The sequence below is a fragment of the Sphingopyxis sp. HIX genome (assembly GCF_001468285.1).
Taxonomy (GTDB): Bacteria; Pseudomonadota; Alphaproteobacteria; order Sphingomonadales; family Sphingomonadaceae; genus Sphingopyxis.
This window is the reverse complement of the sequence record NZ_LNSB01000030.1, coordinates 1-55,785: the sequence shown is the minus strand read 5'-3', so window position 1 is coordinate 55,785 and position 55,785 is coordinate 1. Positions and strand designations below refer to the sequence as shown.

Annotated in this window: 58 protein-coding genes and 1 tRNA gene (1 of these 59 only partly in view); 34 read left to right on the top strand and 25 right to left on the bottom strand. The window is 64.5% G+C overall.

Annotated elements, in window-relative coordinates:
* A protein-coding gene (locus ATE62_RS14865) for an alpha/beta fold hydrolase (protein ID WP_058808506.1) crosses the window boundary here: on the bottom strand, positions 1-566 show its 5' portion. Its footprint begins 331 nt before the window's first position; 566 of the gene's 897 nt are visible here — the first part of the coding sequence; it begins with the start codon at positions 564-566; its stop codon lies off the left edge, out of view.
* Between the two features lie 182 nt (positions 567-748).
* Here ATE62_RS14865 and astD point away from each other — a divergent pair, with 182 nt between their 5' ends.
* From astD to ATE62_RS14830, 7 genes are all read left to right on the top strand, one after another.
* Complete coding sequence (gene astD, locus ATE62_RS14860) at positions 749-2,203, top strand: succinylglutamate-semialdehyde dehydrogenase (protein WP_058808497.1); 1,455 nt, start codon at positions 749-751, stop codon at positions 2,201-2,203.
* An 85-nt stretch (positions 2,204-2,288) separates the two neighbouring features.
* The gene (gene cobA, locus ATE62_RS14855; RefSeq protein WP_058808496.1) at positions 2,289-3,086 is read left to right on the top strand and encodes a uroporphyrinogen-III C-methyltransferase; all 798 of its coding nucleotides are present in this window, start codon (positions 2,289-2,291) and stop codon (positions 3,084-3,086) included.
* Positions 3,083-3,379, top strand: a complete 297-nt coding sequence (locus ATE62_RS14850; RefSeq protein WP_058808495.1) for a DUF2849 domain-containing protein — start codon at positions 3,083-3,085, stop codon at positions 3,377-3,379. The genes cobA and ATE62_RS14850 overlap by 4 nt, the downstream gene beginning before the upstream one ends.
* 1 nt (position 3,380) lies before the next feature.
* Complete coding sequence (locus ATE62_RS14845; protein WP_058808494.1) at positions 3,381-5,012, top strand: nitrite/sulfite reductase; 1,632 nt, start codon at positions 3,381-3,383, stop codon at positions 5,010-5,012.
* Positions 5,005-5,406 (top strand): RidA family protein, encoded by a 402-nt coding sequence (locus ATE62_RS14840; protein ID WP_058808493.1) that lies wholly within the window; start codon positions 5,005-5,007, stop codon positions 5,404-5,406. The genes ATE62_RS14845 and ATE62_RS14840 overlap by 8 nt, the downstream gene beginning before the upstream one ends.
* The gene (locus ATE62_RS14835) at positions 5,403-5,816 is read left to right on the top strand and encodes a DUF934 domain-containing protein (RefSeq protein ID WP_058808492.1); all 414 of its coding nucleotides are present in this window, start codon (positions 5,403-5,405) and stop codon (positions 5,814-5,816) included. Before ATE62_RS14840 ends, ATE62_RS14835 begins: the two co-directional genes overlap by 4 nt.
* Positions 5,809-6,612 carry a phosphoadenylyl-sulfate reductase gene (locus tag ATE62_RS14830; protein WP_058808491.1) on the top strand — a complete coding sequence of 268 codons (804 nt, stop codon included), beginning with the start codon at positions 5,809-5,811 and terminating at the stop codon, positions 6,610-6,612. Before ATE62_RS14835 ends, ATE62_RS14830 begins: the two co-directional genes overlap by 8 nt.
* On the opposite strand, the gene ATE62_RS14825 is transcribed toward ATE62_RS14830, so the two are convergent.
* Complete coding sequence (locus tag ATE62_RS14825) at positions 6,609-6,959, bottom strand: hypothetical protein (protein ID WP_058808490.1); 351 nt, start codon at positions 6,957-6,959, stop codon at positions 6,609-6,611. The two genes, ATE62_RS14830 and ATE62_RS14825, sit on opposite strands and share 4 nt — an antisense overlap.
* A 12-nt stretch (positions 6,960-6,971) precedes the next feature.
* Complete coding sequence (locus ATE62_RS14820) at positions 6,972-8,483, bottom strand: replicative DNA helicase (RefSeq protein ID WP_058808489.1); 1,512 nt, start codon at positions 8,481-8,483, stop codon at positions 6,972-6,974.
* Between the two features lie 128 nt (positions 8,484-8,611).
* Between ATE62_RS14820 and ATE62_RS14815 the strand changes: the two genes are divergently transcribed.
* The 9 genes from ATE62_RS14815 to ATE62_RS14780 all read left to right on the top strand — a co-directional run bounded on the left by ATE62_RS14815 (position 8,612) and on the right by ATE62_RS14780 (position 15,584).
* Complete coding sequence (locus ATE62_RS14815) at positions 8,612-9,109, top strand: UPF0262 family protein (protein ID WP_058808488.1); 498 nt, start codon at positions 8,612-8,614, stop codon at positions 9,107-9,109.
* Positions 9,110-9,111: 2 nt separating this feature from the next.
* Complete coding sequence (locus ATE62_RS14810) at positions 9,112-9,870, top strand: glycoside hydrolase family 25 protein (protein WP_058808487.1); 759 nt, start codon at positions 9,112-9,114, stop codon at positions 9,868-9,870.
* Positions 9,867-10,316 (top strand): cytidine deaminase, encoded by a 450-nt coding sequence (locus tag ATE62_RS14805; protein WP_058808486.1) that lies wholly within the window; start codon positions 9,867-9,869, stop codon positions 10,314-10,316. Before ATE62_RS14810 ends, ATE62_RS14805 begins: the two co-directional genes overlap by 4 nt.
* Positions 10,317-10,355: 39 nt before the next feature.
* Complete coding sequence (gene dcd / locus ATE62_RS14800) at positions 10,356-10,910, top strand: dCTP deaminase (RefSeq protein ID WP_058808485.1); 555 nt, start codon at positions 10,356-10,358, stop codon at positions 10,908-10,910.
* 80 nt (positions 10,911-10,990) lie between these two features.
* Positions 10,991-12,712: a cellulase family glycosylhydrolase gene (locus ATE62_RS14795; RefSeq protein WP_058808484.1), complete on the top strand. Its 1,722-nt coding sequence runs from the start codon at positions 10,991-10,993 to the stop codon at positions 12,710-12,712.
* Between the two features lie 66 nt (positions 12,713-12,778).
* Positions 12,779-12,937, top strand: coding sequence for a hypothetical protein (locus tag ATE62_RS23360; RefSeq protein ID WP_156420564.1), 159 nt, complete (start codon positions 12,779-12,781; stop codon positions 12,935-12,937).
* A gap of 84 nt (positions 12,938-13,021) precedes the next feature.
* Positions 13,022-13,531 (top strand): DoxX family protein, encoded by a 510-nt coding sequence (locus ATE62_RS14790; RefSeq protein WP_082662834.1) that lies wholly within the window; start codon positions 13,022-13,024, stop codon positions 13,529-13,531.
* A 72-nt stretch (positions 13,532-13,603) separates the two neighbouring features.
* The gene (locus ATE62_RS14785) at positions 13,604-14,776 is read left to right on the top strand and encodes a saccharopine dehydrogenase family protein (protein WP_058808482.1); all 1,173 of its coding nucleotides are present in this window, start codon (positions 13,604-13,606) and stop codon (positions 14,774-14,776) included.
* 7 nt (positions 14,777-14,783) lie between these two features.
* Complete coding sequence (locus ATE62_RS14780) at positions 14,784-15,584, top strand: acyl-CoA thioesterase (RefSeq protein WP_058808481.1); 801 nt, start codon at positions 14,784-14,786, stop codon at positions 15,582-15,584.
* On the opposite strand, the gene ATE62_RS14775 is transcribed toward ATE62_RS14780, so the two are convergent.
* From ATE62_RS14775 to ATE62_RS14740, 8 genes are all read right to left on the bottom strand, one after another.
* Positions 15,575-16,915, bottom strand: coding sequence for a sensor histidine kinase (locus tag ATE62_RS14775; protein ID WP_058808480.1), 1,341 nt, complete (start codon positions 16,913-16,915; stop codon positions 15,575-15,577). The two genes, ATE62_RS14780 and ATE62_RS14775, sit on opposite strands and share 10 nt — an antisense overlap.
* Positions 16,912-17,646 carry a response regulator gene (locus ATE62_RS14770; protein ID WP_058808479.1) on the bottom strand — a complete coding sequence of 245 codons (735 nt, stop codon included), beginning with the start codon at positions 17,644-17,646 and terminating at the stop codon, positions 16,912-16,914. The genes ATE62_RS14775 and ATE62_RS14770 overlap by 4 nt, the downstream gene beginning before the upstream one ends.
* A 131-nt stretch (positions 17,647-17,777) precedes the next feature.
* A complete protein-coding gene (locus ATE62_RS14765; protein WP_058808478.1) occupies positions 17,778-18,401 on the bottom strand; it encodes an EF-hand domain-containing protein in 624 nt (207 codons plus the stop codon).
* 150 nt (positions 18,402-18,551) lie between these two features.
* A complete protein-coding gene (locus tag ATE62_RS14760; protein ID WP_058818552.1) occupies positions 18,552-18,983 on the bottom strand; it encodes a hypothetical protein in 432 nt (143 codons plus the stop codon).
* Positions 18,984-19,034: 51 nt separating this feature from the next.
* Positions 19,035-19,406 carry a hypothetical protein gene (locus tag ATE62_RS14755; protein ID WP_058808476.1) on the bottom strand — a complete coding sequence of 124 codons (372 nt, stop codon included), beginning with the start codon at positions 19,404-19,406 and terminating at the stop codon, positions 19,035-19,037.
* Positions 19,407-19,440: 34 nt separating this feature from the next.
* Positions 19,441-19,986 (bottom strand): helix-turn-helix transcriptional regulator, encoded by a 546-nt coding sequence (locus ATE62_RS14750; protein WP_058808475.1) that lies wholly within the window; start codon positions 19,984-19,986, stop codon positions 19,441-19,443.
* Between the two features lie 480 nt (positions 19,987-20,466).
* Complete coding sequence (locus ATE62_RS14745) at positions 20,467-21,672, bottom strand: glycoside hydrolase family 1 protein (protein WP_156420563.1); 1,206 nt, start codon at positions 21,670-21,672, stop codon at positions 20,467-20,469.
* Entirely contained in the window at positions 21,669-22,379 is a 711-nt protein-coding gene (locus tag ATE62_RS14740; RefSeq protein WP_058808474.1) for a phytanoyl-CoA dioxygenase family protein, read from the bottom strand. The genes ATE62_RS14745 and ATE62_RS14740 overlap by 4 nt, the downstream gene beginning before the upstream one ends.
* A 148-nt stretch (positions 22,380-22,527) precedes the next feature.
* Here ATE62_RS14740 and ATE62_RS14735 point away from each other — a divergent pair, with 148 nt between their 5' ends.
* The 8 genes from ATE62_RS14735 (at position 22,528) to ATE62_RS14700 (ending at position 33,318) form a co-directional block, all read left to right on the top strand.
* Positions 22,528-24,987, top strand: a complete 2,460-nt coding sequence (locus tag ATE62_RS14735) for a TonB-dependent receptor (RefSeq protein ID WP_197412021.1) — start codon at positions 22,528-22,530, stop codon at positions 24,985-24,987.
* A 17-nt stretch (positions 24,988-25,004) separates the two neighbouring features.
* A complete protein-coding gene (locus tag ATE62_RS14730; protein ID WP_058808472.1) occupies positions 25,005-25,898 on the top strand; it encodes a hypothetical protein in 894 nt (297 codons plus the stop codon).
* Positions 25,895-27,445, top strand: coding sequence for a carboxylesterase/lipase family protein (locus ATE62_RS14725; protein ID WP_058808471.1), 1,551 nt, complete (start codon positions 25,895-25,897; stop codon positions 27,443-27,445). Before ATE62_RS14730 ends, ATE62_RS14725 begins: the two co-directional genes overlap by 4 nt.
* On the top strand, positions 27,442-28,809 hold the full coding sequence (locus ATE62_RS14720) for an MFS transporter (protein WP_058808470.1): 1,368 nt from the start codon (positions 27,442-27,444) through the stop codon (positions 28,807-28,809). The genes ATE62_RS14725 and ATE62_RS14720 overlap by 4 nt, the downstream gene beginning before the upstream one ends.
* Before the next feature lie 66 nt (positions 28,810-28,875).
* On the top strand, positions 28,876-29,682 hold the full coding sequence (locus ATE62_RS14715; RefSeq protein ID WP_082662831.1) for a phytanoyl-CoA dioxygenase family protein: 807 nt from the start codon (positions 28,876-28,878) through the stop codon (positions 29,680-29,682).
* Entirely contained in the window at positions 29,679-30,497 is an 819-nt protein-coding gene (locus tag ATE62_RS14710; RefSeq protein ID WP_058808469.1) for a phytanoyl-CoA dioxygenase family protein, read from the top strand. Before ATE62_RS14715 ends, ATE62_RS14710 begins: the two co-directional genes overlap by 4 nt.
* Positions 30,494-31,366: a phytanoyl-CoA dioxygenase family protein gene (locus ATE62_RS14705; protein ID WP_058808468.1), complete on the top strand. Its 873-nt coding sequence runs from the start codon at positions 30,494-30,496 to the stop codon at positions 31,364-31,366. The genes ATE62_RS14710 and ATE62_RS14705 overlap by 4 nt, the downstream gene beginning before the upstream one ends.
* Entirely contained in the window at positions 31,363-33,318 is a 1,956-nt protein-coding gene (locus tag ATE62_RS14700; RefSeq protein ID WP_058808467.1) for a glycoside hydrolase family 5 protein, read from the top strand. Before ATE62_RS14705 ends, ATE62_RS14700 begins: the two co-directional genes overlap by 4 nt.
* On the opposite strand, the gene ATE62_RS14695 is transcribed toward ATE62_RS14700, so the two are convergent.
* Together ATE62_RS14695 and ATE62_RS14690 are read right to left on the bottom strand one after the other, a co-directional pair.
* The gene (locus tag ATE62_RS14695) at positions 33,319-34,107 is read right to left on the bottom strand and encodes a GntR family transcriptional regulator (RefSeq protein ID WP_058808466.1); all 789 of its coding nucleotides are present in this window, start codon (positions 34,105-34,107) and stop codon (positions 33,319-33,321) included.
* A gap of 159 nt (positions 34,108-34,266) precedes the next feature.
* The gene (locus ATE62_RS14690; RefSeq protein WP_082662828.1) at positions 34,267-34,629 is read right to left on the bottom strand and encodes an SDR family NAD(P)-dependent oxidoreductase; all 363 of its coding nucleotides are present in this window, start codon (positions 34,627-34,629) and stop codon (positions 34,267-34,269) included.
* A 349-nt stretch (positions 34,630-34,978) separates the two neighbouring features.
* On the opposite strand from ATE62_RS14690, the gene ATE62_RS22955 reads away from it, so the two are divergent.
* The 3 genes from ATE62_RS22955 to ATE62_RS14675 all read left to right on the top strand — a co-directional run bounded on the left by ATE62_RS22955 (position 34,979) and on the right by ATE62_RS14675 (position 36,597).
* Positions 34,979-35,557: a tyrosine-type recombinase/integrase gene (locus ATE62_RS22955; RefSeq protein ID WP_082662827.1), complete on the top strand. Its 579-nt coding sequence runs from the start codon at positions 34,979-34,981 to the stop codon at positions 35,555-35,557.
* On the top strand, positions 35,554-36,174 hold the full coding sequence (locus ATE62_RS14680; protein WP_156420562.1) for a hypothetical protein: 621 nt from the start codon (positions 35,554-35,556) through the stop codon (positions 36,172-36,174). Before ATE62_RS22955 ends, ATE62_RS14680 begins: the two co-directional genes overlap by 4 nt.
* 63 nt (positions 36,175-36,237) lie before the next feature.
* Positions 36,238-36,597, top strand: coding sequence for a DUF3768 domain-containing protein (locus tag ATE62_RS14675; protein WP_058808463.1), 360 nt, complete (start codon positions 36,238-36,240; stop codon positions 36,595-36,597).
* Between the two features lie 6 nt (positions 36,598-36,603).
* Here ATE62_RS14675 and ATE62_RS14670 read toward each other — a convergent pair whose 3' ends face one another.
* Entirely contained in the window at positions 36,604-36,921 is a 318-nt protein-coding gene (locus ATE62_RS14670; RefSeq protein ID WP_231736279.1) for a helix-turn-helix domain-containing protein, read from the bottom strand.
* Here ATE62_RS14670 and ATE62_RS14665 point away from each other — a divergent pair.
* Entirely contained in the window at positions 36,908-37,525 is a 618-nt protein-coding gene (locus ATE62_RS14665; RefSeq protein WP_058818549.1) for a hypothetical protein, read from the top strand. The two genes, ATE62_RS14670 and ATE62_RS14665, sit on opposite strands and share 14 nt — an antisense overlap.
* Before the next feature lie 224 nt (positions 37,526-37,749).
* On the top strand, positions 37,750-38,991 hold the full coding sequence (locus tag ATE62_RS14660; RefSeq protein ID WP_082662826.1) for a DNA cytosine methyltransferase: 1,242 nt from the start codon (positions 37,750-37,752) through the stop codon (positions 38,989-38,991).
* Here ATE62_RS14660 and ATE62_RS14655 read toward each other — a convergent pair.
* Together ATE62_RS14655 and ATE62_RS14650 are read right to left on the bottom strand one after the other, a co-directional pair.
* Complete coding sequence (locus tag ATE62_RS14655) at positions 38,926-39,858, bottom strand: hypothetical protein (protein WP_058808461.1); 933 nt, start codon at positions 39,856-39,858, stop codon at positions 38,926-38,928. The two genes, ATE62_RS14660 and ATE62_RS14655, sit on opposite strands and share 66 nt — an antisense overlap.
* 15 nt (positions 39,859-39,873) lie before the next feature.
* A complete protein-coding gene (locus ATE62_RS14650) occupies positions 39,874-42,207 on the bottom strand; it encodes an ATP-binding protein (protein ID WP_058808460.1) in 2,334 nt (777 codons plus the stop codon).
* Between the two features lie 51 nt (positions 42,208-42,258).
* On the opposite strand from ATE62_RS14650, the gene ATE62_RS14645 reads away from it, so the two are divergent.
* Both ATE62_RS14645 and ATE62_RS14640 read left to right on the top strand, forming a co-directional pair.
* A complete protein-coding gene (locus ATE62_RS14645) occupies positions 42,259-42,708 on the top strand; it encodes a very short patch repair endonuclease (protein ID WP_231736278.1) in 450 nt (149 codons plus the stop codon).
* A gap of 12 nt (positions 42,709-42,720) precedes the next feature.
* Complete coding sequence (locus ATE62_RS14640; RefSeq protein WP_058818548.1) at positions 42,721-42,984, top strand: hypothetical protein; 264 nt, start codon at positions 42,721-42,723, stop codon at positions 42,982-42,984.
* Positions 42,985-43,018: 34 nt separating this feature from the next.
* Here the strand turns inward: ATE62_RS14640 and ATE62_RS14635 are convergent, their stop codons facing one another.
* The 7 genes from ATE62_RS14635 to ATE62_RS14620 all read right to left on the bottom strand — a co-directional run bounded on the left by ATE62_RS14635 (position 43,019) and on the right by ATE62_RS14620 (position 49,680).
* Positions 43,019-44,659, bottom strand: coding sequence for a hypothetical protein (locus ATE62_RS14635; RefSeq protein ID WP_156420561.1), 1,641 nt, complete (start codon positions 44,657-44,659; stop codon positions 43,019-43,021).
* Between the two features lie 20 nt (positions 44,660-44,679).
* Complete coding sequence (locus tag ATE62_RS14630; RefSeq protein WP_058818547.1) at positions 44,680-45,444, bottom strand: hypothetical protein; 765 nt, start codon at positions 45,442-45,444, stop codon at positions 44,680-44,682.
* Positions 45,445-45,618: 174 nt separating this feature from the next.
* Entirely contained in the window at positions 45,619-46,779 is a 1,161-nt protein-coding gene (locus ATE62_RS23355) for a hypothetical protein (RefSeq protein WP_156422287.1), read from the bottom strand.
* Between the two features lie 160 nt (positions 46,780-46,939).
* Complete coding sequence (locus tag ATE62_RS23350) at positions 46,940-47,128, bottom strand: helix-turn-helix domain-containing protein (protein WP_156420703.1); 189 nt, start codon at positions 47,126-47,128, stop codon at positions 46,940-46,942.
* A 102-nt stretch (positions 47,129-47,230) separates the two neighbouring features.
* On the bottom strand, positions 47,231-48,013 hold the full coding sequence (locus ATE62_RS23345) for a hypothetical protein (RefSeq protein WP_156420704.1): 783 nt from the start codon (positions 48,011-48,013) through the stop codon (positions 47,231-47,233).
* A 164-nt stretch (positions 48,014-48,177) separates the two neighbouring features.
* Positions 48,178-49,395: a tyrosine-type recombinase/integrase gene (locus ATE62_RS14625; protein WP_058810584.1), complete on the bottom strand. Its 1,218-nt coding sequence runs from the start codon at positions 49,393-49,395 to the stop codon at positions 48,178-48,180.
* Between the two features lie 211 nt (positions 49,396-49,606).
* Positions 49,607-49,680, bottom strand: a tRNA-Gly gene (locus ATE62_RS14620).
* Between the two features lie 92 nt (positions 49,681-49,772).
* On the opposite strand from ATE62_RS14620, the gene dinB reads away from it, so the two are divergent.
* Positions 49,773-50,912: a DNA polymerase IV gene (gene dinB / locus ATE62_RS14615; protein WP_443028866.1), complete on the top strand. Its 1,140-nt coding sequence runs from the start codon at positions 49,773-49,775 to the stop codon at positions 50,910-50,912.
* Between the two features lie 182 nt (positions 50,913-51,094).
* Here dinB and ATE62_RS14610 read toward each other — a convergent pair whose 3' ends face one another.
* A complete protein-coding gene (locus tag ATE62_RS14610) occupies positions 51,095-52,693 on the bottom strand; it encodes a peptide chain release factor 3 (protein ID WP_058810580.1) in 1,599 nt (532 codons plus the stop codon).
* A 108-nt stretch (positions 52,694-52,801) separates the two neighbouring features.
* Here ATE62_RS14610 and ATE62_RS14605 point away from each other — a divergent pair, with 108 nt between their 5' ends.
* A complete protein-coding gene (locus tag ATE62_RS14605; RefSeq protein WP_058810581.1) occupies positions 52,802-53,311 on the top strand; it encodes a hypothetical protein in 510 nt (169 codons plus the stop codon).
* Here ATE62_RS14605 and ATE62_RS14600 read toward each other — a convergent pair.
* Complete coding sequence (locus ATE62_RS14600) at positions 53,286-54,692, bottom strand: transglutaminase-like domain-containing protein (protein WP_197411781.1); 1,407 nt, start codon at positions 54,690-54,692, stop codon at positions 53,286-53,288. The two genes, ATE62_RS14605 and ATE62_RS14600, sit on opposite strands and share 26 nt — an antisense overlap.
* 172 nt (positions 54,693-54,864) lie before the next feature.
* On the opposite strand from ATE62_RS14600, the gene ATE62_RS14595 reads away from it, so the two are divergent.
* A complete protein-coding gene (locus tag ATE62_RS14595) occupies positions 54,865-55,524 on the top strand; it encodes a hypothetical protein (protein WP_058810583.1) in 660 nt (219 codons plus the stop codon).
* The last annotated feature ends 261 nt before the right edge of the window (positions 55,525-55,785 follow it).

The following is a 55,785-nucleotide window of genomic DNA, read 5'->3' as shown; positions in this document are numbered from 1 at the left end:
CGCAGCCAGTCGTGGATGCCATAATCGGGATAGACCGTAGCGTTGAGTTCGGCGACCGCGCGCGCCGCGTGGATCCACGTCGGCTGGCTGCCGCCGGTGCCGATATAGTCGCGGATGCGCGCGAGCCCCGCCTCCTCGAGCTGGGGCCCGACGTCGTTGAGCACCGCACCGACGAGCCGCCCGGGCTGCGTCGCGGCGAGGATCATCGAGACGAGCCCGCCGAGCGAGGTGCCGATCGTCGCGAAACGCTGGATGCCGCGATCGTCGAGCAAAGCGACGACGTCCTGCACATAGGATAGCGGGACATAGGTCATCGGATCCTTGGCATAGGCGCTTTCGCCGCGGCCGCGGAACTCGACGACGATGACGCGGCGGCGCTCGGCGAGATGCGGCGCCAGCGCCTCGAAATCGCGGGCGTTGCGCGCGAGGCCGGGCAGGCAGAGGATCGGCAGCATCGCCTCGACCGGCTCGGGCGGGTCATAGACACGCGCGTGCAGGCGCACGCCGTCGGGCGACCACCAATAATGGTCCCACCAGCGTTCGCGATGATCCTGCCGTGCCGAAATCGCGGTTCCCCTTGCGCCCGCTGCGTGCCTGCCGCCCACGGGATTCGCCGCATCTATCGCCAACCCGGGGCGCGCGCGCAAGCGATGCTTGGGACCTCGGCTTGCCCGGTTAACCTTTCGCCGATAAGAGCAGGGGCGATGCTGCGACTGTCCCCCATCATCGCCCGCGCCGGGGCGACGTCATGACCGCCGAACTGGTTTCGCACGATCCCGCCACGGGCACCGAAGTCTGGCGCCGCGCGATCAGCGACGTCGACCACGAGGTCGAGATCGGCCGCCGCGCCTGGCCCGAATGGGCGGCAAAGCCCCTCACTTTCCGCACCGAGACGATGCGCCGCTTCGCCGACCGGGTGAAGGCCGAGGCCGAGACGCTGGCGACGCTGATCTCGCGCGAGACCGGCAAGCCGCTCTGGGAAGCGCGCACCGAGGTGGAATCGGTCGCGAACAAGGTCGATATCTCGATCAACGCCTATTCGGAGCGCACCTCGAACCGCCGGATCGAGGGCGCGATGGGGCTGCGCAACGCGGTGCGCCACAAGCCGCACGGGCTGCTCGCGGTGCTGGGCCCCTATAATTTCCCGGCGCACCTGCCGGGCGGCCATATCGTCCCGGCGCTGATCGCGGGCAATTCGGTGGCGTTCAAGCCGTCGGAAAAGACCCCAGCGACGGGCGCGATGCTGGTCGACCTGTTCCAGGCCGCAGGGGTGCCCAAGGAGGTGCTGCGGCTGGTGATCGGCGGCCCCGACGAGGGCAAGGCGCTCGCGGGGCATCCGGGGATCGACGGCTTGCTGTTCACCGGCTCGGCGCGCACCGGGCTCGCGCTCAACCGCCAGTTCGCGAACCGGCCCGACAAGATCCTGGCGCTCGAAATGGGGGGCAACAATCCGGTCGTGGTGTGGGACACGCCCGACCTGCACACCGCGGCGATCCTGGTGGTGCAGTCGGCCTTCCTCAGCGCCGGGCAGCGCTGCACCAACGCGCGGCGGCTGATCGTGCGCGAGAGCATGGCCGACCGGCTGGTCGACGAGGTTCGGCGGCTCGCCAACCGGCTGATCGTCGACGAACCCTTTGCGGCCCCCGCACCCTATATGGGGCCGGTGATCGATAACGAGGCCGCCGACGGGCTGACCGAAAGCTTCCTGATCCTGATGTCGAACGGCGGGCATGTCGTGCGCCACATGACGCGCCCGGTGCGCGACCGGCCATTCCTGACGCCGGGGATCATCGACGTCACCGACATGGCGGAGCGCCCCGACATCGAATTGTTCGGCCCGCTGCTGCAGGTCGTGCGCGTCGACAGCTTCGAGGCGGCGATCGCCGAGGCGAACAATACCAGCTTCGGCCTGTCGGCGGCGCTGATCGGCGGTTCGCCGCAGCTTTACGACCAGTTTTGGGCGAACGCTCGGGCCGGCGTCATCAACTGGAACCGCCCGACCAACGGTGCGTCGTCGGCGGCGCCCTTCGGCGGCATCGGCCTGTCGGGCAACCACCGGCCGAGCGCCTTCTATGCTGCCGACTATTGCGCCTATCCGGTCGCGAGCAGCGAATGCGAGGCGACGCGCGGCTCGATCGGCGTGGGCTTGCGCGACATCGACAAGGACAGCGAACCGCTGCCGCTGGTGCGGGACAAACGGTAGGGCGTCCCCGCCCGCAATTTTACCTTCACCCCCGTCAATAAAGCCTGCTTTGCGCTTTCAGGGCGCACCAACCATGTTCCGAAACATGGAAAAGAGTCTCCCTTCTCCGGGCAAATTGTGGCTCGTCGGCGCCGGTCCGGGCGATCCCGACCTGCTGACCCTGCGCGCCGCGCGGCTGCTTGCCAGCGCCGACCTCGTCGTGCACGACGGGCTGGTCGGCGACGGCGTGCTCGCGCTGATCCCGGCGCATGTCGAACGGATTTCGGTCGCCAAGCAGCGCAGCCGCCACACGATGAAGCAGGAGCTGATCAACGAACTGCTCGTGCGCGAGACGCTGGCGGGCAAGCAGGTCGTCCGACTGAAGGGCGGCGACCCCTTCATTTTCGGGCGCGGCGGCGAGGAACTCGATGCGGCGCGCGAAGCCGGCGTCGCCTGCGAAGTCGTCCCCGGCATCACCGCCGCGGCGGGCTGCGCCGCGCAGGCGGGCCTGCCCCTCACCCACCGCGAAGACGCCAGCGCGGTCAGCTTCGTCGCGGGCCAGTGCAAGGACCTGACCGACCAGGACTGGTCGGGGCTCGCGGGGCATGGCCGCACGCTCGTCATCTACATGGGCCTCGCGACCGCCAGCGCCATCGCCGACAAGCTGATCGCCGACGGCGTTTCGCCCGATCTGCCGGTTGCGGTGGTCGAGCGCGGCACCACCGCCGACGCCCGCGTGCTCCGCACCCTGCTCACCGACCTCGGCGACCTCGTCGCGCGCGAGAAAGTCGCGAGCCCGGCGCTGATCATCGTCGGCAAGGTTGCGGCGCGCGCCGATGCGCTCGACTGCCTCGGCGCGCCGGGCGTCGCGCAAGACATGGAAAATATAAGGGACTTCACATGAAATTGCTCACGGGCAACGACCTGAAAACGGGTTTCGTCACCTGGTGGACCGGCGCCGACTGGTCGCTGCACATCGAGGACGCCGCCGACGTCGGCGAAGCGGGCGAGGCGATCCTCGCGGTCGAGGAAGCCGCGCGCCGCGTCAACGCGCCCTACATCATCGCGGGCGAAGCGACCGCCGAGGGTCCGCGCCCCGCGCATATCAAGGACCGCATCCGCGCATTGGGCCCGACCGTGCGTCCCGACCTGACGTTGAAACCCGCCGATCCCGCGGCCGGCGACTGGGTGATCTGACATGTATAAATATGACGAATATGACCATGCGATGGTCGCCGCCCGCGTTGCCGAATTTTCGGATCAGGTGAAGCGCCGCCTCGCCGGCGAGATCACCGAGGACCAGTTCAAGCCGCTGCGGCTGATGAACGGCCTCTATCTCCAGCTCCACGCCTATATGCTGCGCGTCGCGGTGCCTTATGGCACGCTCGACGGCCGCCAGATGCGCATGCTCGCGCATATCGCGCGCAAGTACGACCGCGATTACGGCCATTTCACCACCCGCCAGAATATCCAGTATAACTGGATCAAGCTGGAGGACGCCCCCGCGATCCTCGAGGATCTGGCGTCGGTCGAGATGCACGCGATCCAGACGAGCGGCAATTGCATCCGCAACATCAGCTCGGACCAGTGGGCCGGCGCCGCCGCCGACGAGATCACCGATCCGCGCCCCTGGGCCGAACTGCTACGCCAATGGTCGAGCTTCCACCCCGAATTCAGCTATCTGCCGCGCAAGTTCAAGATCGCCGTCATCGCCGCCGACGAGGATCGCGCCGCGATGCGCCTCCACGACATCGGCATCCAGATCGTCGAGAAGGACGGCGTCCATGGCGCAGCTTTCTATGTCGGCGGCGGCATGGGCCGCACCCCGATGATCGCGCCGCTGATCAAGGATTTCGTGCCGCTCGATGACATGCTGAGCTATGCCGAGGCGTGCCTGCGCGTCTACAACCGCTACGGCCGCCGCGACAATATCTACAAGGCGCGCATCAAGATCCTGATCCACGAGCTCGGCGCCGACGAATATCGCCGCCAGGTCGAGGAAGAATTCGTCCATGTTAAGTCGCTGGGCATCGATCCGCCCAAGGCCGAGTTCGACCGCATCGCGGCGCAATTCGCACCGCCCGCGCTCGACGCCTCGGCGCTCGATGCCATCGACCGCAGCGACCCCGATTTCGCGGTCTGGGTCGACCAGAATGTCGCCGCGCACAAGGTGCCGGGCCATGCGATCGTCAACATCAGCCTGAAGCCCGTCGGCGGCATCCCCGGCGACGCCTCTTCTGCCCAGATCGACCTGATGGCCGACCTCGCCGAGACGTACAGCCACGACGAGCTGCGCGTCACCCACGCGCAGAACATCGTGCTGCCGCACGTCCGCAAGGCCGATCTCTACACGATCTGGCAGGCGCTCGACGCCGCGGGGCTGGCAACGCCGAACCTCGACCTGATCAGCGACATCATCGCCTGCCCGGGCCTCGACTATTGCAGCCTCGCCAATGCCCGCTCGATCCCGGTCGCGCAGAAGATCGCGACGCGCTTCTCGGATCTCGGCCGCCAGAAGGAGCTCGGCGAGCTCAAGCTCAAGATTTCGGGCTGCATCAACGCCTGCGGGCACCATCACGCCGGCCACATCGGCATCCTCGGCGTCGACCGCAAGGGCACCGAAAATTACCAGCTGCTGCTCGGCGGCTCGGGCGCGGAGGACGTGTCGCTCGGCACGATCACCGGCCCCGGCTTCGACGAGGACGGCATCGTCGACGCGATCGAGCGCGTCACCGACAAATATCTCGCCGAACGGAGCGAGGGCGAGCGCTTCGTCGACACCTTCCGCCGCGTCGGCATGGCCCCCTTCAAGGAGGCGATCTATGGTTGAGCGCGACGTCGTCTTCCCGCCGGAGCCGCATGCGCTCTACGAGGCGCATCGCTATTCGCCCGCGATCCGTTCGAACGGCTTCCTGTTCGTGTCGGGACAGGTCGGTGCGCGCGTCGATGGCTCGCCCGAGCCCGATCTCGCGGCGCAGGTGCAGCTGGCGTTCGACAACCTCAACGCGATCCTGAAGGCCGCCGGATCTAGCTTCGACCAGGTCGTCGACGTGACCTTGTTCATGATCGATCCCGACACGCATTTCGAGACGATCTTCCCCGTGCTCGGCGCCAATTGGGGCGAGAAGCCCTATCCGAACATCACCGCGGTCGGCGTGACCTGGCTGTCGGGTTTCACCTTCGAGATCAAGGTGATCGCGCGAATTCCGGGAGAAAATGAATGACCGACGTCGCGCTTCAGCCGGGCGAGGAGCCCTGCGTCACTCTCGACGCCTTTCTGTCGCAGTCGAACGCGACCGCGGTGCGGCTCGAACCCGACGAGGATGCGCGCGCCTTGATCCCGCATCTCGACCGGCTCGCGCTGATCGAGGTCGCCTTCCCCAAATTCCGCGACGGCCGCGGCTATTCGTCGGCGCGCATCCTGCGCGAAGCGGGCTATGCCGGCGAACTGCGCGCGCAGGGCGACGTCCTCGTCGACCAGATCGCCTATATGAAGCGCTGCGGCTTCGACAGTTTCGCGCCCGAAAAGGAGCTCAACCCGGCCGATGTCGAGGCGGCGCTGTCGCGCTGGCCCGAGCATTATCAGGGCGCCGCCGACGGCGCGGTGCCGATCTGGAAGCTGAGGCATGGCTGAGGTGACCGCCTTTTCCCCCAAAGGTAGCGAAGACCGTACGCGCGACCGCATCGACGTCGCGCCGCGCTTCACGCCCACCGACGTCATCCGCCTCAACAACCTCTTCCGCGGCCAGGACGCCGCCGAAGTCGTCGCGAGCGTGATCGGCGCGGGTCTGCTCGGCGAGACCGCGATCGTGTCGAGCTTCGGCGCCGAAAGCGCGGTGCTGCTACATCTGGTCAGCCGCGTGGCGCCCGACATGCCCGTGCTCTTCCTCGACACCGGCAAGCATTTCCCCGAAACTTTGGCCTATCGCGACGAACTGGCGGCGAAGCTCGGGCTCACCATCGTCAACCTGACCCCCGATGCCGAGGATCTGGCGAAGAAGGACGCGACCGAGCTGCGCTGGTCCTACGACCCCGACGGCTGCTGCGAGATCCGCAAGGTCAAGCCGCTCGAAAAGGCGCTGGCCGATTTCGACACCTCGATCACCGGGCGCAAGGGTTTCCAGTCGTCAACGCGCACCGGCCTGCCGCGCTTCGAGCTCGACGGGTCGACCGGTCGCCTGAAGTTCAACCCGCTCGCCAACTGGTCGCGCGAGGAACTCGACGCCTATTTTGAAGCGCAGGACCTGCCGCGCCACCCGCTCGAAGCCGAAGGCTATCCCTCGATCGGCTGCTCGCCCTGCACCTCGAAAGTCAAGCCCGGCGAGGACCCGCGCTCGGGCCGCTGGCGCGGCTGGGACAAGACCGAATGCGGCATCCACGAGGCGGTGACGCCGATCGACGACGATCCGGCGAACGATCCGGCGTTCTAAGCCGTAGTCATTGCTAGCGCGGTCGCGACGACCACCCAGATGCCGAAGCCCCCGAACCACGAGGCTCGCGTCACTCGGTAACGGCGGATCTGATCGTCAAGAAGAGGGTCTTCAAAGGCCAGCTCGACATGCTTGTCGAGAAAGTCGGTGAGCCAATGGTTCGGCATGTCTTTCGTATAGACGCCGTTGACGAAGCGCATGACGGCGCTTTCTCGCTCGATGTAGCGGAAATAGTCATACTCATCGTCCAGCCGCCGCTCGATAACTCTCGACCGAATCCATAGATGCAGATTCATCACGATCAGGAGGACAAGGGTCGTCGCGATCAGCCACCCCCATCCGATCATGATGCTTTGGACCTACTCATAATCCTCATACGCCATGCTGTCGTCGGCAAGGTCGCTGAACTTGGTCGTCTTCGCCTCGAAGTGCATGCGGATCTTGCCGGTCGAGCCGTGGCGCGACTTGGCGACGATGACTTCGGCGAGGCCGAAGACGCGTTCCATTTCGGCCGCCCATTCCTCGTGCGCGGCGTGGATCTTGACGTCGTCGCCCTCGATCGGGCGCTTGGGTTCGCGCGCCGCGACATAATAATCCTCGCGGAACACGAAGAGCACCATGTCGGCGTCCTGCTCGATCGAGCCCGATTCGCGAAGGTCGGAGAGCTGCGGGCGCTTGTCCTCGCGGCTTTCGACCTGGCGGCTTAGCTGCGACAACGCCATCACGGGGACATTAAGTTCCTTCGCCAAAGTCTTCAAACCGCGCGAAATTTCCGAGATTTCCTGCACGCGATTGTCGCCGCTCTTCGACGAGCCCTGGAGGAGCTGGAGATAGTCGACGATGATGAAGCCGATGCCGTGGCGGCGCTGAAGCCTCCGCGCGCGCGTGCGCAGCCCCGCAATGGTGAGGCCCGGGGTGTCGTCGATGAACAAAGGCAAAGTCTGCAGCGCCTGCGCGGCGCGGGAGAGCTGCTGGAACTGGTCCTTGCTGATCTTGCCCATGCGCAGCGCCTCGCCCGACACCCCCGACTGCTCGGCGAGCACGCGCGTCGCGAGCTGGTCGGCGGACATTTCGAGGCTGAAAAAGGCGACCTTGGCACCCATATTCTTCTCGGGCGGAATACCGTCTTCCTCGTCGCGGCGGAAACGCTCGGCGGCGTTGTACGCGATGTTGGTCGCGAGCGAGGTCTTGCCCATGCCCGGACGCCCCGCGAGGATCATCAAGTCGCTATTGTGCATGCCGCCGATCTTGGCGTTCATGCTGGAGATGCCGGTGGTGATCCCCGAGAGGTGGCCGCCCGAATTGAGCGCGCGTTCCGCCGCCTGCAGCGCGACGAGGCTCGCGGCGTTGAAGCTCTTGACCGTGCCCATCTCGGCCTCGCCGCCCGCGACGCGGTAGAGCGCGGTCTCGGCCTCCTCGATCTGCGCCTGCGGGTCGACGCTCTCGCTAGTGTCGAGCGCGCTGTCGACGAGGGTGCGGCCGACGCCGACGAGCTCGCGCAGCAGCGCGAGGTCGAAAATCTGCCGCGCAAAATCGCGCGCGCCGATCAGCCCCGCACCGCTGCCGGTCAATTGCGCGAGATAGCCGGGCCCGCCGACCGCCTTCATCGCCTCGTCGGCCTCGAAAAAGGGCTTCAAGGTGACAGGCGTCGCGATGCTGTTGCGCTCGATCAGCGCCATCGTCTGCTGGAAGATGCGGCCGTGGAGCGGCTCGAAGAAATGATCGGGGGTGAGCGCGACGGGCAGGTCCTCGACGACTCGGTTGTCGATCAGGATCGCGCCCAGGAACGCGGCCTCGGCCTCGATATTGCGCGGCAGTTGGCGGTCTTCCCCGGCGGGCGCCGGGGTGGGAAAGAGAGCTAATTCGGCCATAGCCATCCTCATGCGTCGGGCACCGGAGCGGCGCAACCGACGATATGCTCCGGCATATCATATCTGGGGATTGCTGTGCATAAGTCCTCACTTGCCCTTCAAGCCCGGCCAAGTAGAAGCCGAACGATATGACCGACGCCGACCCCGCCCTGCAGCGCATCATTTCGATCGAGCTCGACGAGGGATCGATCGTGTGGCGCAACGCCGACGTCGAGCAGGAACGCCGCGTCGCGATCTTCGACCTGATCGAAGAGAATAAGTTCGTGCCCCAGCGCGGCCACGCCGACGGCTATGCCGGGCCCTACCGGCTGAAACTGCGCGTCGAGGACGGTCGGCTGATCTTCGAGATCGCGCGCGAGGATCATTCGCCGCTGGAAGCGATCATCCTCGGGCTCGGGCGCTTCCGCCGTCCGATCCGCGACTATTTCGCGATCTGCGACAGCTATTACCAAGCGATCAAGACCTCGACCGCGCAGCAGATCGAGACCGTCGACATGGCGCGGCGCGGGCTGCACAATGAGGCGGCCGAGATGCTGATGGACCGGCTCGACGGCAAGATCGCGGTCGATTTCGATACCGCACGACGGCTGTTCACGCTGATCTGCGTGCTGCACATCAAGGGCTGATCATGGCGACGGGGGCCGCAGGGACGAAGAAGAAGCCGGCAAAGGCCGGAGCGGGCTGGCGCGCCGCGCTGCTGCGCTGGCTACGGCGGCTGGGTGCGACATTGCTGCTCGCCCTGCTCGCGGCGGGGCTCGCTTTGTGGTGGGCGGCGCGCTGGGCGCCGGCGCGCGACCAATATCCCTGGCAGGGCGCGACGATCGACGCCAGCAACGGCGAGGTCCATTGGGGATCGGTCAAGGCCGCGGGCGCCGATTTCGCCTATCTGCTCGCGACCGATGGCGCCGAACGCAGCGACCCGATGTTCGCCCGCAACATGCGCGAGGCGCGGCTCGCCGACGTCCAGACCGGCGCGATCCACCGCTACGACCTCTGCAGCCTCGCAACCGACCAGGCCGCCAATTTCATCCGCCACGTGCCGCGCCGGACCGACACGCTGCCCGCCGCGGTGTGGCTCGACTATGACGACCGCTGCCCCGACCGGCCGACGCGCGCGCTTTTGCTCAGCGAACTCGCGACCTTCCTCGCGCAGATCGAGGCGCATATGGGCAAGCCGAGCATGATCGCGCCGAGCCCCGCCTTCGACGCCGACTATCAGGTGACCAAGGGCATCGCGCGCACCGCCTGGCTGCGCCGCGATTTCTTCGCGCCCGACTATGGCGCGCATCCCTGGGCGATGTGGCAGGCGAACGACTATATGCGCATTTCGGGCGCCGACGGCACGATCGGCTGGAACGTCGTGCGCCCCGACGGAGACATCAAATGACCGATACCCGCGACGCGCTGATCGAGGCGGCGCGCGATGCCGCGAGCCGGGCCTATGCGCCCTATTCGGGCTTTCATGTCGGCGCGGCGCTGCTGCTCAAGAACGGCGACGTCGTGACCGGCGCCAATGTCGAGAATGCGAGCTATGGCCTGACGCTCTGCGCCGAGACCGCGGCGGTCGCCAAGATCGCCAACGAGGGCTGGATCGGCGAGCTGACCGAGGTCGCGATCGTCGGCGGGCGGCCCGAAGGCGATGCGCTGCTGGGCAGCGACCCGGTCAATCCGTGCGGGCGCTGCCGCCAGATATTGAACGAAGCCGCCGAGCGGTCGCAGACCGACGTGCTCGTGCATTGCGCGTCGGGCGACGGCAGCGCGGTGAAGAGTTACAAGCTCAGCGAACTGCTGCCCGCGGCGTTCGGGCCGAAGGATCTGGGCCTCATCGACTGACCGCTTGCGCAAGCGCCGCAGGACCGACATGAGACGGACATGGCCATTCTTTCCGACCGCTGGATTCGCGACGCCGCGCTCAATCAGGGCATGATCGAACCCTTTGTCGAGGCGCAGCGCCGCGACGGGTGCATCAGCTACGGCCTCTCGTCCTACGGCTATGACGCGCGCGTCGCGCCCGAGTTCAAGATCTTCACCAATGTCGACAGCACGATCGTCGACCCCAAGGACTTCGATCCCAAGAATTTCGTCGACCGCGAAACCGACGTCTGCATCATCCCGCCGAACAGCTTCGCGCTCGCCCGCACGGTCGAATATTTCCGCATCCCGCGCGACGTGCTCGTCATCTGCCTCGGCAAGTCGACCTACGCCCGCTGCGGCATCATCGTGAACGTCACGCCGCTCGAGCCCGGCTGGGAAGGCCATGTGACGCTCGAATTTTCGAACACCACCCCCCTGCCCGCGAAGATCTATGCCAACGAAGGCGCGTGCCAGTTCCTCTTCCTCCAGGGCAACGAGCCGTGCGAGACGAGCTATGCCGACCGCGCGGGCAAATATATGGGGCAGAAGGGCGTGACGCTGCCCAAGCTTTGATACCGCGACTTACCTGCCTCGGCTTGCTTTGACCGCATAAATTGATAACGTTCCCATAAATCATAAATGGGGATGCCGTCATGAAATTCGGGTCGGTCTTTCTGGCGCTTGTCGCGCTTTTTTCGTCCACCGCAGCGCAGGCCGAAGGCTGGCTGCGGGTGGAGGGCACGCAGATCGTCGACGACAGCGGTCAGCCCGTGATCCTGCGCGGCATGGGGCTCGGCGGCTGGATGCTGCAGGAAGGCTATATGCTGAAGCTCGGCGAGGTCGGGCAGCAGCACAAGATCCGCGCCAAACTGGTCGAACTGGTCGGCGAGGAACGCACCGCGGAGTTTTACCGCGCCTGGCTCGACAACCACACGACCGAGGCCGACATTGCGCAGATGGCGAAGTGGGGCTTCAATTCGGTGCGGCTGCCGATCCATTTCGACCAGCTCACCCTGCCCGCCGACCGGGAGCCGAAAGCCGGCACCGATACTTGGCATGCAGAAGGCTTCGAGCGCATCGATAAATTGCTCGCCTGGAGCAAGAAGCAGGGGCTTTACCTGATCCTCGACCTCCACGCTGCGCCGGGCGGTCAGGGCAATGACCTCGCGATCTCGGACCGCGACCCCGCCAAGCCCTCTTTGTGGGAAAGCGAGGAGAATCAGCGCAAGACGGTGGCGCTGTGGACCAGGCTCGCCGCGCGCTACAAGGACGAGCCGTGGATCGGCGGCTACGATTTGATCAACGAGCCGAACTGGAGCTTTGCGACGCCCGGCAAGGGCAATGGCTGCGACGAGACCGAGAGCAAGGCGGTTTGGGAGTTGCAACGGCGCATCACCGCGGCGATCCGCGGCGTCGATGCCAGGCATATGATCATCGTCGAGGGCAATTGCTGGGGCAATAATTACAAGGGCCTGCCGCCGGCGTGGGACGCCAATATGGTGCTGAGCTTCCACAAATATTGGAACCGCAACGACGCCGCCAGCATCGCCGACATCGTCAAGCTGCGGACCAGCTATGGCCGCCCGGTGTGGCTGGGCGAGTCGGGCGAGAACAGCAATGTCTGGTTCCGCGATGCGATCGCGCTGGTCGAGGGCGAAGGCATCGGCTGGAACTTCTGGCCCTTGAAGAAGATCGGCTTCAACCAGCCGCTCGAGATCGTCGCGGGGGACGGCTGGATGAAAATCGTCGCGTGGGCGACCGGTAAGGGCCCCAAGCCGGATGCCGACGAGGCCTTTGCAGCGATGATGCAGCTCGCCGAGAACAGTCGCTTTACCAACAACATTCCGAAGCCCGACGTGATCGACGCCATGTTCCGCCAGCCGCGCGATGCGAGCCCGAAGGCCTTCGTGTCGCGCAAGCTCGGCGCGACGCCGCTGACGATCCGCGCGGTCGACTACGACCTCGGGCCCGCGGCGGTCGCGTACAACGACACGGTCGATGCGAACTACCATGTCGCCACCGGCGGCGAGCGCACGCCGTGGAACAACGGCACGACCTTCCGCAATGACGGCGTCGACATCGCCCGCGAGGCCGACGGGACGCCCTATGTCGCCGACTTCGTCAGCGGCGAATGGATGCGCTACGCGCTCGATACGGCTGCACCGGGGCGCTGGAACGCTATGGTCCGCGTCCGCTCGGCCAAAGGCGGGCGTATCGCGCTCGGCAACAAGGAAATCGCGGTTGCGCCCGGCAGCGGCTGGCAGAATGTCGCCGTCGGCGATCTGTCGCTCGGCGGGGACACCGGCGCGCTGCTACTGCGCGCAGTCGATTGCAGCGACTGCCAAGTCGCCGATATCCGGCTCGAACCGCGCTAATCCGCCCTTTCTTGATCCCCGGCCCGGTTTCCGGCATGTTCCCCCCGTCCTGGAGGGGTTCATGACATGAAAGATCGAAGCGACCATCGGACCAGCGAAGGCCGTCGCGACCCGAAAAACTGGACTGCGCCGCAATTGCGCAGCGTGGTACCGGCACGCCGGACGCGCGGCGGCAGCGGCGAACAGAATGGCGATGTCGACGACGTCATTTACGACCTGTCCTGACGCCGCCGCCCGATCCCGGGAACCTCCTGCGGCCCCACGCGTCCTGACTGCACAAGCGGACGGGGCCCATGTGGAGGATCATCCATGTCCATGATTGCCGTGTTCATCGGACGGCTGTTCATCGCCGTGATTTTCGTCGTGTCGGGGATCAACAAGCTGATCCACGTCGCCGACACCAATGCCATGATTTCGGCCGCGGGGCTCCCCGGCGGACTCGCGATCCCGACCGGGCTGTTCGAGCTGATCGCGGGCGTGTGTATCGCGCTGGGCATCGCGACGCGGCTGTTCGCCATCCTGCTCGCGGGCTTCGTGCTGCTCACCATCCTCTTCTTCCACCGCGAATTCACCGATCCGCTGCAGGCGATGGCGGCGATGAAGAATCTCGCGATCGCCGGCGGGCTGCTCTGCCTCTTCGGTTACGGCCACACGCGCTGGAGCTACGACGCGCTGCGCCAGCGCCGCCGCGACGAGCTGGCAAAGCACCAGGCGCAGTCGCGGCTGACCGAAGCCGAACTACGCGCCGCGCGCGCCGAAGGGCGTGCCGAGGCGGCGGGCGCGCCGGTCCCGGTCCGAAAGCCCTTCTGGCGGCGCTGACGCCTTTCGCTTGGCAAGCCGACCGCCCTGCGCTAGCCTCCACTTAACGTTTACGTAAAGGGAGAGCTGGCCATGGCGGGAAGCCGCGAGTTCGACATCATCGTCTATGGCGCGACCGGTTTCACCGGGCGCCTCGTCGCCGAATATCTGGTGCAGCATTATGGCGGCCGGGCCGACGCCCCCAAATGGGCGATGGCGGGGCGCAGCGCCGACAAGCTGGCCGAGGTGCAGGGCCTGATCGGCGCGCCCAAGGACATACCGCTGGTGGTCGCCGACGCGAGCGACCCCGCCAGCCTCGACGCGATGGCGGCGCGCACCAAGGTCGTGCTGACTACCGTCGGCCCCTATCAGCTCTACGGCAGCGACGTCGTCGCGGCGTGCGTCAAGGCGGGCACCGCTTATGCCGACCTCTGCGGCGAGCCCGGCTGGATGCGCGAGATGATCGACGCACATCAGGACGCGGCGAAGGCGTCGGGCGCGCGGATCACCTTCAGCTGCGGCTTCGATTCGATCCCTTTCGACCTCGGCGTGCTGTTCCTGCAGGCCGAAGCGGTGAAGCGCCACGGCAAGCCTGCGCCGCGCGTCAAAGGCCGGGTGCGCAAGATGGCGGGCAGCGCATCGGGCGGCACGATCGCCAGCCTGACCGAGACGCTGAAGGCGGTCGCCCGGAAGCCATCGCTCGCGCTGCTGCTCAAGTCGAGCTTTGCGCTGACCCCGGGCTTCGAGGGGCCGTCGCAGCCGAGCGGGCTCATCCCCGAATATGACGGCGCGACCGGCACCTGGACCGCGCCCTTCGTGATGGCGGCGATCAACACGAAGAATGTCCACCGCACCAATTTCCTGCTCGGACACCAATGGGGCGCCGACCTGGTCTATGACGAGATGGTGATGACCACGATCGGCGACGCGGGCAAGGCGATGGCCGAAGCGATGGCGAAAGCCAATCCGTTCGGCGAGTCGAAGCTTCAGCCCGGCGAGGGGCCGAGCAAGGAAGAGCGCGAGAACGGCTTCTACGACATCCTCTTCATCGGCGAATATCCCGACGGGACGAGCATTCGCGCCAGCGTGCAGGGCGACCGCGACCCCGGCTATGGCTCGACGTCGAAGATGCTTGCCGAAACGGGGATCGCGCTGCTCGCGAACAAGGGCGACGGCGGGGTGTGGACGCCGGGCGCTCTGCTCGGCGAGGCGCTGATCGACCGGCTGACCGCCAACGCGGGACTGACTTTCCAGATCGAGGACTAAAAACCAGATGACCGACGCTCCCAGCGCGCTCGACGCGCTGCTTTCGACGCTGCGCACCGAAGAGGGCGCGGCCAGCGCGCATATCGACGAAGGATGGATGCAGGGGCGCACCGCCTATGGCGGGATCAGCTCGGCCGTCGCGCTCGCCGCGACGATGGCATTGCACCCCACCGAAACGCCGCTGCGCTATGCGCAGATCAGCTTCGTCGGCCCCGTCGGCGGCGACTGCAGCGTGGAGACGCGCGTGCTGCGCCAGTCGAAATCCTCGCTGTTCGTCGATGCCGGGGTGTCGAGCGACATGGGCTTCGGCACCGCCGCGGTCTTCGCCTTTTCGGGCGACCGGCAAAGCCATATCGACCACGACCGGCTGGCCATGCCCGCGGCGCCCGCCCCCGAGACGCTGGCGCCGGTGCCCGAGCACAAGGCGCGCCCGCCCTTCACGCGCCATTTCGACATGCGCCCGACCACCGGCCCGCGCTTCGACTGGAAGAGCGAGGTCGGCGACTATCTGACCTGGGTGCGCTTCGTGGAGGAGCCCGCGTGCCATCCGATGATCGCGCTGCTCGCGATGGGCGACGCGCTGCCTCCGGCGGCGATGGCGCTGTTCACCGAGTTCGGGCCGATCAGCTCGATGAACTGGACGGTCAATATGCTGACCGGCACGCCGACGACCGACGACGGCTGGTGGCTGCTCTCGGCCAGGACCGCCTATGCGCGCGGCGGCTTTTCGGTGCAGGACATGATGATCTGGAACCGCGCGGGCGAGGCCGTCATGAGCGGCAGTCAGGGGATCGCGATCTACGCCTGAACGGGCAGCACGATCGCGGCGCCGAGCCCCTTGGCGTCGGTGCGGTTCGCGATCGCCAGCCGCCCGCCCTCGCCCTCGGCCAGCGCATGCGCAATCGCGAGACCCAGCCCGGCACCGCCGGTGGCGCGGTTGCGCGACGCCTCGCCGCGCGCGAAGGGCTCGATGAGTTCGCCGATGCGCGCGGGGTCGATGCCCGGCCCCTCGTCGCGCACGACGAAGCGCAGTTCGCCGCCCGCGACCTCGACCAGCAAGGTCGCGCTGCCGGCATAGGCCAGCGCATTGTCGACCAGATTGCGCAGCGCGCGGCGGACCAGCAGCGGCCTTCCGGTGAGCGGCGGCAAAGGCGGCAGCGCGTCGGGTCCGACGACCGGCTTGCCCATCGCGCGATATTCCTCGCCGAGCTGCGCGAGCAGCGTCGCGGGGTCATAGACCGCGGGCGCTTCCTTGCCCGCGCCGCTGCGCGCCACCGCCAATATGTCGCTCAACATAGCGGTCATCTCGTCGATCGTCGCGATCATCTTGTCGCGGAGATTGTCGTCCTCGACCGCCTCGACGCGCACGCGCAGGCTGGCGAGCGGCGTGCGCAGGTCGTGCCCGACCGCGCCGAGCATGCGGTCCTTGTCGGCGAGCATTGCGCCGATCCGCGCGCGCGAGGCGTTGAACGCGCCGATCACGTCGCGCACATCCGAGGGCCCTTCCTCGACCAGCGGCGGCCCGTCGCCCATCGGATCGCGCCGCACCGCATGGGTCAGCGTCCGCAGCGGCTGTGCCGCGCGCCAGGCGATGAACAGGATCGGGACGAGGATCAGCAGATAGAGCGACAGTGTCTGCCAGATCAGAAAACCCTGCAGCCTCTTCCCCTCGGCGGGGAGCCAGCTGCGCACGGTGACATAACGCTCGCCAATCTTTGCCGAGACGATCGCGGTTCGGGCGGGACCGTGCAGTTTCGCCTGCTGCGGTCGCTGCGGGACGACCCATGCATCGACGTGCTGCGCCGCGAGCCCGGCCTCGGCGAGTTGCCCCGCGACATGCTCGGCCAGATGTGGCGCGCGCTGCGCCCGCAGGGGCGGCGCGAACGGCTGGTCGTCGACCAGCATCTTCGGCAGACGCTTCCTGGGCCCATCGTCATCGGGCCGGGCGCCCCCGCGCCGGTCGCGTTCGAGCGCGTCGATGATCCGCGCCACCGCCATGCCGCCGCCGTTCGCCAGTACCTGCTGGCGCTGCCCGCGCACGAGCAGGGTGTAGTTGATCGCCTGCGCGACGAACAGCGCCGCCGCTACAGCCAGCACCAGCTGGCCGACGAGGCTACGGGGCCAGAGGCGCAGTTTCACGCCGCGCCGCCCAGCCGCTTGACCTCGCAGGCGAGCGTATACCCCCCGCCCCACACGGTCTTGACCAGCTGCGGATGCGCGGGATCGACCTCGATCTTCTTGCGCAGGCGGCTGACCAGATTGTCGATTGCGCGGTCGAAGATGTCGGCCTCGCGCCCGCGGACGAGGTCGAGCAGCCGGTCGCGGCTCATCACCTGCCGCGGGTGACGCACCAGCGCCTGCAGCAGGTGATATTCGCCCGACGACAGCGCGACCTCCTGCCCCTCGGCGTCGACGAGCACGCGCTCGACGTCGCGCAGCACCCAAGGCCCGAAGGCATAGCTCGCGCCGCCGGGGTCGAGCGTGCGCCCGCCCGCCTGCGTCCGGCGCAGCACGGTGCGGATGCGCGCGACCAGCTCGCGCGGGTTGAAGGGTTTGACGACATAATCGTCGGCGCCGATCTCGAGCCCGATGATCCTTTCGGTATCTTCGGCGCGCGCGGTGAGCAGGATGACCGGGATGCTGCTCGTCTCGCGCAAATGACGGGTGAGCGACAGCCCGTCCTCGCCGGGCATCATGATGTCGCTGACGACCAGGTCGACGCTCTGCGCGCGTAGCACCGACCGCGCTTCGGCGGCATTGGCCGCGGCGGTGACGGTCAGCCCCTGCGCGGTCAGATATTCGCTCAGCGGCTCGCGGATCGACGGTTCGTCGTCGATCAGCAGGATGCGGGGCGCGTCGTTATCGGTCATCGGCCGTCCATAGCTTCGAAATAGTTCGCCCACCGGCAGCGGAGCCGGTGGGCGATAGCTGGCAGGGCCGGCGGGCAAAGGCAATGCCAGGGAGGGGGAGATAGCCGCCCTCGCCCGCCGACCCCGCCAGTTCAGTTGGCGGGGGTCGCCGCGGGCGCGGCCCGCTTGGCGCGCCATTCGGCCCGCTTTTCCTTCATCGCCGCGCGCTGCGCCTGGCGCTCGTCGGCGGTGACCTGGCCGTCCTTGTTCGCGTCGGCCGCGTCGAAGCGTGCGAGCGCCGCGGTCTGGAATTCGGCGGCGCTGATCGCCTTGTCGCCGTCGGTATCGGCCTTCATCATGCCACCGCGCATGCCGTGGTGGCCGCCGCGCTTGCCGTGATGGCCGCGCATGCCGGGGCCGCGCTTGCCGGGCTCGCCCGCCTCGGCGCGCTTCTCGCCGCGTTCCGCGCGTTTCGCGGCGCGATCGGCGGCGTGCTGGTCCCATTCGGCCTTGCTGATCTGGCCGTCCTTGTTCGCGTCGAAACGTTCGAAGGCCTTGGCCTGCATCTCGGCGCGCTTGGCGGCGCGGTCGGCCCGGTCGAGCTTGCCGTCGCCGTTCGCGTCCATCTTGGCGAACATCGCGGTGGCGCCCGCCTGCACCTCGGCGCGCGTCAAAACGCCGTTGCCGTCGGCATCGGCCCTGGCGCCGCCGGGCGCGGCGAGAACGGGCACGGCGATCAATGCGGCGCCCAAAGTCAGAAGCGAAATCTTCTTCACGTAACGAACTCCTCATGGGCAGTCCGAAAGGGAAAGGACTGCGATGAGGGCGGTCTAGGCGCCGTCTGTCCCAGCGGCATGCCGGATCGGCGCAATTTTGTCGCAAATTGTCGCAGGATCGCCGCGCCGTTCATGGCGGCGCAAGGCGCGTCAACCGCCGCGGGCGGCGCGCGCCTTTTGGTCGGCGCGATTCCACAGCGCCGCGCCCAGGATCACCGCCAGCATCGGATAGGCCCAGAAGCCCTGCCCCGCCGAATAGACGCGCGGCACGATTTCGGGGGCGGCGAGCTTGGCCATATGGGTGATCACGTTGATCAGTTGAAAGGCCGGCAGGCACATCGGCCAGTAGCGCCGGCTGCGCAGCGCCTGCGCCATATAGATCGCCAGCAGCACCAGATCGACCGAAACGACCGACAGGCTGAAAATCTCGAACCGGGTACGCGACAGGTACAGCGCGACCGCGGTCATCACCGACGCGATCGCCAGCACGACGATCGCAAAGCGGCTCTCGCCGTCCCCGATGCGCAGCACGACGACCAGCACCGTGGCCAGCGCCACCAGGTAAAGCACCCCCCAGATCATGTTCACGTCCTCTCAATAGACATGTTGTGATCACGACCTGGGGGAATGCCCTCAGGCCGTCGCTGTCCTGTCGACGGCGAGGATCGGATCCGCTTCGGCGAGGGTCCCCGCCGGCGGCAATGTCTTTCCGAGGTCGCCGACACCGACGATACGGTTGCGCAGCCCCATCCTGTCCTTCACGCTGGTCAGTTCGTGGTGCAGCGCGACGACGCGCGCGCGCCCTTCGAACAGCCCGGTCACCGAGGCGTGCAACAGGTTGAAGCTCGTATCGCCCATTACGGACGACAGCTTGGCCGATGCCTGCGCCTGCGGCAAGATGCTGACGAGTTCGCCAGCGCGCGCGATCGCCTCGTCGATCGCCTTTTCATATTGGTGCAGCTTGTCCGCGACCTCGTTCGCGGCGGCGATGCGTTCCTTGAGCATGTTCCCACTCCCCGGACCGCCCGATCGCGGCCGTTCAGGGAGACGAAATGAGCCTCGAGATTCCGACGAGCCCGTTGACGAGCACGCCGAACGCGATGACCGATCCCATCGCGATGGCAAGGGTGACCAGCAGCCGTTGCCAGACCGAAAGCCTGTTTTCGCCCCCGAAGAATTTGGCGATCGGATGATCCGGCTCGAGCCAAGCCCCCCCGCTCCCGGAATCGGCAATCGATCCGGTCTTTCGAGGCATGGAGGGTTCGAGATCGCCGGGGCCGTCGCCTTCCCCCGCCGATGCCCCCTTGTCGGCGGCAATCGGCCCGCTGGGAAGGCTCACATTTTCATATACCAAATTGGTATCGGACGACGCCGGCGGATTATCGAGGGGGATCGGGGGGTTGTCGGCGAGCATCTTGGCGGCGACGAAGCGCGAATTGGTGCCGAGCTTGCGGCAAGTCGCCTTCAACCTTGCATCGACGGTGTGCGGCGACAGGCCGAGTTCGCGCGCGATCGCTTTCGACCCCAGCCCTTCGCCCACCAGGCGCAGGCATTCGATCTCACCCTCGCCGAGGCTTTCGATCAACCGCTTGGCATCGCTGTCGGGATGCGAATCTCGTGTCATTCCAAACGACTTGCCCCTTTGCCGGGACGCTTTGCGCGACCTGATTGCCCGTTACCATGCGTCGTCACGCTTCGGTAACCCTAATTGCGACGCTTCCGTAGCGCATTTTCGACCAATTACAGGGCGCGCGGGCATGCCGGTCTGGGCGTCGGGGTACCGTATCGGCGGGTGGCGGCGCCAGAAACAGGCCAGAAACAGGTAAGCCCCGTCGCATTTCTGCGGCGGGGCTCCCTAGGTTCCGTCCTGAGACGAGAACCAAATCCACTCTTTCTTTCGATCAAGTAGGCCTATGAAACGCTAGGGAATGCCGTTGGTTCCCGCGAACGCGATTTTTTTGCCGCGCCGACGATCGCTTGTGCCGGCTTCCCGCCACCACCGGCCGGCCACAAGGCCCCCGCCGCGACCGTCCGCGTTGAGGCAGCGCTGAAGCCGAATGCTCTTTCAGCGGTTGGGATTGAGGCTCGCCATCACGCCCGCGGACGACTTAATTTGCCGCCTCTTGCTCTCGCCTTCGACAGCCACTAGCCCGAATTTCTGGCCATAGCCCAGCATCCATTCGAAATTATCGAGCAGCGACCAGTAGAAATAGCCGCGCACATCGGCGCCGCGTATCATCGCTTGCCGGACGCCGGTGATCGCAGACTCGATAAAGGCGGCGCGCCGGGCGTCGTCCTCGCCCACATAGCCGTTCTCGGTGACGATAATTGGCACCTTCCAGCGCCCTGCGATCCAATCGCACACCGCCCCGATCGCCTCGGGCCGGTCCTCCCAGCCCATCGTCGTCGGCACGCCGCCCGCCGCGATGCCGACGCTGCCGTCGGCGCGGCTCGTCATGCGCGAATAGGTCTGGATGCCGACGAAATCATCCTCGCGCGCGGCGTCGAGGAAGGGCGCGTACCAGGTTTCGCGCCGCCGGTCGCGCATCGCCTCGGCGCCCGGCTCGGCCGCCTCTTCGTGGATCGCCAGCGTCATGCCGACCGCGAGTTCGGCGCGCTCGGCGCGGATCGCTGCGCGCGCGGCGCGGTGCGCGGCGAGCCCGTTGCCGAAGATCGCCTCGGCATCGGCGTAGAGGAAGAAGGCCGAAAGCGGTCCGCCGAGCGCGCGCTCCGCCGCCGCGCGCTGCGCGGCGGTCGCGCGGGCCTGGAAATAGGGCGCCGCCATCGCGGGCAGGTTGAGCTCGTTGATAGTGCAGACCAGCGCGATGTCGTCGAGCGCACGCACGACGCGCGCCGCCTGCTCGGCGAACAGCGAGGGGAAATCGGGCGCCGCGAAACCGCCGCGGCGCGCGAGCCAGCGCGGCTGGGTGAAATGGTGGAGCGTCACCACCGGCGCGATGCCCCGCGTCAGGCAGGCCTCGACCATGCGCCGGTAATGATCGAGCGCCGCTTCCGACACATGGCCGCGTTCGGGCTCGATCCGCGCCCATTCGACCGAAAAGCGATAGGCGTTGAGGCCTAAGTCGGCGACGATCGCGATGTCCTCGGCATAGCGGTGATAATGGTCGGCGGCGTCGCCCGACGGCTCGAGGAACAGCGAGGGCGCGGCATGTTCGAGCGCCCAGCAGTCCGAATGGACGTTGTTGCCCTCGACCTGATGCGCCGCGGTGGCGGTGCCCCACAGGAAGTGCGGCGGCAGGCGTCCGGTCATGCGCGCGGATCGCGGCTGGAAAAATTGAAGATATAGGCGCGCCGCGGCCGGTCGGTCGTGCGGTTGCCCGAGGTGAAATGCGGCGTCCCGTAATTATGCACCGTCGCGCCCCCCGCCTTCAGCGGACAGGCGACCGCCGTGTCTAGGTCGAGCGCCGCCTCGGGATCGCGAATCGCGAGCAGCCGCTGGCTGTAATCGGCGTCGCCGCCGGCAATATAATGGTCGAGCAGCGGCGCACGATGCGCGCCGGGGATGAAATGCATGCAGCCGTTTTTTTCGTCGACGTCGTCGAGCGCGACCCAGAACTGGACATATTCGTCCGCCGGGATCGCCGTTCCCGCGGGGGTGAAGGGCATTTCGGCATAGCTGTAATCCTGGTGCCAGGGCGTCGTCGCCAGCTGTCCGGGCTCCTTGTAGATCAGCATGTCGAACACCGGCTTGGGGTCGGGGACGCCGAGCAGCGCGCGCGCGATGTCGCGCGCGGCACCCAGCGCTTCATTGTCGCGAAAGATCGAGTGATAGGCCGAGGGAATCATGATCTGGCGCGTCGTCAGCCCCAGCGGATGGTCGGTCGCGCTGACGTCGATCTCGCCGCCCAGCATCGCGTCATAGACGCGCGCGATCTCCGCGACCGCTGCTGCGCCCGCGAGCTTCGGAATGGCCAGGAATCCGTCGCGCCGGAACCGCTCGACATCGATCTGCTGCATCTCTCATCCTCTCTCGGCGACGTACCCGAACGGCCACCGCCGCCCCTCTTTAGATTAAATCGAACCATTGACAAAATGCAATATTCGGTCGAATCTATGGCATATTAAAAATAACGATAAATTTGTCGGGAGAGGGATGATGCCGAGAATGCGGAGGATTTTTGCGTGCGCGACGGCGATGCCGCTCGCATTGCTCGCGCTGGCGCCGGTTTCCGCCGCGGCGCAGGACCAGCCCGAAGCCAGCGATAGCGACGCCGACAAGGCGGTCATCATCGTCACCGCGCAACGGCGCGCCGAGGATGTCCAGGACGTGCCGATCACGGTATCCGTCGCCACCCAGCGCCAGCTCGACATCCAGAACGTCACCACGACCACCGATCTCGTCCGCGCGGTGCCGGCGCTGACCGCGACCGACCAGGGGGTTTTCCAGGTCCGCGGCATCGGCACGCGCGGCTTCGGACGGTCGGCCGAGCAATCGGTGTCGGTGGTGATGGACGGGGTCGTGCTCGGCCGCGGGCTGACCAACGCGCTCTACGACGTCGAAACCGTCGAGGTCCTGTCAGGGCCGCAAGGCACCTTGTTCGGCAAGAACTCCAACGCGGGGTTGATCAACGTCACCACCAAGGCGCCCAAGCTGGGCCAGACCGAGTTCATCGGCCATTTCAACATCGGCAATCGCGATTATATCCACGGCTATGCGATCGCGAACCTGCCGCTCGGCGATACGGCGGCGCTCCGCATCAGCTATCGCCATACCCGCACGGGGAAAGTCGTCTTCAACGAATTCTACGACGAATGGGACCGCAACACCGACGACGGCGTGCGCGCGCGGTTCCGCTGGCAACCGAGCGATCGGCTGACCATCGACCTGTCGGGCGACTATCAGCGCCTCGCGAGCAACGGCGTCAACGGCTCGGCCGACTTCGCCGGCGTCGGGGTCCAGGTCGAAGCGCCGAAGGGCTCGGCGCTCGAGGCCACGCTCGCGGCGTGCGGCATCGTCGCGAGCCCGCGCAACAACAAGACCTGCGGCGACAGCCTGCGCGTCGCGGGGGTCGACGAGGGCGACACCTATGGCCGCGAAAACTACGGCGGATCGCTCGCGATCGACTGGGAGTTCGCCGACGGGCTGACCTTCACCTCGATCACCGCGCTGCGCAAGACGCGCAAGGGTGAATTCGGCGTCGACGCCGACCTCGCCGGCGAGTTCGCCGATACGGTCCCGGCGAACCTGCTCGACCGCAACCTGATCCCCTATAATTCCAAGACCTGGAGCCAGGAGGCGCGCATCGCCTCCTCCACCGCCAATGCGCTGAGCTTCGTCGCCGGCGTCTATTATGCGAAAACCGACACGCTCGACGTGATCGATCAGAGCGGCACGCTCGGCTTCAATCTCGGCGGGCTCGAGTTCCGCCGCAACCCCACCTTCATCATCAACCAGCGCGATTATGCCGCCTTCGGACAGATCGACTGGCGAATCACCCCCGCGCTCAAGGTCTTCATCGGCGGGCGCGTGACCCACAACGACCTGAAGGACTATAGCTTCAACTCCTTCGATCGTTCGGTCACCGTCGGCGGCCCCTATATCTATACCGGCGACACCGGCTTCTTCTCGGTGCTTCCGGTCAACAGCTGCACGCTCGCCGGCGGCCTTCCCTTCGCCGAGCTCACACCGGCGCAGCGGGTCCCCTGCCCCGCGGGCACCAGCCTCACCGAGCCCGCGCGGGTCAAGAAGACCGGCTTCAGCGGGACCGCCGGCATCACCTATGAGCTCAGCCCCGATACGATGCTCTTCGCGCGCTATGCCCGCGGCTACAAGGGGCCGTTCCTCAACGAATCGGTGACCTACACGCCCAGCCTCGCGCAGCAGCCGCTCAAGGTGAATCCCGAATATGTCGACTCGATCGACCTCGGCATCAAGACCCGGCTCTTCGATCGTTTCGCCTTCAACCTCAGCGCCTTCTACAGTAAGTTCGACGGCTATCAGACGACGATCTATGTCCCGCCGGTTCCGCCGCAGGTCGTCATCAACTTCATCCAGGGCAACGCCGACGGCACGACCACCAAGGGGATTGAGGCGTCCTTCTACGGCAATCTGACGCCCAATTTCAGCCTGTCGGGCGGCATCATCTACAACGAGGCGAGCTACGGCAAGGACTTCCGCGTGCCCTGCACGACCGATCCGAGCGGCGTCTGCCCCGCGCTCCGCCAGCTGCCCTTCGCACCGCGCTGGAAGGCGACCTTCGCGGGCGAATACAAGCGCGCGATTACCAAGAATATCGAGGGTTTCGCCCAGTTCGACCTCGATTATTCGGACAAATATAATTACGGCTCGAGCCCCGGTAATCCGACCTCGCCGTCGCGCTATCTGCTGGGATTGCGCGGCGGATTGCGCTTCAGCGAAGGCCGCTTCGGCGTCGCCGCCTTCTGCCGCAACTGCCTCGACAAGCGCTATCCGATCACCACCACCTTCGACGGTTTCGCGGGCTTCAACGGCGCCTTCACGCCGGCCACCCCCGGCGGCCCCGCACCCGTCGGCGGCTCGTTCGTCCAGTTCCTCACGATCGATTCCTATCGCGTGTGGGGCCTGACGCTCGACGCGAGTTTCTAGGCCTCATGGTACAATCGATGAGCCCTTCCAGTCCACCCAACACCCGCGACGGCAGCACCGCGCCGCCGCGGCTGCTCGCCGGTATCAGCTTCCTGACGCCGGCCGAGCTGCCCGACTGGTCCGCGGGCCCGCGCGGCGACCGCGCGGCGATCTATGCGACGCTCAAGGCCGCAGGTTACGAAGCGATCCAGACATTGGAACCGCAAGCGGCGATCGACGCGGGGCTGATCCCGACGGGGATGATGCGCATCTTCGACGATATCGGCCAGATGCGCGACCAGGCGATGCGGTGGCGCGACGCGGGCTGCGACTGCTCGACCGTCCAGCTCGGCACCGGGCTCGAAAGCGACGCCGAAATGCGCCGTCTTGCCGGGGCGCTGCTGGCGATCGCGCACGAACTCGGCCACCCCATCTATCTCGAGACGCACCGCGCGACGATGACGCAGGACATCCGCCGCACGCTCGACCTGATCGCCGACCTGCCCGAACTGCGCTTCAACGGCGATTTCGGCCATTGGTACATCGGCCACGAGCTGACCTATGGCGACATGGACATGAAGTTCGACGCGATGCGCCCGGTGTTCGAACGCACGCGCTTCATGCACCTGCGCGTCTCGTCCAACGCCTTCGGCCAGCTCACCGCGAGCGACCCCGCCGAGGTCCGCCACCTCGACTATTACCGCCGCATGTGGACCGCGAGCTTCGAGGGTTTCCTGCGCAGCGCCGCGCCCGGCGACTATTTCGCGGTACACCCCGAACTGTTGCCCGCGCGCGCCTTCTATCCGAAGATGGTCCGGGGACCCGACGGCGAATGGCGCGAGGAGAGCGATCGATGGACCGAGTCGGCCTTTTTGATCGCGGTCGCGCGCCAATGCTTCGCCGAGGCCGAAGCCGCGCTTTGCGCCGCATGATCCGTGCGGCGCTGGCGCTGATGTTCACCGCGCTGGTATCGCAGCCCGTCCAGGCCCGCTCGCTGGGCGGCGAGCCGGTGACCGTCACGGCCCCCGCGGGATCGCTCGAAGGCCGCATCCACGACGGCGTCGATGGCTTTGCCGGCATTCCCTATGCGGCGCCCCCGGTGGGCGACCTCCGCTGGCGGCCCCCCGCCCCCGCGCCCGCCTGGACGGGCACGCGCGCCGCCGCGGACTTCGGCAACGACTGCCCGCAGGTGCGTTTCGACGGCGACGCGACGCCCTCGACCCAGGCGATGAGCGAGGACTGCCTGTTCCTCAACCTCTGGCGCCCTGCCAAGGCCGCGCGCAAGCTGCCGGTGATGGTCTATATCCACGGCGGCGCCTTCGTCGCGGGATCGTCAGCGTCGCCGACCACCGACGGTGCGAACCTTGCGCGGCGCGGCGCTGTCGTCGTCAGCTTCAACTATCGCCTCGGCCGCTTCGGCTTCTTCGCGCACCCCGCGCTCACCGCCGAGGCCGGGGGCAAACCCGACGCCAATTTCGCTTTCCTCGACATGATCGCGGCGCTGAAGTGGGTGCAGGCGAACGCCACGGCCTTCGGCGGCGACCCCCGCAACATCACGATCTTCGGCGAATCGGCGGGCGGCGCGGCGGTCGATTTCCTGATGGCCTCGCCCGCGGCGCAGGGCCTGTTCCACAAGGCGATCGTCATGTCGGGCGCCAACCGCGAACCCTATGCGCGGCTGAACGCCGACCGCGCCGCGCGCATTTCGGGTGAGAAGGCGGGCGCCGCCTTCGCCGCCAAGGCGGGGCTGACCGACCCCGATCCCGCCACGCTCCGCGCGCTTTCCGCCGACGTCGTGCAGGGCCAGCTCGCGATGTGGGACATGCAGGCCGACCGCTTCAACGGCCCGATCATCGACGGCCGCACCGTGCTCGCCGATCCGGTCGAGCGCTTCGAGACGGGCGCGGTGCCGCTGATCCCCTTCATGGTCGGTTCGACCGGCGCCGAGCTCAGCGAGCAGCCCTATGCCCCGGCGATGATCGAATATCTGAAGAGCCAGAACGACGCCGCGGCGATCGCCGAGCTCGTCCGCGCCTATGGCGACCCGCTGCCGCCGGCACTCGTCGACCATTATTTCTTCACCGAGGGCGCGCGCGGCTTCGCGCGGATCATGCACCGCCATGGCGCGCCCGCGTGGCTCTATGTCTTCGACCATGTCGCCGAGGCCGACCAGGCCACGCGAAAAGGGGCCGCGCACGCCTCCGACCTCGCCTATCTGTTCGGCAACCTGCCCGCGACCGCCGGGCCGTCGGACCGCGCGGCGGCAAAGCTGATGGGCGACTATTGGGTCAATTTCGCACGGCACGGCCGTCCGAACGGCGCGGGCCTGCCCGACTGGCCGCAGCTCGGCAGCCGCGACAATCTGCTGCTGATCCGGAACGGGTCCGCGACGATCGAACAGCGGCGCGACGCCGCGCGCCTCGACGCCGTCGAACGCGCGGCCGCGATGCGCCGCGCCAGGGAGAAGAGCACGCCATGACGCAGCACAAGCTGAGCACTGCCAAGAAGATCGGCTTCACCCTCGGCGACTATGCCAGCAACCTCTATTGGCAGAGCGTCTCGATCTTCCTGCTCTTCTTCTACACCGACGCCGTAGGCATTCCCGCGGGGACCGCAGGGCTCATCTACATGGTCGCCTCGATCATCGACGCGCTACAGGATCCCGTGATGGGGTCGATCGCCGACCGCACGCGCAGCCGTTGGGGCCGCTACCGGCCCTATATCCTGTTCGGCTGCGTGCCGCTCGGCCTTTCCTTCGTGCTGCTCTATTGGCGCCCGCCCTTTTTCGAAGGTACCGCGCTGATCCTGTGGATGCTGTTCACCCATGTCGTGTTCCGCACCGCCTATACCGTGGTCACCATCCCCTACACCTCGCTGAACGCGCGGCTCACCGACAACAGCGACGAACGCTCGACGATCGCCGGCTGGCGGATGATCTTCGGCGTGCTCGCGGCGCTCACGATCATCTATTTCACTTTCCCGCTCGTCACCCGCTTCGGCGGCAGCAACGCCACGACGGGCTTTACTTGGGCGGCCGCGGCGTTCGCGGTGATCGCCACGGCAATCTATCCGCTCGTTTTTCGCATCACCCACGAGCCGCCCGAAAGCGGCGGCGACGAAGCGAAACTCGACATGCCCGGCTATTGGCGCGCGCTCGCGCCGAACACCGCCTTTTGGGCGCTGATCGCGGCGACGGTCGCGGCGTTCGTGTGCTCGGTCGCGCTCGGCAAGTCGGTGCTCTATTATTTCAAATATGTTCTCGAGGACGAACCCGCCTCGCGCACCGCGCTGATCGGCATGTCGGCGACCGGGCTTGTCGCCATCCCGCTATGGGTGTGGATCACCAAATATATCGGCAAGCGCAACGCGTGGTTCGCCGGCACTGCAATCGGCATTGTTCTGCTCACGATCTTTGGGCTCTTCGATTTCGACACGCCGCTCGTCATGACGATATGGCTGCTCGTCTGGAGCCTCGGCACGCTCGGGCTGGCGCTGACCTTCTGGTCGATGCTGCCCGACACGGTCGAATACGGCGAATGGAAGACCGGGCAGCGGACCGAAAGCTTCATCTTTGGCCTGTTCCAATTCTTCCTGAAAGTCGCCCTGGGGGTCGGTGCCGGCCTCTTAGGCTGGCTGCTCGAACGCGTCGGCTATGTCGCCAATGCACAGCAGTCGCCCGAAACGATCACCGGGATCAAGGACATCATGATCTGGCTGCCGGGCCTCGGCTTCGTGCTCGCGGGCCTGGCGATGATCTTCTACCCGATCCGCAAGGGCACCCACGAGGCGATCGTCGAGGAGCTGGCGGCGCGCCGAGCCGCCCCAACTGCGCCGGATGCATAAATTAGATCGAAAATAGCCTTTATTTGATCTATTAGATATATTATGACGCCTCACGAGGAGATAGTCATGGATGCCGAAGCGCGCCTGAAGGCCTGGAACGAGCATGGATTTTTCGTGATCCGCGGCCTCGTCGATCCGGCCGAGGCCAAGGCGGTCGAGGACGAAGTGATCGCGCACATCCGCGCGCATCCGCCCGAAGATCATCCGGGCGAGACCCTCTACCAGGCGGGGGCGAGCGACTATGCGATCTTCCCCGAGAAGGAACCGAGCCCCGGCGCGGTGAACCCCGAGGACCGCATCGCCAAGGTCTTCAACTGCCACAGCGAGGGCGCGACGCGGCGCATCGCCGAGAGCGCGGCGGTCGCCGACGTCGTCGAGGGCCTGCTCGGTCCCGACATCGACTGTTTCCAGAGCCAGTTCATCTTCAAGAACCCCGGGGTCATCGGCCAGCCCTGGCACCAGGACAGCTATTATTTCCGCTTCGACCGCCAGCCGCAGGTCGGCGTCTGGCTCGCCCTCAGCCGCGCGACGCTCGAAAATGGCTGCCTGTGGGTGCTGCCGGGGTCGCACCGGGGCTCGATCCACGAGCATGTCCCCGACCGCCGCCCCGCCGCGAACCGCGCCTATACCGAGATCGTCAGCGAGGACGACAGCGCACGCGAACCCGCGCTGATGGAGCCCGGCGACGTGCTCTTCTTCCACAGCTTCCTGATGCACATGTCGACCGACAATGTCGCCGACGAGCGCCGCGCGGCGATGGTCTATCACTACGGCCGCTCCGGCACCCAGCCGGTGAACGCCGAAGCCGCGGCGTCGCTCGCTCCCGTCAACCGCTGGATTCCCATCCGCCGCAAAAAGGCCGAGGCCGCATGAACGCCCCCTATCGCATCCATCCGCAGAACAAGGATTTCACCTGGACCGACGCGCCCGACGCCGGGCTGCGCCGCGTGACGCCCGAACAGAAGAGGCAGTTCGACGAACAGGGCTATTTCATCCTGCAGGGCGCCTTCACCGACGCCGAGCTCGACACCGTCGAGGCGGCGATCGACCCGCTCGAGCATCGGCACGAGCGCGCGATCCGCGCCAAGGAGGAAGGCCGCGAGGGGATTTCGACCGCCGACGCGATCACCTTCACCGGTCATATCGTCAAGCAGTCGCCGATCCTCAAATCCTTCGCCGCGCACGAGGTCATCGCCGACGTCTGCCACGACCTGATCGGCCCCGACGTGCGCCTCTATTGGGACCAGTCGGTGTACAAGAAATCGGGGGTGCCGCAGGAATTCCCGTGGCACCAGGACAATGGTTATACCTTCATCGAGCCGCAGCAATATCTCACTTTCTGGATCCCGCTCGTCGATGTCGATGTCGAGAACGGCTGCCCGTGGATTGCGCCGGGGCTGCACAAGCTCGGCACGCTCGAGCATTGGATCACCCCGATCGGGCTCAAATGCCTCGAGGAGGCCGAGGACGCCGTCCCCGCGCCGGGCAAACGCGGCGACATCATCATCTTCTCGTCGCTCGCGCCGCATCGCACCGGCCCGAACCTCAAGGCGGGGACTGTGCGCAAGGCCTATATCCTCCAATACGCCCCCGACGGCGCCGAGGCGTGGACGCGCGAGGGCGACCGCGTGCCGCAGACCGACCCCGACCGCCAGTTCCCGATCCTGAAGGGCGGGAAACGCCCGTGACCCGCGACGAACTGGACGCCTATGCCGAAGCCTTCCGCCGCGACGGTTTTGTCCATGTCCCCGGCGTGATCCCCGCGGACGAGCTCGCCGCCTATGCCGCCGCGGTCGACGAAGCGGTAGCCAAACGCAAGGCGAACGATACGCGCACGCTCGACGAAAAATCGCCCTACGAGCAGAGCTTCCTCCAGTGCCAATATATCTGGGAGGATTTCCCCGGCGTGCGCCCGCTCACCTTCCACCCGAACGTCGGCGAAGTCACCGCCGCGCTGCTCGGCGCCGAGCGCGTGCGGCTCTGGCACGACCAGGCGCTCTACAAGGAAGCCGGCGGGCGCGAGACCGAGGCGCATCAGGACCAGCCCTATTGGCCGATCGTCGAGCGCGACACCGCGACCGCGTGGATTCCGCTGATGAAGGTCGACGCAGCGATGGGCTGCATGGGCTACGTCCCCGGCTCGCACCGCGGCGAGGCCGAATATGTCGACATCTTCGGCACCCCCGGCGACGGCAAGCGGCTGGTCGACAAATATGCCGATACCCCGCCGGTCTTCATCGAATGCGCGCCGGGTGACGTGATCTTCCACAACGGTTACACCACGCACATGGCCAAGGCGAACCGCTCCGACCAGACGCGCCGCGTCTACACCGCGATCTACTTCGCCGACGGATCGCACCGCGGCGGCCCGCGGCCGCACCCGTCGGTCGACCGCGACGCGATTCCCGACGGCGGGGTCATCGACGGCGGCGCGACCCCCGTGACCTGGCCGCTCGCAGGCGGACGCATTCCCGATCCCGAGCCGTGGCCCGAGGCGACCGGCCTCGAATGGCGCGAGCGCGCCGAGCGGCTCGGCATCATCCCCAAGCGCGCATGACGCGCCTGCCGATCCGCCAGCACGGTCCGCTCTTCCTCGACGCCGACGGCGGGCAGGTGATGCTGCGCGGAGTCAACCTCGGCGGCGACTGCAAAGTGCCCCCCGGCCAAGGCACCCATGTCTTCAGCGACTTCGCCGATCACCGGACGGTATCCTTCATCGGCCGCCCCTTCCCTCTCGAAGAAGCCGACGAGCATCTCGGCCGCATCGCCCGCTGGGGGTTCAACACGCTGCGGCTGCTGACCACATGGGAGGCGGTCGAGCATGCCGGGCCCGGCCTCTACGACACCGCCTATCTCGACTATTTCGCCGAGGTCGCGCGCAAGGCGGGCGAGCATGGCCTCCACCTCTTCGTCGACTTCCACCAGGACGTGTGGAGCCGCATGTCGGGCGGCGACGGCGCCCCCGGCTGGACCTTCGAGGCGGTCGGGCTCGACTTCGCCAAATTCGACGCCGCGGGCGCCGCGCACGTGATGCAGGCGCGCTACGACTATGCCTCGCCCGAAAAGCTGCAGGCCGCCTATCCGCGGATGAGTTGGGGGTCGAACTATCGCCTGCCGGCCAACGGCATCATGTGGACCTTGTTCTGGGCCGGGCGGACGGTGACTCCCGACTTCCTGATCGACGGCGTCAATGTGCAGGACTATCTGCAGGGCCATTATCTCGGCGCGGTCGACCAGGTCGCGCGGCGGCTCGCCGCGATGCCGCACGTCCTGGGCTTCGACAGCCTCAACGAACCCAGCCTCGGCTGGGCGGGACAGCCGATCGCCTATCGCCACCTCGCGGCGTCCGACGCCAACCCCGAACGCCCGCGCATCGGCCCCGCGCTCGCGCCGCTGGACGGGCTGGCGATGGCGCGTGGGCTTAGCGTCGAGGTCCCCGTGCTCACGCGCGACGCCGCCGGCGCGGCGGTGCCGACGACGACGCAGCTCTTCAATCCGGGCGGCGTCTCGATCTGGCGCGAGGGGGCGAGCTGTCCGTTCGAGACGGCCGGCCGCTATCGCATCGAAGACGGCGCCGCGGTCGCGACCGGCGCCGACGTGATCGCCGCGATCGACCCCACTGACGATATCTATCGCCCCTTTTTCAACAAGGTCGCCGACACGATCCGCGCGCACCAGCCCGGCTGGTCGCTCTTCGCCGAGATGGACGTCTTCGCGCATCTGGCGGGTCGCCGCTTCCCCGCCGACCTGCCCGACCGCACGGTCAACGCCAGCCACTGGTACGACATGGGCATGCTCTATCTGAAGCGCTTCGACCCCGCGAACCACCGCGACGCCGCGACCGGCCGCGCCGAAACCTCGCTGGGCGCCATCAGCGCGCGCTATCAGCGCCAACTCGGCGGTTTCGCCTCGGAAGGCGCGGACTTTGCGGGCGGCGGCGCCCCGACGCTGATCGGCGAATTCGGCATCCCCTACGACCTCGACGACGGCGAGGCCTATGATCGCTGGGCGGCGGGCGAACGCGCCGTGTGGGACCAGCACGAGGCCGCGCTGACACTGATGTACGACGCGATGGACGCGCTCGGCCTCCATTCGACGCAGTGGAACTACACCGCCTCGAACCGCAACGACCTCGCCGTCGGCGACGGCTGGAACCAGGAAGATCTGTCGATCTGGTCGATCGACCAGCAGACCGGCAGCGGCGATCCCAGCGACGGGGGTCGCGCGGTACCCGGCTTCAGCCGCCCTTGGGTGCGCCGCGCCCAGGGACGCATCCGCGGCGTGGCGTTCGCGCTCGAAACACGCCGTTTCACCGCCGAGATCGACGCCGATGCCGGCATCGGCGGCGTCACCGACCTCTATGTCCCGCTTGTCCATTATCCGGCAGGCTTTGTCCTACGCTGCGAAGGCGTGCCCGCCGAGGTCGAACTCGATCCGGCCGGCCAGCGCGCGGCGATCCGCGCGACCGCAAGCGGGCCGATGCGGATCGAAATCCTGCCCGCGGGATGATCAGACGGCGCGCGGTCGCCCGCGCTTCTTCTTCGCGCTGCCGCGCAATTTGCCCTTGATCGCATCGCGCACCGGCTGGCTCGCGGCGAAATAATCGTCGATCAGCGCCAGCGTCCGGCCCGTATCGCGCGCGACCAGCGCGTCGACGATCGTGCGGTGCATCGTCAGCACCTCGCCGTCGGCGCTGCGGCGATCCTCGCTCGGATCGGCGAACAGATTCACATAGCGTTCGAGGCGAAAGCCGATGTCGCCGAGCAATTGCATCAGCAGCGGCGAGCGGCAGCCGGAGACGAGCGCGCCGTGAAATTCCCAATAGGCGCGCTGCCATTGCTCGCGCGCCTCGGGCTCGCCGTCGGGTTCGACGACCTTCGCCTTCGACGCGCGGTGCAGCTGGACGACGACGCGCTCTTCCCATTCGTCGTCGGCGAGGTCGATCGCCATCTCGATCGCGAGTTTGTACAGCCGCTGGTACACCGACAGAACATCATCATAATCGGCGAGCGACACCGGCGCGACTCGATAACCCTTCTGATGCTCGTGCACGACGAGTCCGCTCTCGGACATCAGCAGGATCGCTTCGCGGATCGGACTGTGTCCGACGCCGTAGAATTGGACGAGATGCTCGACCTTCAGCCGCTCGTGCGGCTCGAACACGCCGCGCACGATATCTCGCCGCAGCCAAAAAGCCGCAGCTTTCGAAGGATTTTGTGCAGGATCGAACGGACCCGATACGCCTTGGTCCGAAAAGGTCGAAATCGATGGAATATCGGTGGTCACGCCGTTTTCCATACGGCAAATCCGCCGCATGTCTAGTCGATCGCTTCTGCTGGCCGTTTGGCGACTGTCCGCTTCGACCCAAACGGAACGGACAGCGGAAGTCGCTGGGCATCCGGAATCGAAAGCCCCGCCGTCCCATCCGGACGACAGAGCTTTCCAATTCACGCGGGCTTAAATCTGAGCGAAACCGCCGTCGACGAAGAGTTCGACGCCGTGGACATAGCTCGCGGCATCCGACGCGAGGAACGCCGCCACCTTGCCCATCTCGCGCGGTTCGGCGAGGCGACCGAGCGGCACGCCGGCCGCGAGCCCCGCCTCGAACTCGTCCCAGCCGGCATCGCCGCCCGCGACCCCGTGCAGGCCAGGGGTCCGCGTGCCGCCGGGGGCGAGGACGTTGACGCGGATCTTGCGATCCTTGAGGTCGAGGATCCAGCCGCGCGCGACGTTGCGGATCGCCGCCTTGGTCGCGCTATAGACGCTGAATGGAACGCCTACGGTCTGATTATCGCAGAATATGGCGAATTTCCGGGCCATGTCCAGACGAATACGAACATCATGGGATGAAAGCTTGGAGGTAGCGGGAATCGCGTTCCCTGCTACAAACCCCAATTATCCTATACAATCACAAGCACGATGAATCAAAATACCCCCAATCCTACCCCCAAACTTGCTGAATGAAGGCGGACTAAGACGGCCGTTGACGAACGCAGCTTTGGCCGCCTCCTTCCACGTCACGCCTACAATATCAAGTGCTCAACGCGCGATCACCCGTACGAATCTGAAACTAACATATTGATAAATTGATATAATTTGACCGCCCTACAGAAATTTGCTATACTGCCTGCGCGGCATTTGGCCCGCAATTTCAGAACAAGAGCATGTTATGGGAACGTCAGCGAAGGTGCTGACGCCGCGAGAGCTTGGCCGTGTGTTGGAGCATGTAGGGCAAAGAGGCGCGGCGCAGCGAAATAGATGCATCGTCTTGCTCAGCTTTAGGGCAGGACTTCGGGCCTGCGAGATCGCAGGCTTGAGCTGGGACATGGTGACCGGACCCGACGGTCGTATCTCTACCATCATCGCGGTCAGCGGCTCCATCGCGAAGAACGGTCGGGGGCGCAACGTACCGCTTCACTCGGAATTGAAAGCAGTCCTGGCTACACTTCGAGCTGCTCAGGGACGCCCAACGGCGGGGCCGGTCGTGCGATCGCAGCGAGGCGGTCATATGTCGGCCAAGAGCATCGTAAACTGGTTCACCGCCCTGTACCGCCAACTCGGTTTTGATGGATGCTCTTCGCATTCGGGGCGCCGAACCTTCATTACGCAGTCTGCAAGGTTGCTGACCAAGGCCGGCGGGTCGTTACGCGACATCCAGGAGCTTGCGGGCCATCGCGCCCTTACTACCACCGAGCGCTACATCGAAGGCGACCGAGAGGCGCAGCGCAAATTGATCCAGATGCTGTGATCACCTTGAAGCGATTTCGCCGGATGGAATTGCATCTGCGAAATGCCGGCTTCGCCCACGACATCGACTGGTCGGAAACCGTTCCGCCGGCCACGAGCCCAGAAGAATTTGCTGATCATGCGATCTACGTGATTTGCAATTCGGGTATGAAGAACAGTGTCGCAGAGCCGATCTACGAAGCCTGCATGGCGGCGCTGCTGAGCGGCAAGCGCGTAAGGCGCGTTTTCGGGCATCCCGGAAAAGCCAAAGCCATTCAAAAGATTTGGCGTGATCGCGAGCGTCTGTTCGTTGCTTATCTGTTTGCAACAGACCCGATCAAATTCTTGCAGCGGATCCCCTGGATCGGTCCCGTCACCAGCTATCACTTGGCGAAGAATCTCGGCGCGGATGTCGCAAAGCCGGACGTGCATTTGGAACGCCTTGCCCGCCGAGACGGCACTACCACCCACCGGCTGTGCCAGCGCCTCTCTCGCGAGACGGGTTATCGGGTCGCGACAATCGATACGGTGCTGTGGCGAGCATGTGCCGAAGGCTTGCTCAACTCCACCACCTACGAGCGCATCGGCTGGAAGGCAGCATTCAATCCCAGCAAGCTGGTTCCACGGGACGAAGGCTAGCGTCGTCAACTGAGCGCCGAGTTTGCGGCAGACATTTCATCAGCAGAAGAAGGAGTACGGACTATGGATTCCGAGAACGGCTGCACATGCGCGACGCCGCCGCGAGCAGAACGGATCGCGAGGCTCAACGACAGGCTGCGACAACGCGGCGAAGGCGGGAGCCTGATGGTCACCGCGGGCGTGAGCGCCCTTCCCGACTTCGACCCGCTCGCTCTTGCATTGGCGCTGTCGAAATACACGGCGTTCGATGAGGAAAATGACCCCCACGGCGAGCGCGATTTCGGAGACCTGCGCTTGTTCGGCGAGGATATGTTTTGGAAGATCGATTATTATGATCTGGAAAGAAAGTTCGGATCCCCTGACCCAGCGGACGAGGCCGTTACGTCTCGCGTGCTGACGGTGATGCTGGTTTCAGAATATTGAAGGCGGTCATCGTGCGCTGGAACCAACGTCCAGAAGCTGCAGCGGTTCGACGTTCAACGCCGCGGCCAAACGCTCAACCATGTCAATCGTAGCGGCGTAGCGTTCCCGCTCCAGCGCACTCACATAGGTCCGGTCAATCCCGACGCGATGCGCCAACTCTTCCTGCGACAGCCCTTCGGCCGACCGCAGGCTGCGCAGATTCCGAGCCAATATGGTCCTCAAAGCCATACCGGCAACCTGATGCCAGTGTAGACTTTTCATCCACGGAGTATACTCAACAAAGTGCGGGCAGACACTGAAGGAGATGATAGTGAACAGATACATTTGGTCGTTAGCGGTCGTCGTGATGATATCGGGATGTTCAGGCCCTCCCGATTCCGCGGTCGATTTTCAAACGGACGAACCCGCCAAGCGGATCGCAAGCGACATCCTCACGCGCAACGACTTGGTGGCGCGCGCCGGCTTGGTGAAAAACCACCTCGCGAGCATGGAATCGGAGTCACTGACCTTCTGCAACAACGATGCCGAAGATCGGACCATCAAAGCGAGAATTTTTTCGGAGTTCGGCGACAACATGACCTCGGGCCGGGAGATGCACTTCTGCGTGACCAAGCATGGCGACATCCGCAAGATTGGGGAACAGGCGGTGGACATGGCTCGTCCGGACAGGTTCATCACCTGGGCGGACATAGGTGGCACGCCTGTCGCGATGGCGCCTGCACCCGCGCCGGCACCCTTTGCCGCCCCGGCTGAGACCGAGTTGGTTGAAGGAGATGTCGGACCGTATCCGGAACCTCTTCCGAAAGTCGATCCACAAGGTCCGAGAAACTGGCAAGAACTTATGAAGGAGGAGGACAAAAAGGTCGAGGAGTTCCAACGCCGGGTAAAGGCCGAGGCGGCCGACGAAGCGGTCCTACCCGATGAATGAACAGAGGCCGGCTGTACCAGCAAACTCGGCAAAACGACCTTACGCAGCGCTCATGGTATAACGGCACTTTTGCCATACGACTGGCCGTTTGCCGTCCGGCAGCTTTCGCCCCCGGCGGTAAGAGATTTGGCGCACGCCCTTCATTTTTCGCTTGACTTGTACCCCATCGCTCCTGGACACCAGGGCGCCGTGGCGCTTGGTGCTCGCCGCAGTTGGGGGAACGCATGGGTACGCAGACATTCATAGACCTGTTTGCAGGTTGCGGGGGACTGTCGCTCGGCCTCCGAAGGGCAGGATGGACCTCGCTATTCGCCGTTGAAGCGCACCCTGACGCCTTCGCTACCTATTCGCACAACTTGATTCGCGAGGCCGGCGCGTGGCCGGAATGGCTTCCCCATGAAGCCATGCGCATTGAGCAGCTGATCAGCGACCACCGCCGGAACCTCAAGAAGCTTAGGGGCCACGTAGATCTGGTCGCCGGTGGCCCACCCTGCCAGGGATTCTCGACCGCGGGCCGGCGTCGGGCTGACGATCCAAGAAACCGCATGGTCCGGCACTATCTCGATTTCCTTCGCCTCGTCGAACCGCGACTCGTGCTGCTCGAGAATGTCCGCGGCTTTATGACGATGCAACTTGACGATGCAGGTAGTTATGCCGCGCACGTCACCAAGGAACTCGAGGGAATGGGATATCGAGTCTGGAGTGAGATGCTCGTCGCCTCTCAATGGGGCGTTCCGCAACGCAGGCCGAGGTTCTTCGTGGTTGCCTCGCGCGACAAGGGGCTAGAGGGCATAGATCCGTTCCTGCGCATGCGGGTCGGCCGTCGCCAATTCCTCGAATCGCGCGGGCTGCCCATCGACAAGGAAGTTGGCGTTGCGGAGGCAATTGGCGACCTCAAGACAAGAGGCGCCACCCTCGTCCCCTATCGCGGCGGCGACGGCGGATTCATGGAGATCGACTACGCTGTACCCCCTGCCGCGACCGGCTATCTCGCGCTAATGCGGAACGGTGCGTCCGGTAGTCCAACGGGGCTTCGCCTCCCACGGCATTCGAGGATCGTCACCGAGCGGTTCAACAAGATCCTGAAGACGTGCCGCTCAGGCGTTCCGCTCTCGTCCGAAGATCGGAGCCGTCTTGGAATGCAGAAGCGCTCGCTCACCTTGTTGGCGGCCGACAAGCCTTCCTGCACGGTCACGACGCTACCAGATGACATGGTACACTATCAGGAACCGCGTATCCTGACGGTGCGAGAATGCGCGCGCCTCCAGTCCTTCCCTGACTCGTTCGAATTCCTCGGTCCATACACGACCGGTGGAGATCGGCGCCGCGAAGCGTGCCCTCGATATACGCAAGTCGGAAACGCAGTCCCGCCCCTGCTTGGCGAGGCGATAGGCGAAGTCCTACTTGCCCTCGGCAGCCTCGCTCAGAACGGCGGAGATCGCAGCGAAGTTGTCGAGATGGCGTGAAAGATCCTTCCGCATCTTCGATAGCCCGACCTTGTTGAGTTGCTTGCCACTTGCGTAATTGATCACCCACCCATCGACATCCCGCGTCTCGACGATATGGCCGAGCGCGTTCCGCGGCTGGATAACTTCCTCGACATAAGTTCCCAAGACTGCGAGGTGCGACTCGCATGCAGGATGGACCGCAACGACCTTCTGCACCGAGAGGGTCGCGACCTCGTGCAGGATTCCGCTGTTAAGTGCGCGACTACCCAAGCGACCCTCAAGGTCCTTGAGCTTGCCATAGGCTTTGGCGTGGCTCCCAGCGGCACCCGCTACCTTGGTATCGATGGCAGCAACCAGTTCGGATTGTGCCTTGGCATCCATCTTCGCATGGGCGAGCCGAACCACCTCGCGCATTTGGTCATCCGCCCGTCCGGCCGACACGACAGCTAACCCCCGCATGGCCTCGAGCCGTGAGAGGCGCTCGACGACATGATTGACATGGTCAATCAGCTTGGCCCGGAGTTCGTTGCGCCGTGCGCAATAGACGCCATCGATGGCCTGATCCTTGACCATGTCGCGGAGCCGGTCGGTGGCCTGGCCGCTGTAGAAGATGATGTCGGTGAACCCGAAGCTGTTGCGAATGCGCCTGGCGACCTCGTCCCCCTTCGGCTGGCCTTCACCCAGGTCCCAGTCGACGACGACCAAGTCATAGTCGTGGAACTTTTCCTGATAGGCAGACAGCTCATCGAGCCTGGACGCGTCTCCTTGCTGGTCTAGTTCGAGCAACAGGCCGTGCTTGGCGAGTTCGCGTCGCATGCCGGTAACGGCTTGCTGGACGCCGTCCATCTGGTTCTCGAACCAGAGTACCTTGAATTCGAGCCGCATCCCCCTCCCTTCCTATCAATCCTTCTGCCGCGGAAGCCTGACGATGAATCTTGTTCCCCTACCCTCGTGTTCGGGATCGAGCGCGATCGAGCCCCCCATCTGCGACAGGACTTGAGCTGCATGGTACAACCCTAGACCGGAGCCGGACTCTGCGCCGCTATATCCCTTGTCGAAAATCCGGGCGCGATCGACGCGATCGCCAATGCCACGGCCATTGTCCTCGATGAGCATCTCGAGCGCGGATGACTTGTGGACGCGACGCACCTCGAAGTGAATCTTGGTGGCCTTCGCCTTGCGCGCGTTGCTCATGAGGTTATCGATGACGATCGCGATATCGATCGGTTTGAACTTCGATACAATCGCGTTGCCGCCGTCATCAAACGTGGCAAATCGCTCGCCCTCGAAGAGCGAGGCAACATTCATGACATATTCGGACATGTACTGGACGATGTCGATGTTCGCCTGGTCGGCATCGAGCTTGAAATTCGCCTGCGTCGCAAATCGCGTAACGGCCAGAATGCGGCTATTCTGGAAGCTGATGTGTTCGAGGTCAGCAGCTAGTTCTACCGGATCTATGGGATCGCCATCGGCAATAGCGCGGAGATTGTTCGCTACCGCGTCTTGGATGGCAGTCGCGTAGATCACGACTTGGTGGTGGAGAAGCGTGAGCGTCTCGCTATCGCGCGCTTCCAAGCTCGTGAGCAAAAGCGATCGCCGCTGCTCGTCCTTGAACTTTTGTTCTGCATCATCGGCTCGTTTCGCCTCGGCGCGTGCCTGTGCCTCCGCTGCAGCTCGCCGGCGAGTTTCTTCCTTAGCCTTCGCCTCTGCCTCCGCGGCGGCCGCATTCAATTCTGCATAGCGGCGTCTGGAGCGTTCGATCCGCTCGAGCAGGCGCACATCGCCAGTGCGCTCTGCTACGACGGAGAGGCCTTCCATTGCCCGCTCGAACTCCCCGGCGCGGTCGCTGATGGTATCGATCAGTTCGGTGTCATATTCGAGCAACTCGACGCCCTTGCGACCGACGAGGTTCTTGACGACCTGAATAATGCGCGACCGCGCATCGTCGGTGGTCAATCCACTTGCATCCGAACGCTCGGCATCAAGCGAGTCCGCCCAGGTTACGTCGACGACATATCGTTCGAGCCGCGTGAGCAGGTTGCGTAGCACCAACTGTTGCAACGCCTCGGTGCGAGGCCCCTCGACCAGCCCGTTGTCGCGGCTCGAGGCCTCCATAAAGAAGCGCTGAGGAGCGACGATGTCGATGCGACCCAGCAGGTCGCGCGTTCCGAGATAGCGGGCATAGCCCTGCGCTTTTCGCCGATCGATGCCGAACTCGTCATTGCCTTCCTCACCAATGGGAAAGACGCGAAAGCCATTGAGGAATAGGAATACCGAACCAAACTTTACGGGCTCTATCCCCATCCGGCGCGTAAAGGTCGCCTTCGCGCTCCGGTTTAGGTAGAGGAGATCGGCTGAGATCTGCGCGCCCTCCAGCTCGGGATAGGGATTTTCTTCCCTGACCCTATAGATCAACCGATCCCGGTCGCGGAGCGTCGAGTGGATGACACCACCCTCCAGCTGCACCGAAAGCTGCGTCGTCTTGCCCTCGAGGACGTCGAGGATCGTGTTTGCAACCGGCCCATTGACGATCGCCTCGGGCTTGCCTTTGGCAGCCTTGTCGCCCTCACGCTCGGCAGGAGCGTGGAGAAAAACCTCCATCTCGCCCTTCGGCGCAAAGGGATCGACGAGCTTTGCCAGATAGTCCTTTAGCTTGAGCAGCTTGTTTCGGTCCCAGACCTCCCGTAGCGACGATATCTCAAGGATCGTCGTTCCGTCGCGGGGCAAGGAGACGTCCGGAACCGGCGGCAGTGCGCTGGCAGGTTCCACGGCAACCCCGATCGAACCGAACTCGTCTTCCGGCCGGCCCTCGAAGTCCTCCCAGTTGACGATTAGCCGGTTGCATGCTCGCTCCCCTTCCTGACGGCTGTGCAGGACGAGCGACTTGCCCAGGCGGTCACAAGAGAAGCGCCCGATGCCCTTGTTTCCGGCATATCCGCGCCTCACCGCGATCTTGTCGCGGAAATCCTGCGAGAGCCCATCATCTTCTTCGCCCGTCGCCTTTGCAGAAAAGGCAACGAACAACCACTTTTCGAGGAGGTCCTCCTCGGACATACCCTTGCCATCATCGACGATCCACAGCGTACCACCCGCTAGGACGATATCCACGCGGCGCGCATGGGCATCGAATGAGTTCTTGACCAGTTCGAAGACAGCCACGAAATCATTCGTAATGAGGTCGCGACCGATGATGTCCTTGAGGGACGAACTGATGCGAAAGTACCTAGCCAACTACTACTCCCTCCCAGCAATACGATAGCAGCTACGATGGCGGAGTCGAGCATGGAACCTGAAGCGAAGCGTCGCCTGATGGCGCGCTTCCGCTCGCAGGATACCAAGCCCGAAATAGCGGTTCGCCGCTTACTCCATCGGCTCGGGTACCGCTTCCGCATCCATGTTGGCCGCCTTCCAGGCAAGCCAGATATCGCGTTGCCTAAGTATCGTACCGCCATCTTCGTCCACGGCTGTTTCTGGCACCGGCATGCGGGATGCAAGGTCGCAACCGTTCCCAAGACCAGGCAGGACTTCTGGCAAGCAAAGTTTGAAGGGAATATCCAGAGGGATCGCCGCAACGCCTCCGAACTCGAGGCGATGGGATGGCAGGTCATCATCGTCTGGGAATGCGAAACCCGAGACATCGATCGCGTTGCCGAGGCCCTGGAATCGGCACTAAGATCACGTAGCAATGCCCGCCAACTCGGGTCCGGAACTGCGAGCGAAGGTGACCGCTAGGAGAGTACAACTATGGGCAGGGAACTCGAACTCATGGCCCGGGAAATCGACCCGATGGCCTGGAAGGCGTGGGAAAACACGCCCGAGATCCAAACGCGAAGGACCATCTCGATCGAGAAGGCAAGGACAGCATTGCGGCGCATCCGCAAGATAGGCGACGTTGCGCTGTCGCGTGGCGCTTCCGCCATCTCAGGTGCCGAAGAAGCCCGAGCAAGCGAGGTCGCACAGGCGACTTGGGCCGCCATAGTCGACGCGATCACGGAGCGCAGGGAATAGGTTCGGCTCCGCCGGCGCTGCTACGGTCTAACGATCATATGCGCGCCGTCCGCACCTCGACGGTGATCCCCGGAAGGTCGAAGACCGAAGCGCCATCGGGATTCCCTTGGCTGGGACCGCAGTGCGGCGGTCGCGACATCGCGGCAACGAAGCCCTCGCAAGCGGGATCGCGCACTGCTTCGGTCAAGGAATGCCAACTCGTCCACGAAGCGCGAGCGTCATATCGCCCCTCGCCGGCAAATCGACTGGAATGCCTAGCCATCACCAGCATGCGGGGCACAGCGTCGCTGGCCTCGCCCCATCCATAGGCCTTGGCAATCTCCGCTGAGGTACGCCCGTCGATCCAGGCATGGACCTTCGCGACCCATTCGTTGCCCTTCGTCAGCAGATTGACCCGGCGACTTTCCCGCTCCGCAAGGCTGAACCCGTAGACGTCGTACCACTTCAGCTGGACGAACACGACGTCGCCGGTCTCGTGGTCGAGCACGACCGCATCGGCATCGGTTAGCGTCGAGCCGTCCTTGCGACGCAGCTTGAGGCCGGTTCCGAGTACCATGTATCTCGGTTCCGGAAGAAGCTGCCGAAGCTCGCTTCGAAATATATTCTCGCGACCGTCGACGATACTGTCCCAGTCGCGGCGATAGTTGCGGCGCAAGTGCTCGAGCAGGCCAGCGTGGGGATTCAAGAACCCGCCGAACATCGGCAGCAGTACGAAGTCCTCGCCGGCATCGATGTAGTAGGGCAGCGGAATCTCGTGCCGCGCCTCGCTATAGGCGGCCCCATCGGCGTCGAGCGTCAGCCCTTCCATCAACTGGCGCGCGCGCGCCGCGTCGTCGCCCCGCTCCTCAAGCACATCAAGAATGTCGCCTCGTCGCGCGTAAACGGTCATGAGGTTTCGCATGTCGAGCTTCGGCTTGCGTCGATGCAGCATGCCGGCGGCATCGATATGGTGCAGGACGGTGCCGAGGGCGTTGGTCGAAGCCTCGGTCCATTCCCCAAATGGCCGACCGCCGATGACGCCGGTCGGCGGCAACGCTTCGGCTTCGATTATTCCGGCCGCCTCTATCCTGGCCTGCGATCGATAGTGGCCGATCAGGAAATCGTCGTTGTCGTAGCCGATGAACCATCCCATCGCTGCCTTGCCGTATCGCCTCAGCCTCCGGCGAACTTCGGGTAGTTCGCCAGAGAGGTTTGGAAACAGCGCCCGGGCATCCTCCCGCGAACGATTCTTAGCCGCGTGCCCCAGGGCCGTCTCGGCCATCTCCTCGTCGTTGGGCAAGAACTCGATAGCGATCCTGTCGCTCGCCAAGACCCTCGCAGTGGCAATGCCGTAGCGCTCCATCGCTGCCCACCGGATCGCCACTGCGAAGCGCCCACAATTCAACAGATGGTTGTCGAATGCGGCAGAAAGGTTAGGGTTGCTGGGAAACCATGGGATAGTTCCTGGCATGCCGCGCACGGCTCCGAGCAGTGGGCGAAGGGATGTAGCCGCGCCGCGCAACCTAAGCCAGGCGTGCGTCGTGTCCGGTCGCCTTGCGTATCGATTGGTATAGGCAGCGACGTCGAGCGCACGGACCAACGATATCAGGAGTTCGCGTTCGTAGCCGAGCCAGCTTGCGGAGACGGCCGCAACGTATCGGTCGCGCTGCTCGATTAGTAGCTTTTCGGCCAACATTCCAACGGCTACCTGCTCTGCTAACCAGGAAACTTCGCTCGCAAATCGTCGAAGTTTAGAAAAAATGGTGTAAAAACTTCCTCCGAAAGCGGTGCATCATCGAGTGCTATCCGTTGGCCATTAGTGAACGGGTGATGAGGAACAATATACGTTTCAAGGAACCATGTCTGATAAGACTGACAGACAATGTGTATGTCACCAATCATTTGAAGCACGTCCTCCATCAACCGCGCGAGCGCTGCCTTAGTGGAGTCGAGTCCGCAAAGCTGCGCTAATGCTCCGAGATGAAGCGTCTCTGCACTCATATATAACGTCGTTGCGAAGAACTGGCCGTGATAGTCTGCCAATTCCTCGTCGCCGATCTGTGCCATCGCAGAGCGCGCGAAAGTGTGATCGCTATGAAATCCCATCTTGTTACGCAAAATGCTGAGCGGCGCGTTCCCATTTGAGAAATAGCGACGTACCCGTCCTACTGCTTCGACAGCTTCCGAACCAAGCTCTGTTTCCCACGAACGAGAGAACTGGCCTAGTTTCCTAAACAAAGAGGAACCCTCATGAAGGCGGCTTGACAGCATGCGCAGATTGAGGAGCTCAAACGCAATCTGACCATCCATATCGTAATGAGAACGGCCCGATTTTGGTTTGTTCCTAGCGACTAGCATCTGACGGATAAGTATGATGCAATCGTTCCACAACTGCCCAATCATTAGATAGCCGAGCCGCGTGTCCTCAGGCGCCCGCGCGAAGAGGTCTTGGCGAAATGCGAAGCGGAACGTTTCTGCCATTATATCTTTCCAAAAGTTGTTAGATGCGCCTGTCCTCACGCGATATCTAATGCCGGTTATTGCGCGTTGGGACGATGGAAGACGCTACTTAGGGCAAAAGCCCAATTATGCCATAAGCAGGATGTCCACCTAAACTCAGATGGGGCTTTAGTCCCTGTCGTCGCGGACACGTCGTCAACGACGTGTCCGCACCCGAGCTGGCCGCAGTATTTTCGCGCCCGCTCTCGTGCGTGATCTTTTCCGCACCGTCTTTGCACGGCGAGTTTGCGTGACGGGCCTCTGCTTCGGAATGGGCGGCCGCTTTGTGCTACCCCGGTTACCGTCGGGGTGCCACACAGGCTCTGGGCGTTCGCCACCGCGTAGCAATCGAAACGGCTCGTATTTTTCCGTGCCAGACTTCACGCGGTATTTCTTCCAAAACTTGGTGATGTTCACCGCTCGCTCTGATGTTTCCTTTTTGAACCGCCGCGCCTGCCAACATCTCAGTTGGCGACGCCATTTGTTACACCAACAAATTCCTTCAGGACCGACGCCAAACACCATCTCAAAGAGCGGCAGATATGCCAAACATTCAAGGATTCTAAGCGCCAGCCTGTTTGAGTAACCCTTTTGCGTGGGCTGAAACATAAAATGCTCAGGCTTCTTTTTCTGAGGTTTGCGAAATTTTGCGTCGTGCGGGGCCTTCATGAGGTAGCCGGCAACCCGCTCTATATTGCTCCTATCTTCAAGCGAGTCTTCGAGCAGACCTTGCACGACGAGCGGCGGACAGCCAAAATCTGCTCTCCATGCAGAAGATTGTGCTACGGCACGCTCCCATGCGGCGTGATCAATTGGCGAACGTGCCCAGACGAGCGCATGCACATTTGCCATCAGCGTTTTTCCTTTACCCTGCTCAGGATAGTTGGTGAGCGCTTGCACCTCGATCACAGCAATGCCGTTCAGGCCTGCATCCCTTATGGATTTAGAAACCTTATTACGAATCGATTGGATGTTGATCGCCGCAGTCCTGTCCGAACAATTCCAATCGCTGTTGATAAACGTAGAGAGGGCAAAATATGTGCCTTGTTTCCCGCGCGCGGCGCGCTCCACCGAGCGCCCGAACATTTTCGACATCAGGCTGACAAAGATGGTGCCTGCTTTTAACCCGGCTCGTAGGTCGGATCGAAAGATCTTTTCGCGAGCATAATCTTTGCCAATGATCGCTTGGAAATCTAGGCGACCTTTTTCTGAAACCTCGCAACTGTCGAAGGCTCTCGAAACCTTCCGTTCGAATTCTGCATAAGATTTGCGCAACTTTTCTATCGCGCAAACACCATCTAAGTGTCGCATCGTCATAAACCTCGATATTTTTTCAAAGCGAATTCAACGCAGGCATGTCGCCCTGTCGTCAAGAGAGGGGGCCTCAGCACTTCATTCAGCCTGTCCACCCCTTACTACAACATCGGTAAGCAGCAGATAAGAGAGCGCTTTTTGAGCCCGTGAGAATCTCGAAAGATCAGAAGTCTGAGGTTTTTATCAGAGATCGCTCCAGCAAATTTTTCGCACTCTCGAAAGAAACGAGAGTTCGGCTGCCGATCTTAGCCGTTTCAAGTTCGCCTCTGTTGATTAGCTGATAGGTTTTTGTGCGCGCGATCCCAAATCGACGACAAAACTCGCGTATTGATATGAAAAATGGATCTTCCATTGCGTCCTCCGTTATCAGGCAGGGTGCCCTTGGACGCCGGAGAATTAGGCAGAATGTTCGACTTTGCCTGTACGACAATGTCCGACAATGTCTCTAAACGAGCTAAGCTTGATCTCTAAGAAGGAGCCTTTCGGCGGCATGGATCGCTGCTTGCGCAACCGGATAAGCGGTGCTCCGCGCCAACGGCAAATCATGCTTTTCGGCTAACTTCGTATCGATAATTTCGACTAGCCTATTTGCGCTTATGCCCTCGAAACCCGTATCATGATAACATATCAAAAGTTCAGTGATCCAATCTGGCCATAAGCTTGAAGGTTTTCGTCCACCTTTTTTCGATTTTTTATTGGCTTGTGGTTCTATTGAGCCAGTCACTATCTTAAGAATATCTTCTTTTGCGAAACGAACCCCTAGAGCAAAAACCCGGATAGGAAGTTGCGGGGCATTTTTTACCATATCGCTCGCTCCGGCTGGATAACTGACGATGATCAGCCCGTTATACCAGTCCCATCGCTTGAGGTCCGACTTCTTGATATCTTTCCAAATCGCTCCGCCCAACATACCTGGCGGAGAGACGCTGACCGCTAAAGCGTCGCCATATTGCGTGCTGGAAACAACGGGCCGAGTCTTTTCAACGCGCAGTTTATGCCAATAATCATCAGTAATGACCGGCGCAGGTTCTTCCTCATCCCATTCCACCACAAGTTGCGGCTCAACATAGGGCCTTCCAACATCGATCCCTATTGCACACCACCAGCAGTCCGCTTTGATGGAACAGTCGACTAGCCGCTCGACTATAGCTCTTTTTGCGGCGCGGTCGCCGCCGACATAAGGAGATATGAGATGAACTGCCTGCAAAGCGCCAATCATCTCCCGTTGCGCAGCCATTTTTTATCCCCAAAAACCGAGCAAATTTCTCAAGCCTACTCAGTGCCATCCTATGCACTCGAATAAAGTGGCTCAATGGATTATCCTTTGATGAAGTCGCAAACAGCTCCGTGTAGATAGAGGTTTATCGGCCTCGAAGTATTCCGATTGGGCAATGGCTTCCCTTAACCAACGACCGAAGCCCCCGCTTCTAGCCGTAGGCAGTCCAAATAGTCGCTCCACCACTGCGCCATTTCAACGCGCTCCTGCCAATGGGCGCCGCGGTGATAAGCGGCGCGCACCTTGTCTCCATCCGCGTGAGCCAGCGCCCGCTCAATGGCGTCTGGATGCCATTTTCCTGATTCATTTAGGAGAGTCGAAGCCATCGCCCGAAACCCATGCGCGGTCATTTCCCGGCTGGTATAACCCAGCCTCCGCAAACCCGCATTGATAGTGTTTTCGCTCATTGGCCGCGATCGAGACCGTATCGACGGAAAAACGTACCCGCTCGGGCCAGTGATCGATCGCATTTCTTTGAACAACGACAACGCTTGACGTGACAGCGGCACAAGGTGCGCCTTGCGCATTTTCATCTTTTCGGCCGGGATGGTCCAAAGCGCATTGTCTAGATCGATCTCGCTCCATTCAGCATGGCGCAACTCGCCTGGGCGGACGAATACATGCGGCGCGATCTGCATTGCCAGCTGGGTATGCCCCTGCCCATCATAGCCATCGATCGCACGCAGCAGTTCTCCGACACGGCGTGCATCAGTGATGGCTCCGTAGTGCGTGACCGTTGGCGCGGTGAGTGCGCCGCGTAGATCGCGAGTGGGGTCCGAGCCCAAGCGAGCGGTCGCCACAGCATACCGGAACACCATGCTTGCCAATTGCAGGGTACGCCGCGCACTTTCGAGATTGCCCTTGCCTTCGATCTTACGAATTGCACCCAGAATGTCGGCGGGCTCAATCTCAGAAATGGCCAATCGTCCAATGCTGCCATTGAGCAGAGACAGGAGATATTCACTCCGGGTCGCCGTCGCTGCCGCCCACCCCTTCTCACCATCACGCCTGCGCTTGGCGCAATATTCGTCAGCGATGGCGGTGAACGTATCCGCCGCCTGTATACGTGAACGCACTTTATCGCGCTGCTTCTCGCGGGAAGGATCTTTGCCCAAGGCGATCATCGCCCGCGCTTCATCGCGTCGCTTGCGGGCATCGCTCAGTCCGATCTCAGGATAAGCCCCGATAGACAGGAGTTTCTCGCGCCCATCGATGCGATATTTGAGCCGCCAAAGCTTCCCGCCTGCGGGCGTCACCAGCAGAAACATGCCCGCGCCGTCCGTCAGCTTTATCGGCTTTGGGCCGGGTTTTGCGTTCCGAATTGCCACGTCAGTCAAAGCCATTTGCTTGCTCAGCCTCCCCGGAGCCTGCCCCACCCAATACCCCCAAGCGCGGGGGTATCGCATTGACGATTTACCGACACCCCCCAATCATACCCCCACCGAGCTACGGCTGTGGGCGAACGTGAGCGAACGCTTGCGGCTCAACATGCCTACTATACTGCGGTTTTCTAGGAAGTGTCCAGACGAAAGCGGACGTCAGCGGACAGGGGCCTGGAGCGGGTAGCGGGAATCGAACCCGCCTAGCTAGCTTGGAAGGCTAGAGCATTACCACTATGCTATACCCGCTTCGCCAAGGCCGCGGCGATTGCCAGTTTGGCCGGGCGGCGTCAAGCGCCGCAAGCATGCGCGGCGTTGAGAACATCGTGGCAACATGCTAGGTGGACGGCGTGGAAGACGCCGAAGACCAGGCCCTGCCGGACGCCGACACGCCCGTTCGCAAGATCATCCATGTCGACATGGATGCCTTTTACGCGTCGGTCGAACAGCGCGACGCGCCGCACCTGCGGGGCAAGCCCGTCGCCGTGGGCGGCTCGTCGCGGCGCGGGGTGGTCGCGGCGGCGAGCTACGAGGCGCGCAAGTTCGGGGTGCGCTCGGCGATGCCCAGCGTGACGGCGAAGCGCCAATGCCCCGACCTCGTCTTCGTGCCGCCGCGCTTCGAGGTGTATCGCGACATCTCGCACCAGATCCGCGCGATCTTCCGCGACTATGCCGACGAAGTCGAGCCGCTGTCGCTCGACGAGGCCTATCTCGATGTCTCGGCCGACAAGGCGGGGCTCGGCAGCGCGACCGCGGCGGCAAAGGCGATCCGCCGCCGCATCCGCGAAGAGACCGGGCTCACCGCCTCGGCGGGGGTCTCGTACAACAAGTTCATCGCCAAGCTCGCGTCGGACCAGAACAAGCCCGACGGACTGACCGTGATCCCGCCGGGCAAGGGCGCGACCTTCGTCCAGACCTTGTCGATCCGCCGCTTCCACGGCATCGGGCCGGTGACGGCCGCGAAGATGGAAGGGCTCGGGGTCTTCTCGGGCGCCGACCTCGCGGGCAAGGATCCGCAATGGCTCGCCGAAAATTTCGGCAACAGCGCCGAATGGCTGTTCAACCTGGCGCGCGGGATCGACCACCGGCGGGTGAAGTCGCACCGGCCGCTGAAGTCGCTCGGCGGCGAGCGCACCTTCTTCAACGACCTGATCACCGACACCGAAATCCGCGAGGCGCTCGCGCATGTCTGCGCCGTCGTGTGGGACCGCGCCGCGAAGAAGGGTGCGCGCGGGCGGACGGTGACGCTGAAATTGCGCTACGCCGATTTCAAGACGATCACGCGCGCGAAGTCGGTGCCCTCCCCCATCCTCGACGGCGCGGCGCTGCTTGCGGCGGGCGAGGCGATACTGGCGCCGCTGTTGCCGACCGAGCAGGGAATCCGGCTGCTCGGGCTGACCTTGAGCAAGTTCGAGGGCGAAGAGGATGACGACGATGGCGCCGAGACGAAGGGGCCGGCCGATCTGTTGAGCCTGATCTGACGTCGCGATTCGGGCTCGCACAAAGCCACGAAGCCACAAAGAGGGCTGTCCCAACTCCGTTCGTGCTGAGCTTGTCGAAGCACTACCCTTCTAACGACATCGAACAAAGAACGGCCCTTCGACAGGCTCAGGGCGAACGGGTTCTGAGATTCTTTGTGGCTTCGTGGCTTTGTGCGAGAAAATTACTCCGCCAAAGCCCCCAGCCGCCGCTCCTTCGTCGCGGTAAAGCGGATGTCGGGATTGCGCTGGGTGATATAGCCGACCTCCCAGCCGTCCTTCGCCATGAACACCGGCGCGCCGTCGCGGTCGGTGGCGCTGGCGCCGCGGTGTTCGGACTGGAACGCCTTCAGCTTCGCCGCGTCGTCCGACGCGATCCAGCGCGCGGTCTCCCAGGGCGACTGCTCGAGCTTGGCCTCGACCTTGTACTCGGCGTCCAGCCGGCTGATCAGCACTTCCAATTGCAGCTGGCCGACGACCCCGACGATCATGTTCGACCCGATTTCGGGGTAGAAGACCTGGATGATCCCCTCCTCGGCCATGTCGTCGAGCGCCTTGCGAAGCTTCTTGGTCTGCGTCGGATCGACGAGCGCGACGCGGCGAAGCAGTTCGGGCGCGAAGTTCGGCAGGCCGGTGATGGTGATGTCGGTGCGCTCGGACAAGGTGTCGCCCACACGCAGCGTGCCATGGTTCGGAATGCCGATGATATCGCCCGGGAAGGCCTCCTCGGCCATCTCGCGATCCTGCGCGAGGAACAGCATCGGGCGGCTGATCGCGATCGCCTTGCCCGTGCCGCCCTGCATCAGCCGCATGCCGCGCTCGAACTTGCCCGAGCAGAGGCGCATGAAGGCGATGCGGTCGCGGTGCGCGGGGTTCATATTCGCCTGCACCTTGAACACGAAGCCGGTGACGGCGTCGTCGGTCGGCTCGACCGGCGCGGGATCAGCGGGTTGCGGCTGCGGCCCCGGCGCGTGCGCGGCGAGCGCGGCGAGCAGGTCGGTGACCCCGAATTCCTTGAGCGCCGAGCCGAAATAGACCGGGGTCAGGTCGCCACCCCGGTAGGCTGCGCCGTCGAAGGGCGCGTAGCAGGCCGAGGCGAGTTCGGTCTCTTCCTTGAGGTGCGCGAGCGCCCCCGCCGACAGCTGGGCCGCCAGCGCGGGATCGTCGAGCCCCTCGACCTTGACGCGATCGCCCTCGTACATCCGCGACGCATCGGCGCCGGGCTTCATGATCGCGGGATCGGCGAGATCGTAGATGCCCTCGAAGGTGCCGCCCATGCCCGCCGGCCAGTTCATCGGACACACGTCGAGCGCGAGCCGGTCGGCGACCTCGTCGAGCAGTTCGAAGGGCGGCAGGCCTTCGCGGTCGACCTTGTTGATGAAGGTGATGATCGGCACCGAGCGCAGGCGGCAGACCTCGAACAATTTGAGCGTCTGCGGCTCGATGCCCTTGGCGGCGTCGATCACCATTACCGCGCTGTCGACCGCGGTCAGCGTGCGATAGGTATCCTCGCTGAAATCCTCGTGCCCCGGGGTGTCGAGGAGGTTGAAGATGAGGCCGGCGTGCTCGAAGGTCATCACCGACGAGGTCACCGAGATGCCGCGCTGCTGCTCGATCTTCATCCAGTCGGAGCGCGCACGCCGCGCCTGGCCGCGCGCCTTCACCTCGCCCGCAATATGGATCGCGCCGCCGGCGACGAGCAATTTCTCGGTCAGCGTCGTCTTGCCCGCGTCGGGGTGCGAGATGATGGCAAAGGTGCGGCGTTCGGGGTGCGGAGCGATCATGGCGCGCGCCTAGCAGCGGCGGCGCGACGTGGGAAGAGGCTGGCATTCGGCGATTGCCCGCGCCGCGCATCTCTGGCATCCTCGCGGGCGAGAGAGATGGAGGCACCTATGTCGCTGTTCCCGCGGATTCAAAGCCCCTGCCCCTATAAGGGCAAGCTCAGCGACATCATGGACGGCGATATCTGCCGCCTCTGCCACCGCGAGGTGCACGACATCACCGACCTGTCGAACGCGGCGCGCCAGGCGCTGGTCGCGGGATGCAGCGACGAGATTTGCGTGAGCTACAAGGTCTCTGCGAAATCGGCGCTCGCCGCGATGGCGCTGGGCGCGAGTATGGCGACCCCCGCCTATGCGCAGGTCGACGAACTGCTTGCGACCAACCTCGCCGAGCCCGAGAGCGGCGAATATTGTTATGAGGAGATCATCGTCGGCGGGCTCAAAAAGCCCGGCGAGGTCGAATGGCTGACCGCCGACCTCGAGACCGACCTGCCCGAAATGCCCGTGGTCTATGACGACGAGCCGGCTGCAACGACATCCAAGGCCAGCACCGCCGAACCGGCCGACGCGCCGAAGGATGATCGCGAGCCGCTGGTCAAGGATCGTCCGGCCGCTTCCTGACTTCGGAAATCGCGCGCCATTCGAGCAGCGCCGCGACCTGCCGCGCCTCGACCATCGCTTCGGGCTCGCCGTCGCTGAGGCTCAGCGCGATATGCGTTGCGTCGAAACCGTTCAGCGAGATGTCGAAGCTTTTCCAGCGCCCGTCGACGAAGGCGATCACCCAGCTGTGCGGCATATAGGCGTTGCTCGCGCCATGGTAGCGGCCGGGCGAGAAGACGAGCCCGTGGACGACGCGCACCGGGATGCCCGCCGCGCGGCCGAGCGCCGCGAGCACCAGCGCATCCTCGGTGCAATCGCCCGCGTGGCGGCGCCAGGCGGTGCGCGCCGAGAGATAGCCCTCGAAATCGATCCGCGGCAGCCGCGCGCGCGCCGCGGCGCCGAGGCGGATCATCACCGCTTCGTCGTTCCGCGCGCCGCGCCGCGCGTTTGCGGCCTTGTCGCGAAAGGCCGCGTCGCCGCTCTGGATCCACGACGTCGGCCGCGTCCAGCGCGCGGTCTCTTCCGCCGTAGGGGCAGTGTTCGGCCCGCAGTCGCCGCAGATATCGACCTGCCAGCCTTCGCCCTCGCGGCGAGCGCGCTGCTCGCCGGTCTCGGGAAAGTCGAAGGGAATGTCGGCAAAGCCACCGAAGGCGTAGCGGATCTGCGCCATCGCCGCGCGCTGGGTGATATGGACGCCGGGCTTATGCTGTTCGTGCGCGACGATGCGGCCGCGCGACAGCAATTTTTCCGATGTCGGCGGTCCGTCGTCGCGGCGCCAGCTGCGCGAACTGCCGAGCAGCGGCTGCGTCGCCTCGGCGAGCTTGCCGTCCTTGTAGGTCAGCCAGCGCACCGACTGTAGCCGCCCGCCGACCGCGGCGGTCAGCACATAGCCCTGCCCGGGTCCGCCGCGCGGCGCGACGCGCATCTCGACGGCGCGGAATTGCAGCGCGATCGGGTCGAATTCGGCGATCGACCAGCTTTTCGTCCCCGCCGGCTCGCCCAGCAGCGGCGCCAGCGCCTCGGGATCGCCGATCGGCAGCGCGGGCATCGCCGCCGCGACCGGATGGCGCCGACCGTCGTTCGTCACCTGTCCCTTGAGCAGCGCGCCGTCGCGATCGAGCTCGACGCTCAGCAACTTGCCGTTCACGCGCCGCTGCCATTGCCAGCGCTGCGGCGAACCGTCGGCGCCCAGCGCGAGGCGCCACAGTTCGTCGATCTCGGTCGCGTCATGCCCCGATACCGTGAAGGCGCTCTCGCCCTGCCGGAGGATTTCCTGCCCGTCGGCGGCCGGGGCCGTGCGTTCGCTCTGCTGGCCGATCAGCTGGCCGCTTTCGCCGTGCAGCGTGAAGCGGACGTCGGTTGCCGCTCCTTGCGCCGCCGCCGAAGTCGCTGCGCAGAGCATAAGCCCGAGGAGCGCGGCCGCGCACCCGGGGCGGCTTCGGAACGCCGTCGCTATCACCATCGCGCGCTGATTTCCCTCTCCCAGGCCACGCCTTACCGTCGCGTCCGGCGCGCAGACTGTCAAAGGAAATGAAAGGCTGGATTCGCAGCCCGAACGCGCGCAAATTGCCGCGATGCGATCGTCCTTCCTCGCCGCGCTGCTCGCTGCCGCGCTCGCCCTGCCCGCTTCGGCGCAGGCGCCCGACCTCACCGGCGAATATCAGCTCGCCGAAGGCCCCGACGTCGGCGGCGGCCTGCTGATCTCGGCCGACGGCACCTATGAATATGGCCTCGCCGCGGGCGCGCTCGACGAATTGTCGCGCGGCCGCTGGGAGCGGCAGGGCGCGGCAATCTGCCTGATCACCGATCCCAAGCCGGTGCCGCCGGTCTTCGAAAAGGCCGAGCCACTCGCGGTCGAGGGCAGTATCCCGACCATCCTCGTCACCTGGCCGAACGGCGAAGCGGTGTCGGGCGTGACCTTCAGGATCGGCTTCGACAGCGGCGAGCCGGTCGAGGATTATACGCAATATAATGGCTGGACGCTGCCCGACGACGAGAAGCGCATCCCGCGCTGGATCGAGGTGGTCGAACCGATCTACGACATCCGCGCACCGCGATACGAGCTCACCGAGGCCGACCGGGGCCGGCTGCACGTGCGGCTGATCCCCAACGATCTCGGGCTGATCGACCTCACCGGCGCCTGCATCGAGGCGCGCGGCGACCGCGTCGTCATGCGCCGCAAGGAAGGCGAACTGCGCTTCGTGCGTTACGAGGCCGAACCCGCGATCGAATAGCGGAGGACCGTCGGCTATGGGATGGAAAGCTGCCTTTTCCTTATTCCAAAGTTCAGGAAAGTTCAGCCCTGTGCGCCTTCCCTCAGGGTCTCAGCAGCCAATTTTGTCGATGGGGGAACGAGTCGGGATCGATGCTTGCATAGCCGAATAATGTAGGAAAGCCTTTTTTTAGAACGGCGGCAGTTTTGGGGTGGGGAGCAGACGTTCTTAATCCTCCCTGCGGCGTAGCCGTGGGGAGGGGGACCGCCGAAGGCGGTGGAG

Bases quoted from the DNA above. Each gene is read 5' to 3' on its own strand.
- astD (WP_058808497.1), top strand. From the start codon at position 749: ATGACCGCCGAACTGGTTTCGCACGATCCCGCCACGGGCACCGAAGTC.
- cobA (WP_058808496.1), top strand. From the start codon at position 2,289: ATGGAAAAGAGTCTCCCTTCTCCGGGCAAATTGTGGCTCGTCGGCGCC.
- ATE62_RS14850 (WP_058808495.1), top strand. From the start codon at position 3,083: ATGAAATTGCTCACGGGCAACGACCTGAAAACGGGTTTCGTCACCTGG.
- ATE62_RS14845 (WP_058808494.1), top strand. From the start codon at position 3,381: ATGTATAAATATGACGAATATGACCATGCGATGGTCGCCGCCCGCGTT.
- ATE62_RS14840 (WP_058808493.1), top strand. From the start codon at position 5,005: ATGGTTGAGCGCGACGTCGTCTTCCCGCCGGAGCCGCATGCGCTCTAC.
- ATE62_RS14835 (WP_058808492.1), top strand. From the start codon at position 5,403: ATGACCGACGTCGCGCTTCAGCCGGGCGAGGAGCCCTGCGTCACTCTC.
- ATE62_RS14830 (WP_058808491.1), top strand. From the start codon at position 5,809: ATGGCTGAGGTGACCGCCTTTTCCCCCAAAGGTAGCGAAGACCGTACG.
- ATE62_RS14825 (WP_058808490.1), bottom strand. From the start codon at position 6,959: ATGATCGGATGGGGGTGGCTGATCGCGACGACCCTTGTCCTCCTGATC.
- ATE62_RS14820 (WP_058808489.1), bottom strand. From the start codon at position 8,483: ATGGCCGAATTAGCTCTCTTTCCCACCCCGGCGCCCGCCGGGGAAGAC.
- ATE62_RS14815 (WP_058808488.1), top strand. From the start codon at position 8,612: ATGACCGACGCCGACCCCGCCCTGCAGCGCATCATTTCGATCGAGCTC.
- ATE62_RS14810 (WP_058808487.1), top strand. From the start codon at position 9,112: ATGGCGACGGGGGCCGCAGGGACGAAGAAGAAGCCGGCAAAGGCCGGA.
- ATE62_RS14805 (WP_058808486.1), top strand. From the start codon at position 9,867: ATGACCGATACCCGCGACGCGCTGATCGAGGCGGCGCGCGATGCCGCG.
- dcd (WP_058808485.1), top strand. From the start codon at position 10,356: ATGGCCATTCTTTCCGACCGCTGGATTCGCGACGCCGCGCTCAATCAG.
- ATE62_RS14795 (WP_058808484.1), top strand. From the start codon at position 10,991: ATGAAATTCGGGTCGGTCTTTCTGGCGCTTGTCGCGCTTTTTTCGTCC.
- ATE62_RS23360 (WP_156420564.1), top strand. From the start codon at position 12,779: ATGAAAGATCGAAGCGACCATCGGACCAGCGAAGGCCGTCGCGACCCG.
- ATE62_RS14790 (WP_082662834.1), top strand. From the start codon at position 13,022: ATGTCCATGATTGCCGTGTTCATCGGACGGCTGTTCATCGCCGTGATT.
- ATE62_RS14785 (WP_058808482.1), top strand. From the start codon at position 13,604: ATGGCGGGAAGCCGCGAGTTCGACATCATCGTCTATGGCGCGACCGGT.
- ATE62_RS14780 (WP_058808481.1), top strand. From the start codon at position 14,784: ATGACCGACGCTCCCAGCGCGCTCGACGCGCTGCTTTCGACGCTGCGC.
- ATE62_RS14770 (WP_058808479.1), bottom strand. From the start codon at position 17,646: ATGACCGATAACGACGCGCCCCGCATCCTGCTGATCGACGACGAACCG.
- ATE62_RS14760 (WP_058818552.1), bottom strand. From the start codon at position 18,983: ATGATCTGGGGGGTGCTTTACCTGGTGGCGCTGGCCACGGTGCTGGTC.
- ATE62_RS14755 (WP_058808476.1), bottom strand. From the start codon at position 19,406: ATGCTCAAGGAACGCATCGCCGCCGCGAACGAGGTCGCGGACAAGCTG.
- ATE62_RS14745 (WP_156420563.1), bottom strand. From the start codon at position 21,672: ATGACCGGACGCCTGCCGCCGCACTTCCTGTGGGGCACCGCCACCGCG.
- ATE62_RS14740 (WP_058808474.1), bottom strand. From the start codon at position 22,379: ATGCAGCAGATCGATGTCGAGCGGTTCCGGCGCGACGGATTCCTGGCC.
- ATE62_RS14735 (WP_197412021.1), top strand. From the start codon at position 22,528: ATGCGGAGGATTTTTGCGTGCGCGACGGCGATGCCGCTCGCATTGCTC.
- ATE62_RS14730 (WP_058808472.1), top strand. From the start codon at position 25,005: ATGAGCCCTTCCAGTCCACCCAACACCCGCGACGGCAGCACCGCGCCG.
- ATE62_RS14725 (WP_058808471.1), top strand. From the start codon at position 25,895: ATGATCCGTGCGGCGCTGGCGCTGATGTTCACCGCGCTGGTATCGCAG.
- ATE62_RS14720 (WP_058808470.1), top strand. From the start codon at position 27,442: ATGACGCAGCACAAGCTGAGCACTGCCAAGAAGATCGGCTTCACCCTC.
- ATE62_RS14715 (WP_082662831.1), top strand. From the start codon at position 28,876: ATGGATGCCGAAGCGCGCCTGAAGGCCTGGAACGAGCATGGATTTTTC.
- ATE62_RS14710 (WP_058808469.1), top strand. From the start codon at position 29,679: ATGAACGCCCCCTATCGCATCCATCCGCAGAACAAGGATTTCACCTGG.
- ATE62_RS14700 (WP_058808467.1), top strand. From the start codon at position 31,363: ATGACGCGCCTGCCGATCCGCCAGCACGGTCCGCTCTTCCTCGACGCC.
- ATE62_RS14695 (WP_058808466.1), bottom strand. From the start codon at position 34,107: ATGGAAAACGGCGTGACCACCGATATTCCATCGATTTCGACCTTTTCG.
- ATE62_RS14690 (WP_082662828.1), bottom strand. From the start codon at position 34,629: ATGGCCCGGAAATTCGCCATATTCTGCGATAATCAGACCGTAGGCGTT.
- ATE62_RS22955 (WP_082662827.1), top strand. From the start codon at position 34,979: ATGGGAACGTCAGCGAAGGTGCTGACGCCGCGAGAGCTTGGCCGTGTG.
- ATE62_RS14675 (WP_058808463.1), top strand. From the start codon at position 36,238: ATGGATTCCGAGAACGGCTGCACATGCGCGACGCCGCCGCGAGCAGAA.
- ATE62_RS14670 (WP_231736279.1), bottom strand. From the start codon at position 36,921: ATGTATCTGTTCACTATCATCTCCTTCAGTGTCTGCCCGCACTTTGTT.
- ATE62_RS14660 (WP_082662826.1), top strand. From the start codon at position 37,750: ATGGGTACGCAGACATTCATAGACCTGTTTGCAGGTTGCGGGGGACTG.
- ATE62_RS14655 (WP_058808461.1), bottom strand. From the start codon at position 39,858: ATGCGGCTCGAATTCAAGGTACTCTGGTTCGAGAACCAGATGGACGGC.
- ATE62_RS14645 (WP_231736278.1), top strand. From the start codon at position 42,259: ATGGAACCTGAAGCGAAGCGTCGCCTGATGGCGCGCTTCCGCTCGCAG.
- ATE62_RS14640 (WP_058818548.1), top strand. From the start codon at position 42,721: ATGGGCAGGGAACTCGAACTCATGGCCCGGGAAATCGACCCGATGGCC.
- ATE62_RS14635 (WP_156420561.1), bottom strand. From the start codon at position 44,659: ATGTTGGCCGAAAAGCTACTAATCGAGCAGCGCGACCGATACGTTGCG.
- ATE62_RS14630 (WP_058818547.1), bottom strand. From the start codon at position 45,444: ATGGCAGAAACGTTCCGCTTCGCATTTCGCCAAGACCTCTTCGCGCGG.
- ATE62_RS23355 (WP_156422287.1), bottom strand. From the start codon at position 46,779: ATGACGATGCGACACTTAGATGGTGTTTGCGCGATAGAAAAGTTGCGC.
- ATE62_RS23350 (WP_156420703.1), bottom strand. From the start codon at position 47,128: ATGGAAGATCCATTTTTCATATCAATACGCGAGTTTTGTCGTCGATTT.
- ATE62_RS23345 (WP_156420704.1), bottom strand. From the start codon at position 48,013: ATGGCTGCGCAACGGGAGATGATTGGCGCTTTGCAGGCAGTTCATCTC.
- ATE62_RS14625 (WP_058810584.1), bottom strand. From the start codon at position 49,395: ATGGCTTTGACTGACGTGGCAATTCGGAACGCAAAACCCGGCCCAAAG.
- ATE62_RS14610 (WP_058810580.1), bottom strand. From the start codon at position 52,693: ATGATCGCTCCGCACCCCGAACGCCGCACCTTTGCCATCATCTCGCAC.
- ATE62_RS14605 (WP_058810581.1), top strand. From the start codon at position 52,802: ATGTCGCTGTTCCCGCGGATTCAAAGCCCCTGCCCCTATAAGGGCAAG.
- ATE62_RS14600 (WP_197411781.1), bottom strand. From the start codon at position 54,692: ATGCTCTGCGCAGCGACTTCGGCGGCGGCGCAAGGAGCGGCAACCGAC.
- ATE62_RS14595 (WP_058810583.1), top strand. From the start codon at position 54,865: ATGCGATCGTCCTTCCTCGCCGCGCTGCTCGCTGCCGCGCTCGCCCTG.